This window comes from Microbacterium sp. NPDC055683, from assembly GCF_053617895.1.
This window is the reverse complement of the sequence record NZ_JBSHGQ010000029.1, coordinates 1-49,310: the sequence shown is the minus strand read 5'-3', so window position 1 is coordinate 49,310 and position 49,310 is coordinate 1. Positions and strand designations below refer to the sequence as shown.

Below are 49,310 nucleotides of genomic sequence, written 5' to 3'. Positions count from 1 at the left end.
CGGCCGAGGGGTCAGCCGTTGAGGATGGCCTCGATGTCGGCGTCGAGCTCGGCGGCGAGGGAGGGGATGTCGCCGCCCGACGCGATCTGGACGAAGAAGTCCTGCAGCAGCTGGGCGGCCTCCACGTCGGCCCACTTGGGCGAGGCGGGGGTGAGCTTCGCGTTCGCCGCAGCCTCCGCGACGACCGCCGCGAGCTCGGGCGTGGCCGCGGCGACCTCGCCGCCGAGCGACTGCAGCGCGGGCACGAGGCCCGCACCGGCGAGGATCGACTGGTACTCCTCGCTCAGCATGATCTCGACGGCGCTGCGGGCGAGCTCCTGGTTCTGCGAAGCCGCCGGGATGGCGATGTTCGAGCCGCCGGCGAACACCTGCGCCGCCCCGCCGTCCGCACCGGGGAGCGCGAAGGAGCCGAGCGACTCCGACAGCGCGGTCTCCGCCTGGTCCTCGTCGGCGACGATCGACCAGTACGCCCAGCTCGGCGCCGACAGGGTCGCGGCCTGCTCCTCGCGGAACGGCACCCACGCCTCGGTCTCGTCGCCGTCCTTGGGCGCCTGCGACGACGCCATGAGGGTCGCCACCTGCTCGAGCCCGGCGATCGACTCCGGGCTCGACAGCTGCGCGTCCCACTCGTCGCCGTCGAGCACGGCGACCTCGCCGCCGTTCTCCCAGATGAACGGGAGCGCGTTGTACCAGTCCTTGCCGGGGTACCACACGCCGGAGACGCCCGTCGCCTCGGCGAGCGCTGTGGCGTTGGCGACGTACTCGTCGAGCGTCGTGGGGACCTCGACGCCCGCCTCGGCGTACATGGCCGTGTTGTAGAACACCACGCGGGAGCCCGAGTAGTACGGGGCCGCGTAGAAGGCGCCGTCGTAGCTGCCCGCCTCGACGAAGCCGGGCAGCAGATCGTCCCCGCCGAGCGTCTCGTAGAGGTCGGAGAGGTCGGAGAACGCGCCGGCCGAGGTGAACGCGGCCGCCTGCGTGTTGCCCACCTCGACGACGTCGGGGCTCTCCGAGCCCGACATCGCCGTCGTCAGGAGGTCGACGAGGCCCGTCCACTGCTGCTCCTCGATGACGAGGGTGGCGCCCTCGTTCTCTGCTTCGAAGGTGTCGACGAGGTAGTCGCGCGCCTCCTGCGGGGTGTCGGTTCCGACGAGCCAGACACGCAGCTCGGCGCCGCCGGCGCCGGCGCCGTCGTCGCTCGAGGGGGTGCCGCCCGCGCATCCGGCGAGCGCGAGAGCCGAGGCGCCGAGGAGGGCGCCGATCAGCTTCCTGTTCTTCATGGGGGTTCCAATCTCGGGAGGGAGGGAGGGAGGGAGGGAGGGAGGGAGGGAGGGTCAGCGGATGCCGAGCCGCGCGTCGAGCACCATGGCGAACGCCCCGCGCAGCACGACGACGTCGTCGCCGTGCGCCGAGAGGCGGACGCGGACGGGGTCCGCGAACGGGGAGAGCGTGCGCGCGCGCAGCGTCGCGACGGCGGCGTCGAGGAAGGAGCCGTCGAGGAGGTCGACGGGGCCCGAGAGCACGATGTCGTCGATGTCGAGCGTGCCGACGACGGGGGCGAGGGCGATGCCGAGCCGTTCGCCCGCGTCGCGCAGGACGGCCTCGGGGTCGTCGGCGGCGGCCATCCGCTCGCGCAGGGCGGGTACGGCGAGCCACGCCTCCAGACAGCCCTCCCGGCCGCAGGCGCAGCGTGGTCCGCCGTCCGTTCCGACCGTGACGTGTCCGATCTCGCCCGCGGCGTCCCGACCTCCGCGGGTGAGCTCGCCGCGCACCAGGAGGCCCGATCCGACGCCTCGCCCGATCTTCACGAGGACGAGGTCGCCGCTCGATCCGCCGAGGGTGTACTCGGCGAGCGCCGCCGCGTTGGCGTCGTTCGCGACGACGACGGGGGCGGAGATCCGCTCCTCCAGCAGCGCGCGCAGCGGCACCCCGTGCCATCCGACGTTGGGGGCGGTGAGCACGACGCCGTCGCGGGAGATCACGCCGGGAGCGGCGACGCCCACGCCGAGAACACGGGCGGTCGCACGGGAGGCGGTGTCGGCCGCGAGCGCCAGCACCCCTTCGCGCGCCGCGTCGCTGTCGCCGTCGGCCGGTCGCGCGACGGCGACACGGGCGCGCACGGCGCCCGTGAGGTCGAGGACGGCGCCGACATGCTCTGTGGCCCCCGAGAGGTCGAGGGCGACGACCTGCAGCCCCTCCCTGTCGATGTCGACGAGGATGGCGGGTTTGCCCGGCCCCGTCTGCGCGCGCATGCCCTGCTCGACGACGATCCCGTCGCCGAGGAGCTCGCCCACGAGATCCGACGTGGTCACGCGCGTGAGGCCGGTCTCCCTGGCGAGGTCGGCCCTGCTCATGGCGCCCTCGTGGAAGAGCGTCTGGAGCACGAGAGCGCGATTGTGCGCGCGGGCGTGCTCGGGCAGCACCTTGGCTCGCGGGATGCGGCGCGGCGCCGTCGGGAGATCGGTCATGTTTGTAAGTTCTATTTACGAAATGGCGGCGGCACAAGACCCCGATCGGATTAGGAAGGGATGTTTACAAACTCGTTACACGGCTGGTAGCTTCCCTCGCATGACCCTTCCGCTCGTGCCGTGGCCCGCGTCCGTCCGCCCGCGCGAGGGCGCCCCGCTGCACCTCGCGCCCGACACGGCGGCGCGCACGGAGGCGGAGGCCGCGGCCTCCGGCATGACCTTCGAGCACCACGACGCCACCCTCCCCGACGAGGGGTACCGGCTCGACGTCCACGCGGCGGGGATCGACGTCGCGGCATCCACGCCGGCCGGCGCACGCCATGCGCGCGCCACCCTCGCGCAGCTCGTCGAGCGGGGTCCGCAGGGATGGATCATCCGCCCGGTCTCGATCGCCGACGCACCCCGGTACCCCCACCGCGGGCTCATGCTCGACGTCGCGCGCCACTTCCATCCCGTGCAGACCGTCGTGTGGCTCCTCGACCGGATGGCGGAGCTCAAGCTCACGCACCTCCATCTGCACCTGACGGACGACCAGGGCTGGCGCCTGGACCTGCGCTCGCGCCCCGCCCTCGCCGAACGCGCGTCGGGCACGTCCGTCGGCGGCGATCCCGGCGGGTACTACACGCGGGGCGACTGGGAGGAGCTCCTCGCCCACGCGGAGCGCCGAGGGGTGCAGCTCGTGCCCGAGATCGACCTCCCCGGTCACACGCACGCCGTGGGGCTCGCGCATCCCGAGCTCTGCGCGCCGCCCGTCGTGACGGACGAGGTGCGGCGCGTCGCCGCCGAGCACGGCGGCGGGCTGCCGCGCGCGGGCGTGCCGTACACGGGGCTCGCCGTGGGGTTCTCGTCGCTGCGGGCCGGCGAGCCCGCCGTCGAGGAGTTCCTCCAGGACGTGCTGGGCGAGGTCTGCGCGCTCACGCCCGGCGACCTCGTCCACATCGGCGGCGACGAGGCGCTCGGCACCGCCCCCGACGACTACGCCTCGCTCGTGAGGCGGGCGGCCGAGATCGTCGTCGCGCACGGGAAGACGCCCGTCGCCTGGCACGAGGCGGGGCGCGCCCCTCTCCCCCGCGGCGCGGTCGGGCAGTTCTGGGGCTTCCGAACGCCGTCGGCCGAGCACGCCGAGGCGGCGCGGGCGTTCGTCTCGCGCGGCGGCACGCTCGTCATGTCGCCGTCCGACGCCGTCTACCTCGACATGAAGTACGACGCGTCCACGCCCCTCGGCCTCGCCTGGGCCGACGGCCCGACGAGCGTGGAGCGCTCGTACGACTGGGATCCCGACGACGTCATCCCCGGGCTGCCCGAGGGAGCCGTCCGCGGCGTCGAGGCGGCGCTGTGGACGGAGACGATCCGCGATCGCGCCGGCATCGAGCGGATGGCCTTCCCCCGGCTCGCGTCGGCGGCCGAGATCGCCTGGTCGCCCCGGAGCGGACGGGAACGGGCCTGGCCGGCGTTCCGCTCCCGCCTCGCAGAGCGCGTGCGGCGCTGGCGCGAGGACGGCGTCGACGCACAGGAGATCGTGCTCACATCGTGATTCCCTCGCGGCCTGCGGTAAGGTGCGCCCCTCTACGATGATCTGTGGGACACGCCGACCGCTTCGGCGCGCATCTGGGGGTAGACGATGACCGATCTCGCGACCAAGCCCGCGCCCGGTTCAGACGGCGACGCGGCTGGACCGGCCGTGGAGTGGGCACCTGCCGAGCCCGAACCCCGCAAGCGGCACCTGGGGCTGTGGCTCGGCATCCCGGGCGGCCTCATCGCGGCGGGCGCGGCGGCGTGCTCGCTCATCCTCATCGCCCCCGGCGTGGCCGCAGCGGGAGTCGACGTCGGCTGGCAGACGCAGGGTGCCGCCGCAGAGACGATCGCCGCCGGCATCGACGACGTCGACGTGACGATCGCGACGCCCTCGGGCGAGGTCGTCGTCTCAGGAGCCGATCTCGGCGCCTCCGTCGACGCCGCGGCGGCCGCCGAGCAGGCGTTCGCGGACAACCCGCTCTGGAACGTCGGCACGTGGGGGTCGGGCGCCATCCCCGTCGAGGTGACCCTCGACGCCGACAGTGCCCTCGCCGCGCTCGAGGAGAGCGCGCCCGAGCTCTTCACCGCCCCCGTCGACGCGCAGGTGTCGTACGACGCCGAGGCGGCCGCGTACACGGTCGCCGAGGCGCAGGAGGGCACCGGGATCGACCTCGACGCGCTCGCCGCAGGCATCGCCGACGACCTCTCGGCCGGCGATCCCGTCTACGTCGAGACCACCGCGACCCCCGTCGCCGCGGCCGTGTCGACCGCCGACGCGCAGGCGGAGGCCGAGGCGCTGAGCGCGCTCGTCGCGGGGGCCGGCTTCTACGTCGACGGCGAGAAGGTCGCCGGCATCGACGCCGCCCAGGCCGCGTCGTGGGTCCAGGTGACGACGGCGGACGGCGCCTTCCAGCTGCAGGTCGACGAGGCCGCCGTCGCCGCAGCGGTCGCCGACACCGTCGCGAGCCTGCCCGAGAAGGTCAACCGCGACGTCGTGGACGAGCAGATCGTCACGAACTCCGCCGGCGAGCACCTGCGGACCATCCAGGAGGGCCAGAACGGCTGGGGCCTGCAGTCGACCGACGGCATCGCGGAGGACTTCGCCGCGCAGCTCGCCTCCGGCGACGGCGCTTTCGAGCTCCCCGTCGATGAGATCGACTACGAGACCGACCTGCTCTACCGCCGCCTCGAGGTCGACAAGAGCGAGGGCACCACGACGCTCTTCGAGACCGTCAACGACGGAGACGAGCAGGTCGTCGACACGTACGCGATCGCTCTCGGCCGGCCAGGGTACGACACCCAGGAGGGCCACTTCACGGTCTACGGGCAGCTCACCATCCAGGACATGGGCTCCTGCGACGACGCCGGCAACTACGTGCCGGGCGGCTCGTTCGACTACTGCACGGCCGACGTGCCGTGGGTGACGTACTTCAACGGCGACCAGGGGTTCCACGGCACGTACTGGCACAGCAACTTCGGCGCGGGCGCGTACATGAGCCACGGCTGCGTCAACATGACCCAGGCGGCCGCGGAGCGCGTGTACTACTTCGCGCAGACGGGCACCGAGGTCTGGGTGCACGCCTGATCACCCGCTAGCCTGTCGATATGACGGAACTGCGCCTCGTCGAGCTGTCGGCGAACACCATCGTCCAGGTCAACACGCTGTCGCTGCGCCCGGGGCAGGAGCAGTTCCTCGCGCCCGTCTCCTACGGCATCGCCGCGTCCGTCCTGAACCCCAAGACGACCTGGCAGCGCGTCGTGCTCGACGGCGACGACGTCGTCGGCTTCGTCAGCGCGAACTTCGACCGCGAGGCCCGGCCCGACTACTTCCAGTCGGTGCTGTGGCGCATCAACGTCGACGCCGACGACCAGCGGCGCGGCGTCGGCCGCTTCGCGGTGGCCGGTCTGCTCGACGAGGCGCGCGAGCGCTCCTTCGACCACCTCAGCGTCATCTACGAGGCCGGAGAGGGCGGACCCGAGGCCTTCTTCCACCGTGTCGGTTTCTCGCCGGTCGGCGAGACCGAGTACGGTGAGATCATCGCGGAGATCCGGCTCTGACGGACCTCCTGCGGCACGAACCGCACATCCCCCGAATCCTCAGCCCGCGCGTACGTCGCGCCCGCTGACCCACGACCGGCGGCGGGGCCTCGAATACCCCTCCCCCATCGAGACCCCGTCGCCCTCCTCGACGCCCCGGGCATCCGATGGATGCCCGGGGCGGTGCACGTCACACGAGCGAGTCCCGCCAGGCGGCGTGCAGCTGGGCGAACTTGCCCGTGCCGGCCGTGAGCTCCGCGGGACTGCCGTCCTCGATGATGCGGCCGTGCTCCATGACGAGCACGCGATCCGCGATCGCCACCGTCGAGAGGCGGTGGGCGATGATGATCGCCGTGCGATCGGCGAGGAGGGTCTGCAGCGCCTCCTGGATCATCCGCTCTGAGGGGATGTCGAGCGACGCCGTCGCCTCGTCGAGGATGAGCACGGCCGGGTCCGCGAGGAACGCCCGCGCGAACGAGACGAGCTGCCGCTGGCCCGCCGACACGCGCCCGCCGCGCTTGTTCACGTCGGTGTCGTAGCCGTCGGGGAGCGAGCGGATGAAGGCGTCCGCCCCGACCGCCTCCGCTGCAGCGCGGATCTCCTCGATCGTCGCGTCGGGCTTCCCGAGCGCGATGTTGTCGGCCACGGTGCCGCTGAAGAGGTAGGCCTCCTGCGTGACCATGACGATCGCCCGCCGGAGGTCGCGTCCATCGAGGTCCCGCAGATCCACGCCGTCGAGCGTCACCCGGCCGTCGCTCGGATCGTAGAACCGCGAGAGCAGCTTGGCGAGCGTCGACTTCCCGGCGCCCGTCGTGCCGACGAGCGCGACCGTCTGCCCGGCAGGGATGTCGAGATCGAACGAGGGCAGGATGGTCCTGCCCTCGCCGTACCCGAAGGTCACGTCGTCGAAGCGCAGCGCTCCGCGCGCGTGCGGCAGCGGCACGGGCCGGATCGGGTCCGGGACGGTGAGGTCCTCCTCGAGCACGCCCGACACCTTCTCGAGGGCGGCGGCGGCCGCCTGGAAGGAGTTCAGGAACATGGCGACCTCCTGCAGCGGACTGAAGAAGTTGCGCACGTACAGCACGGCCGTGAGCAGGAGCCCCGCCGAGAACGCCCCCTCCGCGACACGGATGCCGCCCCACAGCACGACGGCGCCGATGGCCGTGGCGGAGATCGCCATGAGGCCGGGCTCGAACGTGCCGAACAGGCGGATCGAGCGCATGTTCACGCGCCGGTACTCCGCGGCCAGGCCGCCGAACTCGACCTCGTTGCGCGGCTCGGTGCGGAACGCCTTGCCCGCTCGGATGCCCGTCATCGTCTCGACGAACTTGACGATGAGCTTCGCGCTGACGACGCGCGACACGCGGTACGCCCGCTGCGAGTTGACGTAGAACCACCGCATCAGGATCGACAGCGGCACGAACGCCGCGACGAGCACGAGCGAGGACCGCCAGTCGACGACGGCGAGCGCGACGAACGTGAAGACGCCGTAGAGCACGCCGTGGACGAGCTGGTTGAGGCCGCCGTTGAGGAGCTCGCGGATGGTGTCGAGGTCGCTCGTCTGCCGGGAGATGATGCGCCCGGACGTGTAGGTCTCGTGGAACTCGAGGCTCAGCCGCTGGGTGTGGCGGAACACGCGCGTGCGCAGGTCGAGCAGCACGTTCTGCGTGACCCGCGCGGCCAGCACGTCGTACCACGCCAGGAGCGCCGCACCGCCGATCGCGGTGGCGACGTAGGCCGCTCCGACGAACCACGCGGGGCCCCAGTCGGCCCGCTCGACGACGCCGGGGAGCGCCCGGTCGATGCCGAGGCCGATGAGCGCGGGGCCGAGCACGCGCACGCCGGTCTGCGCGACGACGACGGCGGCGACGAGCGCCACCTGCCGCCGGATCGGCGCGAGCAGCGAGACGAGCAGGCGCCACGAGCGCCTGCGGATGGCGCGGTTCTCCTCGCGCGTGTAGTCCGACCGGTCCTCGCCGGCGGTTCCGTGCACGGTGCCGCTCATCGCGTGCCCTCCTCGTCCTCGTCGGTCAGGCCCCGCACGACGGGGATGGCCCCCGTCACGACGTCCATGCCGTGCTCCGGGTCCATGCGCCGGGCGCTGTCGTCCGCGCCCTCCTTCTCGAAGCTCGAGATGACGCTGCGGTAGTGCGCCGACGTCGCCATCAGCTCGCTGTGGGTTCCGACGGCCGTGATGCGCCCGCCTTCGAGCAGCGCGACGCGGTCGGCGAGGGCGACGGTCGACGGCCGGTGCGCGACGACGAGCGCCGTCGTGCCCTCCAGCACCCGGCGCAGCCCCACCTGCACGCGCTCCTCCGTGTCGACGTCGAGCGCCGACAGCGGGTCGTCCATGACGATGACGGTCGGGCGTGCGGCGACGGCGCGCGCGAGAGCGAGGCGCTGGCGCTGTCCGCCCGACAGGCTCATCCCCTCCTCGCCGATCAGGGTGTCGGCGCCGTCGGGGAGCGAGGCGACGAACTCCGCCTGCGCGACGTCGAGCGCCTCCTGGAGCACCCGCTCGGCCTCGGCCGACCCCGGTTCGAGGTCGTCGCGGCCGAGGAGCACGTTGTCGCGCACGGATGCGGAGAAGAGCGTCGCGTCCTCGAACGCGGTCGCGATGTGCGTCCGCAGCTCGACGAGCGAGAGCTCGCGGACGTCGACGCCGTCGAGCGTGACGCGGCCGGAGGTCACGTCGTAGAGGCGCGTGGGAAGCGTCGTGAGCGTCGTCTTGCCCGAGCCGGTGAGTCCCACGAGGGCCATCGTCTCGCCGGGGCGGAGGGCGAGGTCGATGCCGTCGAGGAGGTCGGGCTCGTGGTCGCCCGCGTCCTGGTACCGGAAGTGCGCGCCTTCGAAGGCGAGGGCTCCGCGCGGGTGCGCGAGCACCACGGGCGCGTCGGGGTCGACGATCGTGTCGATCTCGTCGAACACCTCGAACACGCGGTCGGTCGCGGTGCGCGCGTCGAGCAGGAAGGAGAACAGGAAGCCGATCGACTCCATCGGCCAGCGCAGGATGGTCGCCATCGCGAAGTACGCGAACAGCTGCGGCACCGTGATCTCGCCCGCCGAGGCGAGCCAGATGCCGAGCAGCAGGCAGGCGGCGAAGGCCAGCTCGGGCATCGCCACGAGCCAGAAGTCGATGCGCGCGATGGCCCCCGCCTTGCGCATCTCGGTGTCGCGCAGGTTCTCGGCCTGACGGGTGAACCGGCGCAGCGCGTGCGGTCCGCGGCCGAACGCCTTGAGCACGCGGATGCCGTGGACGCTCTCCTCGACGCTCGTCGCGAGATCGCCCTGCTGGTCCTGGCTCTGGCGGGAGAGCGTGCCGTAGGTCTGCTCGAAGCGGAAGCCCTGGTACCAGATCGGAGCGCCCGCCGCGATGAAGACGACCGCGAGCGCCCAGTGCCACTGGAAGAGCAGGACGGCGCCGATGATGATCGTGAGGATGTTGACGACGAGCATGATGAGCCCGAACGCCATCCAGCGGCGGATGAGGCCGATGTCCTGCATCATGCGGCTGAGGAGCTGGCCGCCCTGCCAGCGGTCGTGGAACTCGACGGGGAGCCGCTGCAGCCTGTTGTAGAAGCGCGTGCGGATGTCGTACTCGACGGTGGTCGCCGGGCCGAGCACGAACCAGCGGCGCAGCCACACCATGGCCGCCTCGGCGAGGCCGAGGAGGAGGACGACGCACGCGCCCCACGCGATCGCGGCGACGGAGCCGGAGGCGATGGGGCCCCCGACGACCCACTCCAGCGCGATCGGGATGAGGAGCGCGAGCACGGCGGCGATGAGCGCGGTGATCCCGCCCAGCACGAGCCGCGGCAGCACGGGTCGGGCGAACGGCAGGAGGCGGACGAGGGATCGGAAGGTCGATGTGTTCTGGGGGGATGTGGAGCGCGGCATGATCCTCGGAGTCGGCGCGGGGCCGGAAGGGAGAGTGTCTTCCCGGTCGTGGGAGAGACGACCGAGCCCTCCAGCCTATGCCCGAGGACGCGCCTCAGGAAAGGGCTTCCGCGCTTTCGTCCCCGAATCTGCCACCGCCGGTGGCGACCGGACGGCCCGTGTTGCTCCACGCGCTCCAGGATCCTGCGAACAGCCGCGGCTCGTACCCCGCGAGGAGCGCGGCGACGAAGGCGTGGGACGCCGTGACCCCTGACCCGCAGTAGAGTCCCACCGGCTGATCGGGCTGCGCGCCCGCTCCCGCGAACCGCTCGCGGAGGGCTTCGGCCGGGAGGAAGCGTCCGTCGGCGTCGACGTTCCCGCCCGTGAACAGGCTGCGCGCGCCCGGCACGTGGCCGGCGCGCGGGTCGATCGGCTCGACGTCGCCGCGGTAGCGCTCCTCCGCCCGCACGTCGAGCAGCACGCCGTCACGGGCGAGGGCGGCGGCCGCGTCGATCGTGAGCTGCGGCAGACGGCCGGCCGAGAGCGTGACGTCGCCGGGCGCCGGCACGACGTCGCCCTGCTCGAGCGCGTGCCCCGCCGCCACCCAGCCGCGCAGCGCGCCGTCGAGGATGCGGACGTCGGCGATGCCGGCGTCGACGAGGAGCCACCACGCGCGTGCGGCCGAGAGCGACTTCAGGTCGTCGTACACGACGACGGTGTCGCCGTCGCGCAGACCCCACCGGCGCGCGGCCGTCTGCAGCGCCGCGGTGTCGGGGAGCGGGTGGCGCCCGTCCTGCGGGGCCCCGTGACCCGCGAGCTCCGTGTCGAGATCGACGTACACGGCGCCGGGGATGTGCCCCTCGAGGTACTCGGGTCGGCCATCCGGCCGGTCGAGCCGCCAGCGCACGTCGAGGATGCGGACGCTCTCGTCGCGCGCGGTGAGCTCGGCGAGCTCGTCGGGGGTGAGGAGGATGTCGCTCATACCGCAACGGTAGCGGGGGCGCCGACGGCCGGCACGCGGATGGTCGTCGGACGTCGGCGTGTGTCGCCGTGTGCGCGGCGATGACGCCCCGTGTCGGCCGGCGGCGCGGGCGACACGCGGCTCCCGCTAGCGTCCGAGCCATCGCGACGGATGGGAGGAACGGCATGGCGGGCGGACTCGACGTCGACCAGCTGCGGACGTTCGTGGCGATCGACGACCTGGGTGGATTCGGTCGCGCCGCCGACGCGCTCGGGCTCAGCCAGCCCACGGTGAGCCAGCACGTGCGCCGTCTCGAGGGCGCGATCGGGCGTCCGCTCGTCCGGCGGTCGGGCCGAGGCTCCGCCCTCACGGCCGACGGGCGCCGGCTCCTCGTCGAGGCCCGGCGCATCCTCGCCGTGCACGACGACGCGCTCGAGCGGCTCGCGGTCGCCCGGCCGCGCACGCTCGTCGTGGGGACGGCGGAGGTGCTGCCGGCTGCGGCGCTGCGCGTGCTCGCGGAAGGGCTGCGAGACGCCCATCCCGACATCGACCTCGTCGTGCGTGTCGAGCCGACGGCTCACCTGCTGGGCCGCATCGGCCACGAGGTCGTCGACCTCGCGGTCCTGCTCGACGTCGACGACGCCGTCGCGGGGCGCGCGATCGGGCGGCTCCCGCTGCGCTGGGTGGGACACGTCGACACGGCGCGCGCGTCCGGCGTCCGTCTCGTCGGCTACGACGAGACGCCGGGCCTGCGGCAGAAGGCGCTGCGGCTGCTCGCCGACGCCGGGCGGCCCGTCGAGATGAGCGCGGAGGCGGCGAGCCTCGGCGGAGTGGTCGAGGCGCTGCGTGCGGGGCTGGGCGTCGCGCTCGTGCCCGACGCGGGCGGCGACGGCCTCCCCTCGGCGCCGGGGCTGCCGGAACCGGGGGACGCCGTCGTGCGCCTGTCGGGCCGCCTCGCGCACGAGGGCGGCATCGCCGACACCGTCGCCGCCCTCCTGGGCGCCGTGCTCCTCCGGCTCAGTGCCGGTGGGCCTCCTCGCCCAGCTTGAACGCGAGTCGGCCGTGGGCGAACCCGCCGCCGGCACGCAGGGCCGTCGCCACCCATGCCGTCTCCGCGAGCTCCGCCTCGGTGGCGCCGGCGCGGACGGCCGCCTGCGAGTGCGCATCGATGCAGTACACGCACTGGGTCGTGATGGCGACCGCCACCGCGATCAGCTCGCGCTGCTTGAGCTCGAGCGCGCGTCCTTCCTTCGCGAAGACGGCGGAGTTGAAGTCGTTCCAGGTGGCGAGGATGTCGGGGGTCTGCTCCTTGTAGACCCGCGTGTACGCCTTGTCGTGCTGACGATCGAAGTAGTCGCTCATGGAGACGACGCTACGGGCGCGTCGACGCCGTCGGCACGTCGGATGACGCGATGTGACCGGCCTCGCGCGCGAGCAGCGCGCGCTTGACGTCGACCCCCCAGGCGAAGCCGCCCATGCTGCCGTCGCCGCGGAGGACGCGATGGCACGGCACGAACAGGGCGGGGGCGTTGCGGGCGCAGATCGATGCCGCAGCGCGGACCGCGGAGGGAGAGCCGAGCGCGGTGGCGAATCCCGTGTACGTGAGCGGCGAACCGGGTGCGATGCCGCGCAGCGCGCCCCATCCCGCCCGCTGCAGCGGGGTGCCGTGCTGATGCACCGGCACGGAATCGATCGCGGCGAGGTCCCCCTCGTAGTACGCGCGAACGGCGGCGGCCGCGGCGACGGACCCCGTCGCGACGTGCGACGGCCGGATCGCCGCATGGACGCGCGCGACGACGGCGGCCGGGTCGCCGGTCCATCCGGAGGCGAGCACGGCGCCGTCGGCGTCGGCCAGCACCGTGAAGGGCCCGTCGGGGGTGTCGAGGGTCTCGAGGACGGCGGTCATGCGGGGGTCTCCTTCGGACGGGGCGTGCGCGGCGCGTCGAGCGCGGCGCGCCAGAGGTGCATCGAGAGGTAGGAGCGCCAGGGGGCGGCGCGCTGCGCCCAGGCGACGAGGGCGCGCGGATCGGCGGGGAGCCCGCGGGCTGCGGCGCCCGTGCGCAGGGCGACGTCGCCGGGGAGGAGCACGTCGGGCGCGCCGAGCACCCGCATCCCCACGTAGTCGGCCGTCCACTCCCCCACCCCGCGCAGGGCGAGGAGTGCGGCGCGCTGCTCGGCGGGATCGTCGGCAGCCGTGAGCGGGAGCGCTCCGGAGGCGAGCGACTCCGCCGCCTCGACGATCGCCCTGATGCGGGCGGCGGGTCCGCGCAGGACCTCCGCACCGTGCGATGCGACGGCCGACATGGTCGGGAACAGCCGCCCGCGCACGCCGCCGAGCTCGATCTCCTCGCCGAGGTCGGCGACGAGCCGTGTGAGATGGGTGCGGGCCGCGGCGACGGAGATCTGCTGGCCCACCATGGCGCGGATGAGCATCTCGTGCGGATCGGCGACGCCGGGCAGGCGCATGCCCGGCCGGGCGACGACGAGGGGCGCGATCTCCGGGTGGATGGCGAGGGACGCGTCGATGCCGACGGGGTCGGCGTCGAGGTCGAACAGGCGGCGGACGCGGGCGACGAGGGTCGCGAGGTCGCCGAGGCTCTCGAGTCGCGCATCGAGACGCAGGCGTCCGTCGAAGGAGAGGCGGAACCACGCGGCCCCGCCGGGGAGGCGCACGGTGCGGGAGAAGGAGGCCTGATCGCCCTCCTCGACGCCCGCGAGCGTGCGCGCGGCCATCCACGAGAACAGCCCGGCGTGGTCGAAGGGCTCCCGGACGGGGAGCACGAGCGAGATGCCGGCCGGCGCGTCGGCGCCGCGCCGCGTCGAGCGGAGGGCGGTCGGCGTCATCCCGAAGACCTCGCGGACCGTGTCGTTGAACTGGCGGACGCTCGCGAACCCGGCGGAGAACGCGACGTCGGCGGCGCGGAGGTCCGTGCCGACGAGGAGCATGCGGGCGGTGTGGGCGCGCTGAGCACGGGCGAGCCCCAGGGGCCCCGCGCCGAGCTCGGCCGCGAGCAGGCGGCCCAGGTGGCGCGAGGAGTAGCCGAGTCGTGCCGACAGGCCGGCGACGCCCTCGCGCTCGACGACGCCGTCGGCGATGAGGCGCATGGCGCGCCCGACGACATCGGCGCGGAGGTTCCACTCCGGCGACCCCGGTGCGGCTTCGGGAAGGCAGCGCTTGCAGGCACGGTAGCCGGCCTCGTGCGCTGCGGCGCTCGTCGGGTAGAAGGTGACGTTGGCCTCCTTCGGCGTGCGCGCGGGGCAGCTGGGGCGGCAGTAGATGCCCGTCGAGCGCACGGCCGTCACGAACCATCCGTCGAAGCGGGCATCGCGCGACGAGATCGCACGGTATCGCTCGGCGAAGGTCATGTCGGGGCTCATGCCCTCAGCCTGACACGGCGGATGGCCCTCGGCTCGCGGTTTTCGGACATCGCGGTGGCTGGTGCCGGCCCCGGACACGCCGCGAGCCGGCCGGGGATCCCGGCCGGCTCGCAGCGGACGCGTCTCAGTGGAAGAAGTGGCGCTCTCCCGTGAAGAACATCGTCACGCCGTTCGCGCGGGCGAGCTCGATGGTCTCCTCGTCGCGAACGGATCCGCCGGGCTGGATGATCGCGCGCACCCCGGCGTTGATGAGCACCTCGGGGCCGTCGGAGAACGGGAAGAACGCGTCGGATGCCGCGATCGACCCGGCTGCGCGACCGCCGGCCCGCTCGACCGCGAGCTTGCAGGAGTCGACGCGGTTGACCTGGCCCATGCCCACGCCGACCGTCGCGGAGTCCTTCGCGAGGACGATGGCGTTCGACTTGACGGCGCGGCACGTCTTCCACGCGAAGATGAAGTCGTGCATCTCGTCGTCGGACGGGCGTTCGCCGGAGACGAGCTCCCAGCCCTTCGCGACCGACTCGATGTCGTCGGGGAACCGGTCGGCGTCCTGCAGCAGCAGACCGCCCGACACGAGCCGGACGTCCATCTCCTCCTGCTTCCAGTCGGCGGGCAGCTTGAGCAGGCGCAGGTTCTTCTTGGCCTTCAGCACCTCGAGCGCCGCGGGCTCGAAGTCGGGAGCGACGACGACCTCGGTGAAGATGTCGCGCAGGTTCTCGGCCATCTTCAGCGTGACCGGCCGGTTCGCCGCGATGACGCCGCCGAACGCAGAGAGCGGGTCGCACTCGTGGGCGCGCAGGTGCGCGCTCGCGATGGGGTCGAGCGCGTTCGGCGCGGTGACCGCGATGCCGCACGGGTTGGCGTGCTTGATGATCGCGACGGCGGGCTTGACGTAGTCGTACGCGGCGCGCAGCGCGGCATCGGCGTCGACGTAGTTGTTGTAGGACATCTCCTTGCCCTGCAGCTGCGTCGCCTGGGCGATGCCGTGGCCGCCCACGCGCGAGTACAGCGCCGCGCGCTGGTGCGAGTTCTCGCCGTAGCGGAGGTCGCCGAGCTTCTCGGCCTTGATCGTGAGGTGCTCGGGCAGCTCGGTCTCGCTGCCGATCGTGCCCTCCGCGAACCACGCCGCGACGGCGGTGTCGTACGCGGCCGTGTGCGCGAACGCGCGCGCGGCGAGCTCACGGCGCTGCGAGAGCGACGTCCCTCCCGCGGCGACGGCCTCGATGACGGCGCCGTACGACTCCGGCGACACGACGATCGCGACGTTGGCGTGGTTCTTCGCGGAGGCGCGGACCATGGCGGGCCCGCCGATGTCGATCTGCTCGACCACGTCGTCGCCCTCGGCTCCCGAGCGCACGGTCTCGACGAACGGGTAGAGGTTGACCACGACGAGGTCGAACGGCGCGATGCCGAGCTCGCCGAGCTGGCGCTCGTGGTCCTCGAGGCGGAGGTCGGCGAGCAGGCCCGCGTGCACACTCGGGTGCAGCGTCTTGACGCGCCCGTCGAGCGACTCGGGGAAGCCCGTCACGCTCGAGACGTCGGTCACGGCATGGCCGGCGTCGCGGATGGTCGCCGCCGTGGAGCCGGTCGACACGATCTCGACGCCCGCGGCCGCGAGAGCCTCGGCGAGCTGCAGCAGGTTGGTCTTGTCGCTCACCGAGACGAGCGCACGGCGGATGGGGACGATGTCGCGCTCGCGGTAGAGCGAGCTGTCGTGGCGAGGGCCGGCCATGGATGGCTCCTTCTCGGTGTTGCGGGGATCTGGCGTCAGGGCGCCGGGGACTCGAGGTCGAGGGAGCCGTCCGCGACGCGGCGGACGACGTCGATGAGAAGCCGCCGCTCGACGGGCTTGATGCGGTCGTGCAGCGTCTCCTCGTCGTCGCCGGGCAGCACGGGCACGCGCTCCTGCGCGAGGATCGGGCCGGAGTCCACCCCGCTGTCGACGATGATCACGCTCGCACCCGTCTCGTCGACGCCGGCGGCGAGCGCATCGCGCACGCCGTGCGCACCGGGGAACTCGGGCAGGAACGCGGGATGCGTGTTGATGAGGCGCGGCGCGAACTCGTCGACGAGCGCACCGGGCAGAAGGCGCATGAGCCCGCTCAGGACGACGAGGTCCGCTCCCACCTCGCGCAGCCGTCCGGCGAGGGCCTCGCCCCACTCCTCGCGCGTGGCGAACGCGCGGAAGGGGACGGTGAACGTCGGGATCCCGAAGTGCGTCGCGTGCGCGAGGCCCTCGGCGTCGCGGTCGGCGCCGACGGCGACGATGCGGGCGGGGAATCCGGGTTCGGCGGCGGCGTCGAGGAGGGCGCGGAGGTTCGAACCGGTGCCAGAGATGAGGACGGCGACCGAGAGCACGCGCCTAGTCTAGCGGCGCGCCGCTCAGCCCCCTGTCCGCCGCATCGCGCTCCGCCGCGTCCGGCTCCGCCTCATCCCCCGCCGCCGCGCGCGAGCGCGGCGCGAGCAGGAGGATGGCCGCGCCCACGAGCACCTCGAGGCCCACGGCGAGCGCGACGGGGCCGGGATCCGCGCCCACGGCGGCCAGGCGGCCCGGCCCCATCGACCCGGATGTGACGACGGCGACGAGCGCGGCGGCCGCGCCCGACAGCGCGGCGATCGCGAGGGCGAGGACGAGCCGCGGCGAGACCGGCTCGCGCGGCGCCTCGTTCGCGTACTCGGGCTGCTCGGGAGGGTCGATCCGCCACTCCGCGACGAGGAGCGACCGCGCGAGCCATCCCGCCGCCGCGCCCGCGGCGACGGGCGCGAGCAGCACGAGGAGGAGCCAGGGCGACCCCTGCTCGGGGAGCAGCCCCAGCGCGGGGATGCCGGGGACGACACCGAGCTGCGTGCCGGCGGGCGACACGGCCGTTCCCGCGCCGATCGCGAATCCGGGCCCCGCGACCCACGCGAGGGCCCATCCGATCAGCGTGGGCACGTATGCGAGCTGCGCGAGCGCGATGGCCGTCGCCCCCAGCGCGTCGGCCTGCGCGCGTTCGAAGAGGGCGACGACCTCGTCGGCCCGGAGCACCGCCGACACGACGACGGCGATCGCCGAAGCGCCGACGGCCCCCGTCACCGCGACCGCGGCCCCGCGCACGGCGAGCGACGGCACTTCCCGCCACTTCGAGGGCCACGCGTCCACGCGCGCCCGCACGGCGTCGACGAGGCCGCCGTCGCCCTCCGCCCATCCCTCGGCCCAGGCCCCGGCGACGGCCCCCGCCCCGTAGACGGCGACGGGCAGCACGACGGCCTGCCAGGTCTCGGCCGTGACGACGGCGGTCGCGGAGGTGAGCTGCACGGCGGCGGCGACGGCGGCGGTCGCCGCGATCCCGGCGAGCACCCCCGTGGCGCCTGCTCCGCTGCGCACCGCGCGGCGTCCGGATCGTGCCGCGAAGAGGACGGAGAACACGGCGAACGCGAGGGGCGCGAGCGAGAGGCCGAACGTGCCGCCGTCGTCGGGCAGGCCGAGCGCGACGATCGCGTCGTCGTCGAGGGCGACGGACAGCGGGACGAGATTGCCCAGCTGCCAGATGCGGGCGGCTGCGGGCCACAGGGCCGACCAGTCGGCGCCGGTCCCCAGCGTCAGCGCCCAGAGCAGGGTGAGGGGCGCCAGGGCGACCGCGAGACCGGCGAGCGCCGCCACGAGGGCATCGAACGCGGCGAGCAGGGCGATGAGGATCCGGTGCATGGCGCATCGACCCTACCCGCGCGCGGTGCGAGTTCCCCGGCCCCGCGCCGCTGTCGGCCGGTTACGCCTCGAACGGCTCCAGCACGAACACGGCGATGCGGCGCGACGTCTTCTCCTGGTACTCGGCGTACGGCGGGTAGGCGGCGACGGCGCGGTCCCACCACTGGGCGTACTCGTCGGAGTCGACGTCGAGCTCGCGGGCGAGGTAGTCGCGGCGGTCCGCCCCGTCCTGCAGCTCGACGTGCGGGTTCGCGACGACGTTGTGGTACCAGACGGGAGGCTTCGGGGCGCCGCCCTTCGAGGCGACGACGGCGTAGCGGCCCTCGTTCTCGACGCGCATGAGCGCGGTCTTGTACAGCTTCCCGCTCTGCGCGCCCTTGTTCGTGAGGACGATGATGGGCCAGTCCGTCCCGGGGAGGACAGCGGCCTCCGTCCCGCCGGAGGACTCGAAGGCCTCCGCCTGCTCGCGGGCCCATTGCGACGTGCTCGGTGCGTACTCTCCCTGAAGCGGCATGGCACGAGCCTACGACGCGGCGGAGGGCAGGGGGCGCTCGCCGTGCACATCCGGCCGCGCCCCTTGACACTCCTGCGCGGGCCTGCCGATAGTGAGGCGTACGGGCGGGGCATCGATCGCAAGGGGGCACCCCATGAAGAAACTCATCGGCGAGGTCGCGGCGGTCGTGCCCGACGCGCTCGCGGGGATGGCGGCGGCCCATCCGTCGCTGCGGATCGACGCGGATCACCGCGTGGTGCTCCGCGCGGCGCAGAAGGAGCCGGGGCGGGTGGCGCTCGTCTCGGGCGGAGGCTCCGGCCACGAGCCCCTCCACGGCGGGTACGTCGGCTTCGGGATGCTCGACGCCGCGGTCGCCGGCGAGGTGTTCACCTCGCCCACGCCGGAACCGATCCTCGCGGCGACGACGGCGGCCGATGCGGGCGGCGGCGTCCTCCACATCGTCAAGAACTACACGGGCGACGTCATGAACTTCGAGATGGCCGCCGAGCTCGCCGAGGCGTCGGGCACGCGCGTGGCCTCCGTCCTCGTCCACGACGATGTCGCGGTCGAGGACTCGACGTACACGGCCGGCCGTCGCGGCGTGGGGCTCACGGTGCTGCTGGAGAAGATCGCGGGCGCCGCGGCGGAGGAGGGCCGTCCGCTCGACGAGGTCGTCCGCATCGCCGAGAAGGTCTCGGCATCGGGACGCTCGATGGGGATGGCCCTCACGAGCGGCACCGTGCCGGCGGCGGGCCGCCCCACGTTCGAGATCGGCGACGACGAGATAGAGATCGGCATCGGCATCCACGGCGAGCCAGGCCGGCACCGCGTTCCGCTGGCCCCCGCGCGCGAGATCGCGCGGATGCTCGTCGATCCCGTTCTCGCCGACCGCGACTTCCGCTCTGGGCCGGTCATCGCGATGCTGAACGGCATGGGCGGCTCGCCGCTGATCGAGTTGTACCTCATGTACGGCGAGGTCGCCGCGCTCCTCGAGCGGGCGGGTGTGGTCGTCGCCCGGACGCTCGTGGGCGACTACATCACGTCGCTCGACATGGCGGGGTGCTCGCTCACGCTGCTCGCCGCCGACGACGAGCTGCTCTCGCTGTGGGATGCGCCCGTCGAGACGCCGGCGCTGCGGTGGGGGCGTTGAGGATGGCCGTGGACCTCGACGCTCTCGTCCGCTGGGTGGAGCTGTTCCGCGATCGCGTCGTCGCCGACGAGGAGCGCCTGACCGCCCTCGACTCCGCCATCGGCGACGCCGATCACGGGGCGAACATGGCGCGCGGGACGACTGCCGCGACGGAACGCCTGGCGGCCGCGCCGCCCGCCACAGCGGAGGCGTTCGGCACCACGACGGGGATGGCGCTGGTGTCGACCGTGGGCGGCGCGAGCGGCCCCCTCTACGGCACGTTCTTCCTGCGCTTCGGCGCCGCGGCGGGGCAGGTCGCGACCCTCGACGGCGCGGCGTTCGCCGCCGCGCTGCGGGCGGGACTCGACGGCGTCGTCGCCCGCGGCAAGGCGGAGCCCGGAGACAAGACGATGGTCGACGCGCTCACCCCCGCCGTCGCCGCCTTCGAGACCGCATCCGATGACGTGCCGGCGGCGAGCAGGGCTGCCGCCGACGCCGCGCGCGAGGCGAGCGCCGCCACCGCCCCGCTCATCGCGCGCAAGGGCCGCGCGAGCTACCTCGGCGAACGGAGCGCGGGCCACGTCGATCCGGGATCGGAGTCGACGGCGCTGCTGTTCGCCGCCCTCGATGACGCGGTCGGCCGGGGCGCGGAGGAGACGTCGTGATCTCGTTCGTCGTCGTCTCCCACAGTGTCGCGCTCGCCGAGGCCGCCGTCGCGCTCGCGGCGGAGATGGCGCAAGGAGCCCCGCTCGAGCTCCGTGTCGCCGCGGGGACGGCCGGCGGCGCGACGGGCACGGACGCCGCGCTCATCGCGGCCGCGATCGACGAGGTCTCCTCCCCCGACGGCACCCTCGTCTTCACCGACCTGGGCTCGGCCATCCTCTCGTCGGAGCTCGCGCTCGACCTCGCCGCCCCACGCGGAGAGGTGCGGCTCGCCGCCGCCCCGCTCGTCGAGGGGCTCGTCGCCGCCTTGGCCCGCGCGGCTGCCGGCGGCACGCTGCTCGAGGTCGAGCGGGAGGCGCGGCGGGCGCTCGACGCCAAGCTGCGGCACCTCGGCGCCGATGCGGACGAGCCGGAACCCGCCGCCTCGGCACCCGGCCGCTCGGAGTCGTTCGCGCTGACGAACGAGATCGGCCTGCACGCGCGGCCGGCGGCGGCGCTCGCGAGCGCGCTCCGCGATGTCGACGCCGTCGTGCGCATCGGGACGGCGACGCGCCCCGCGGTGGACGGACGCAGCCTCGTCGGGCTCATGGCGCTCGGGGCGCGCAAGGGCGATGTCATCGACGTGACCGCGGAGGGCCCTGACGCGGACCGCGCCATCGACGTCGTGCGCGCGCTCGTCGAGTCGGGCTTCGGGGAGGCGTGATGGCGTCGCCCCGCATCCCGCTCACGGTCACGGGGCCGCACGGCCCGCGCGAGATCAGCCTGTCGAGCCCCGACCGCGTGCTGTGGCCCGAGGTCGGCGTGACGAAGCGCGAGCTCGCGGAGTACCTCATCGCCGTGTCGGGGCCGTTCCTCGCCCACAACGGGAACCGTCCCGTGTCGCTGGAGCGGTTCTCCGACTCCGTCGAGGGCGAGAGCTTCTTCTCCAAGAACCCGCCCAAGGGCGCTCCCGACTACGTGGAGGCGGTGACCGTGACGTACAACAGCGGGCGCCGCCATCCGCAGCTCGTCCTCACGGAGCCCGCCGCGATCGTCTGGGCCACGCAGATGAACACCGTCGTCTTCCATCCGTGGGCGTCGCTCGCGTCCGACGCCGACCATCCCGTGGAGCTGCGGATCGACCTCGACCCGCAGCCGGGGACGGGGTTCCCGGACGCCGCGCGCGCCGCGCACGGCATGCGCGCCGTGCTCGATGAGGCGGGGCTGGCGTCGTGGATCAAGACGAGCGGCAACCGCGGCATCCACCTGTTCTGCCCCATCGAGCCGCGGTGGGAGTTCCTCGACGTGCGACACGCCGTCATCGCCGCCGCACGCGAGCTGGAGCGCCGGATGCCGTCGGAGGTCACCACGAGCTGGTGGAAGGAGGAGCGCGGAGCGCGCATCTTCGTCGACTTCAACCAGGCCAACCGCGACCGGACGATGGCCGGCGCCTACAGCCCCCGGCCGGTGGCGCAGGCGACGGTGTCGACGCCGATCACGTGGGACGAGCTCGACGGAGTCGACCCGCACGCGTTCACGGTGCGGTCGGTTCCGGAGCGCCTCGCCGCCGTCGGCGATCCCTGGGAGGGGTTCGCCGCCTCCCCGGCCCGGATCGACACGCTGCTGGAGTGGTGGGAGCGCGACCTCGCCGACGGGCTCGGCGAGCTGCCGTTCCCGCCCGATTTCCCGAAGATGCCGGGAGAGCCCCCGCGCGTGCAGCCTTCGCGCGCACGGAAGCCGGAGTAGGAGCCCCGGCCCCGGTCGCCCCGCGGGCGAAGCGGGACGACACGCCGCGAGCCGCCCCCGGGAACGGATCCCGGGGGCGGCTCGCGGCGTGCGGTCGCGGAAGCGACGCGCTGAGCGCTACAGCTGCTCGATGATCTCGCGCATGAGGGCGGCCGTCTCGCTCGGCGTCTTGCCGACCTTGACGCCGGCGGCCTCGAGGGCCTCCTTCTTGGCCTGCGCCGTGCCGGCGGAGCCCGACACGATGGCCCCCGCGTGACCCATCGTCTTGCCCTCGGGGGCCGTGAAGCCCGCGACGTAGCCGACGACGGGCTTCGTGACGTTCGCCTTGATGAAGTCGGCCGCGCGCTCCTCGGCGTCGCCGCCGATCTCGCCGATCATGACGATCGCCTTCGTCTCGGGGTCCGCCTCGAAGGCGGCGAGCGCGTCGATGTGCGTCGTGCCGATGATGGGGTCGCCGCCGATGCCGATGGCGGTCGAGAAGCCGAGGTCGCGCAGCTCGAACATCATCTGGTACGTCAGCGTGCCCGACTTCGACACCAGGCCGATGGGGCCCTTGCCCGTGATGTTCGCGGGCGTGATGCCGACGAGCGACTCGCCCGGCGTGATGATGCCGGGGCAGTTCGGGCCGATGATGCGGGTCTTGTTGCCCTTCTCGATCGCGTACGCCCACGCCTCGGCGGTGTCTCCGACGGGCACGCCCTCGGTGATGACGACGAGCAGGCCGATGCCGGCGTCGATGGCCTCGATCATGGCGGCCTTCGTGAAGGCGGGCGGCACGAACGCGATCGACACGTCGGCGCCCGTCTTCTCGATGGCCTCGGCGACGGAGCCGAAGACCGGCAGCTCGACCTCGCCGGCGCCGGGCTTCTCGTGCGTGACGGTGGTGCCGGCCTTGCGCGCGTTCACGCCGCCGACGATGTTCGTCCCGGCCTTGAGCATGAGGGCCGTGTGCTTCGTGCCCTCACCGCCCGTGATGCCCTGGACGATGACCTTGGAGTCCTTGTTGAGGTAGATCGACATGTCCCTGTGTCCTCTTCCGTCTCAGGCGTTCGCCAGCTCGGCGGCCTTGTCGGCGCCCTCGTCCATGCCCGCCGCGAGCGTGACGAGCGGGTGGTTCGCGGCCTGGAGGATGGCGCGGCCCTCCTCGACCTGGTTCCCGTCGAGACGCACGACGAGGGGCTTCGTGGCGTGGTCGCCGAGGATCTCGAGCGCCTTGACGATGCCCTCCGCGACGGCGACGCACGACGTGATGCCGCCGAAGACGTTGACGAAGACGCTCTTGACCTGCTCGTCGCCGAGGATGACGTCGAGGCCGTTGGCCATCACCTGCGCGTTCGCGCCGCCTCCGATGTCGAGGAAGTTGGCGGGCTTCACGCCGCCGTGGTTCTCGCCCGCGTAGGCGACGACGTCGAGCGTCGACATGACGAGGCCCGCGCCGTTGCCGATGATGCCGACCTGGCCGTCGAGCTTGACGTAGTTGAGACCCGACTCCTTGGCCTTCGCCTCGAGCGGGTCGGCCGCACCCTTGTCCTCGAGCTCCTCGTGCTCGGGGTGGCGCACCTCGCTGGCGTTGTCGTCGAGCGACACCTTGCCGTCGAGCGCGACGATGTCGCCGGCGCCCGTGAGCACGAGCGGGTTCACCTCGACGAGGGTCGCGCCCTCGCCCGTGTACACGGCGTAGAGCTTCACGAAGACGTCGGCGACCTTCTCGACGAGGTCCTCGTCCCATCCGCCGGCCCGGGCGATCTCGATCGCCTTGTCCTTGTCGATGCCGGTCAGCGGGTTCACCTCGACGCGCGCGAGCGCCTCGGGCTTCTCGACGGCGAGCTGCTCGATCTCCATGCCGCCCTCGACGCTCGCGAGCGACAGGTAGGAGCGGTTGGAGCGGTCGAGGAGGACCGAGAAGTAGAACTCGCGGGCGATGTCGGCGCCCTGCGCGACCATGACGCGCTGGACCACGTGGCCCTTGATGTCGAGGCCGAGGATGGCCTTGGCCGCCTCATAGGCCTCGTCGGGGGTCTTCGCGACCTTGACGCCGCCGGCCTTGCCGCGGCCTCCGGTCTTGACCTGGGCCTTGACCACCACGACGCCGCCGATCTTCTCGGCTGCCGCCTTCACCTCCTCGGGGGTGTCCGCGACGATGCCGGCGAGCACCGGCACCTCGTACTTCTCGAAAAGGTCTCGTGCCTGGTACTCGTACAGATCCACGTTGCATTCCTTCGATGGGGCCACGGGACAAGACGCGTGGAAACGTCTCGACGTCGAGATATCTCGACCGAGCCTCAAGCCTACTACCGTGCGGAGGTTCTCCCCTGCGCGCCCTCCCGGTCACCGGGCCCCGCAGACGCGAAGAGCGGCCCCGGTCTCCCGGGGCCGCTCGTCGAGGAGGCGGGTGCTACTTGGTCTTGAGGTGCATCGGCAGCGCCATCGCGAGGCACACGCACAGGATGCCCGCGACGAAGACCAGCGCCTGGAAGGCGGGCACCATGAACGCCACGCCGAAGAGCGCGATCCCGGCGAGGAAGAGAACCAAAGCGACGATGAACATCCCTGCTCCTTTTGAAGACTTCCTCCAGCTTAGGGGATGGCCGCCGCGGCGCCTGCCTACGATCGAGGCCATGGCAACGGAGCACCTCCCCGGCGAGCGGGTCTCGTCGTACGACATCGCGCAGGTTCTGGACACCGACTACTACGGGGTCTTCGCGGATGTGGAGGGAGCGGATCGCGACGCGTGGCAGCGGGCGCGGGAGGTCGGAGAGCGGCTCGCGCCGCGGATGGCCGCCGCCTGGGACCGCGCCGAGTACCCCGTCGAGGTGCTCGCCGATCTCGGCGCCGCAGGCCTTCTCGCCGACGGCGTCGACCATCCGGATGTGCCCGCGATGTCGCCGCTCGCGGCGGGCCTCGTCAACATGGAGACCTCGCGGCACGACGGCTCGCTCGGCACCGTCCTCGCGGTGCAGGGCGGTCTCGCGCTGCGCACCCTCGCGCTGTTCGGGAGCGCCGCGCAGCAGGAGCGCTGGCTCGGACCGCTGCTGCGCGGCGAGGTGCTGGGCGCCTTCGCGCTCACCGAGCCCGATCACGGCTCCGACTCGACGTCGCTCGAGACGACGGCACGCCGTCACGGCGACGGGTGGGTCCTCGACGGCGCGAAGAAGTGGATCGGCAACGGGGCCTCGGGCGGGATCACCTTCGTGTGGGCGCGCGTGGACGACACCGGCGACGCCGACCACGGGGCCGTGCGGTGCTTCCTCGTGGAGCAGGCGACGCCGGGCTACACGGGCACGGTCATCGAGGGCAAGATCGCACTGCGCGCCATCCACCAGGCCCACATCCGTCTCGAGGGCGTGCGGCTCCCGCTCGACGCCGTCCTCCCGGGAGCGCACTCGTTCCGCGACACGTCGCGCGTGCTGTTCGCCACGCGGTCGGGGGTGGCGTGGTCGGCCCTGGGGCATGCGACGGCGTGCTTCGAGGCGGCGCTCGCGTACAGCGGGCAGCGCGAGCAGTTCGGCCGTCCGCTCGCCCGCGCGCAGATGGTGCAGGAGCGGCTCGCGCAGATGCTCGCGCAGCTCACGTCGATGCAGCTGTACCTGCGGCGTCTCGCCGACCTCGAGGCGGCGGGGGCGATGCGCCCGACGCAGGCGTCGCTCGCGAAGTACCACTGCACGCGCACGGCGCGCGACATCGCGCGGACCGCGAGGGACATGCTCGGCGGGAACGGCATCCTCCTCGAGTACCGCGTCATGCAGCACCTCGCCGACATCGAGGCGATTCACACGTACGAGGGCACCGAGAGCGTGCAGGCGCTCCTCATCGGCCGCGATCTCACGGGGGTCGGCGCCTTCGTCTGACGGTTCCGCGGCGGCGCCCGTCTGGCAGGATGGCCGTATGGCGAGGCGGCGCGCGACGGTCATCGGCAGCGGTCCCAACGGGCTCGCGGCGGCGGTCGCCCTCGCACGCGCCGACTTCGACGTCGTCGTCGTCGAGGCGCACGAGGGCATCGGCGGCGGCGCGCGCACGGCGGAGCTGACGCTCCCCGGGTTCCGTCACGACGTCTGCTCCGCCGTGCATCCCGCCGCGTTCACGTCGCCGTTCTTCGCGGCGTTCGGCATGCGCGAGAAGGTCGGCTGGATCGTGCCGGACGCGTCGTACGCGCAGCCGCTCGACGGGGACCGCGCGGCTGTCGCGTGGCGCGACATCCGGCGGACCGCCGACGCCCTCGGGCCCGATGCGCGCGCGTGGAAGGCCGTGCTGCGCCCACTCGCACGGCGGATCGCGGGGGTGTCCGACTTCACGGGCAACCAGATGCTGAGGATCCCGAGGGATCCCATCGTCGCCGCGCGGTTCGGGCTGCGCGCGCTCGAGCTCGGCACGGCGCTCGGGCGCCGGACGTTCCGCACCGAGGAGGCGCAGGCGCTCCTCACGGGCGTCATGGCTCACCTCACCACGGTCATCCCCTCGGTCGGGGCCGCGGCGGGCGGTCTGCTGCTGGCGGCGCAGGCGCACGCCGACGGATGGGGGTTCCCCGTGGGAGGGGCGCAGGCCGTGCCCGACGCGCTCGCGGACGACCTGCGGGCGCACGGCGGCGTCATCGAGACGGGGCGGCGCATCGACGACCTCCGCGATCTCGACTGGGGCGATCCGGCGCGCGGCGACGTGCTCGTGCTCGCCACGGCGCCGCGCCTCGCGCTCACGCTGCCGGGCGTTCCCGAGCGCTGGGCACGCGCCATCCGGTCGTTCCGATACGGTCCGGGCGCCGCGAAGGTCGACTTCGCCCTCGACGGCCCCGTCCCGTGGGCGAACGAGGATGTGCGGCTGACGCCGACCGTGCATGTCGGCGGCACGCGCCCCGAGATGGAGGCGAGCGAGCGCGCGGTCGCGGAGGGCCGCATCTCGGAGCGCCCGTACGTGCTCACGGTGCAGCCGAGCGTGCTCGACCCGACCCGCGCACCGAAGGGCAAGCACGTGCTGTGGAGCTACATCCACGTGCCGAACGGCTCGACGTTCGACGCGACGGAGACGATCACACGCCAGATCGAGCGGTTCGCGCCCGGCTTCCGCGACCGGGTCCTCGCGTCGCATTCGGCGACGGCGACGGACCTCGAGGCGTACAACCCGTCCGCCGTGGGGGGCGACTTCGCGGGCGGGTCCGTCGCCGTCGACCAGCTGCTCGCGCGCCCCGTGCTGAGCCCCGCACCCTGGCGCACGCCGGTGCGCGGCGTGTACCTCGCCTCGCAGTCGACGCCTCCCGGCCCGGGGGTGCACGGGATGGCCGGATGGTTCGCCGCGCGCCTCGCGATCGCGGACGCGACGGGCGAGCGAGCCGAGCTCGAGGACCTGTTCTAAGAGCATCCCGCGCTCCGTAAGAGCGCGCTCACGCGGGCCTGGAGGGCGCCTTAGCGCGCGTCGGCAGGGTGGTCTCCATGTCCGCCGCAGCCCTCGCCGCCCCCGCCGGCACCGCCCCCTCCCGCCGGGACGCCCGCTCCCGCCGGATCGCCGCTCCCGCGCTCCGTGCCGCCGGTGTCGTCGCCGCGGCGATCGCCGCCTGGCTGGCGACGGACGGGTGGGACCACGACGGCCGCGCCGTCGCGGCGGTGTTCGGCGCTGCGACGGCGGGATGGCTGCTCACGCGGGTCGACGACACGGTCATCGCGATCGGCGCCGGTCTCGCCCTCGTGCTCGCGGGGGCGCTCCCCGCCGACGGGTTCCTCGCCGCTCTCGGAGACGACACCGTCTGGCTGCTCATCGGCTCGTGCGTGCTCGCGGCGGGCCTCACGTCGTCGGGTGTCGTGGAGCGCGCTGCCGCCGCTCTCATCGGCCGCGCACGATCCGTGCGCGCGCTGGCCCATCTGACGACGGCGGCGCTCGTGCTCACGGCCTTCGCCGTGCCGTCGACGAGCGGCCGCGCGGCGCTGGCCGTCCCCGTCTTCCGCGGGCTCGCCCAGCCCCTCGCGAGCAGGCGGCTGCAGGTCGGATTCTCGCTCCTCTTCCCCGCCGTCATCCTCCTCTCCGCCATGGCGTCGCTGCTCGGCGCCGGCGCGCACCTCATCGCGGCCGAGCTCATCCGCCTCACGACGGGCGACCGCGTCGACTTCCTGCTGTGGGCGGCGCTCGGCCTGCCCGTGGCTCTCGTGTCCTGCGCCGTCGCGACCGAGGTGATGCTCTTCGGCTTCCTCGAGCGCCGGGATCGCCGTGTCGACGTCACCGAGATCGCCCGTGCCCTCCGCGCGCGCCACCGGTCGTTGCACGGTGTGCGCCCCTCCGCCGCCGAGTGGCGCGCGCTCGCCGTGCTCGTCATCGTCATCGTGCTGTGGGCGACCGAGCCGCTGCACGGGCTGCCCGCGGCGATCGTGGCGATGGCGGGAGCCATTGCCGTGCTGCTGCCGGCTGTCGGCGTCGTCGCCCCCAAGCCCGCGTTCGCCGCCGTGCCCTGGTCGCTCCTGCTGTTCCTCGCCGCGACGCTCGCGCTCGGCTCCGCCCTCGTCTCGACCGGCGCGGCCGATCGCCTCGCCGACGCCGCGCTGGGGGCGCTGGGAGGCGGCACCCCGTTCGCCGCCCTCTTCGCGATCGTGCTCGTCTCGGCGGGAGCGCATCTCGTCGTGCCGTCGCGGTCGGCGCGCGCCACGGTGCTCCTGCCCGTCGTGCTCCCGCTCGCGGCGGCCGCCGGGCTGAACCCGACGTCGGCCGCTCTCGCCTCGACGGCGGCCGCCGGATTCTGCCTCACGCTGACGTCGTCGGCGAAGCCGGTCGCCCTGTTCTCCGACGTCGAGGGCGTCGCGTGCTTCGACCGTCGCGAACTGCTGGCCTTCGCACTCCTCGTGGCCCCGTTCGCCATCGCGACCGTGCTCGTCGCCGCGGTGTTCCTCTGGCCCCTGCTGGGCGTGCCCGCCGTCATCTGACCTCTCTCCCCCTCCCATCCGTTCCGAAGAAGGAGCCGTCATGTCCGCACCCCTCACCGTCCTCATCGCGCCCAGCGGCTTCAAGGAGTCACTCGGCTCCGACGAGGTCGCCGATGCCATCGCCGTCGGCGTCCGGCGCGTCGTCCCCGATGCCCGCATCCGCTGCCTCCCGCTCGTCGACGGCGGGGAGGGCACCGCGGCCGCGCTTGTCGCGGCGCTCGGCGGCGAGCTCGTCGAGCGCGAGGTCACCGGGCCCGTCGGCGCTCCCGTCGCCAGCCGCTTCGGCATCGTCGACGGCGGGGCGACGGCGGTCGTCGAGATGGCGGCGGCCGCGGGGCTGAGCCTCGTCCCGCGCGACCACCGCGATCCGACGCGCACGACGACGCGCGGCGTCGGCGAGCTCATCCGTGCCGCCCTCGACCGCGGATGCCGCCGCATCCTCGTCGGGTGCGGCGATTCCGGCACCTCCGACGGCGGAGCCGGGGCCCTCTCCGCTCTCGGCGCCCGTCTGCTGGATGCCGAGGGGCGCGACATCCCCGACGGCGCGCGAGGCCTCTCCCGGCTCGCCCGCATCGACACGGCGCAGCTCGATCCGCGACTCGCCGAGACCGAGATCGTCGTGGCGTGCAATCCGACGAACGTCCTGACGGGGCCGGCGGGGGTGGCGCGGGTGTTCGGGCCGCAGAAGGGTGCGAGCCCGCGCCAGGTCGAGCGGATGGCGAAGTGGCTGAAGCGCTGGGCGCGCACCCTCGAACGCGATGTCGCGGGAGGATCAGTCGATCTGCGACGGGCGCCGGGCACGGGGGCGTCGGGCGGCCTCGGCGCCGGGCTGGCCGCGATCGGCGCGACGCTCGTTCCGCGATTCGAGGTGATGCTCGAGTCGGTCGACCTCGATGGCGAGATCGCCGGGGCCGACCTCGTCATCACGGCGGAGGGGTCGATCGACGTGCAGACGCCCCACGGCAAGATCCCCGCCGAGGTCGCCGTGCGCGCGAAGCGGCACGGCAAGCCCGTGCTCGCGCTCGCCGGCACGATCGGCGTGCACGCCGAAGCGGTGTACGGGGCGGGGATCGACGCCATCCAGTGCGTGCTGCCATCGCCCGTCGCCCTTCCGGAGGCGTTCGCGCGGGGCGCCGAGTTCGTGACGGACGGCGCCGAGCGCGCGATGCGCACGGTGCTGCTCGGGGCCGCGCTCGGGCGGCGGGCGCCGTTGGCCGTCGCCGCATGAGGCCCGCCGGCGGCCGTCTCCCGACGGCCGCCGGTAGGGTGGATGGCCTATGACGACGCGCCTCGAACCCGGTACCGCAGCCCCCGACTTCACCCTCGCCGATCAGGATGGCGAGCGCGTTTCGCTCGCCGACCTGCGCGGGCGTCGGGTCGTGGTCTACTTCTATCCCGAGGCGCTCACCGTCGGCTGCGCGAAGCAGGCGTGCGACTTCCGCGACAGCCTGGGTTCGCTCGAGGGCGCCGGCTACACCGTGATCGGCATCTCGCGCGACGAGCCGGAGAAGCTGCGCCGGTTCCGTGAGCGCGACGGTCTGACGTTCACGCTGCTGAGCGACCCCGACCACGCCGTGCACGAGGCGTACGGCACGTGGGGTGAGAAGAACAGCTACGGACGCATCGTCGAGGGCGTCATCCGGTCGACGTTCGTGCTCGACGAGGACGGCGTCGTCGAGAAGGCGCTGTACAACGTCAAGGCGACGGGCCACGTCGCACGCCTGCGCCGCGAGCTCGGCATCGACTGACGCGGGCGGCGGGAGACCGGCACAGCGGCACCGTCGGGGATCGCCACCGCCTGGAACCGTCGGAGATCGCCACCGCCTGAGACCGGGACCCGCGCCCGCGCCCACGCTCAGGCGGCGAGGTGGTAGCGGGTGGGTCCGCCGCGGCGGGGTGTTCTGGTGTGGTCGAGCCAGGCTGGTGGGGTGAACCAGGGGATGGCGTCACGGCCGGTGCCTTCGAGGTGGATGTCCCATCCGTCGCCGTGGACCCGGTGGTGGCAGGCAGTGCAGAGCAGGATCGCGTTGTCGAGATCGGTGCCGCCACCTCTCGACCACCATCGGATGTGGTGCACGACAGTGTGGGAGGGTGGGGCGCCGCAGAACGCGCACCCCTGATCACGTTCGGCGATGGCGAGTTTCTGCGCGGGCGTGAACAGGCGCCTCGCGCGTCCGAGGTCGAGGATCTCGCTATTCCCTCCGAGGACGACCGGGATGATCTCCGCATCCGCGGCCATCCGCCGGATCGCTCCTGCGGTGAGGGGCTGCTCGATCCCATCGACCCGGACCACGGCGCCCGCCCCGCCGTCGCTCCTCGCGCCTGCTCCGCCTCTCGGCGTGCGGAACGCGACACCCGCCTGCCCTGCCCTGTCCGTCGTGCTGTCGTGGGTGTCGAGCGCGGCGGTGAGGTCGTCCAGGCCCATCCTCACGACCATCGTCGCGATCGGACGCGTCGGGACCCGGTCACAGCCGAGGGTGTGACGGGCCAGGTCGGCGAGGATATCCGCCCGCATCTGCCCCGGTGTGCGCCGGTCACGCATCGCCTCATCGGGCTCGTGCTCGTTGCGGCGCATGTTCCGTGTGACGATCCGGTCGATCGCCGCCACGACCGGCGCCGCCGTCTCGGGGTCGAGGCGGCCCGTGACCGTCACCATCCCGTCGCGTCCGGTCCGGAACGACAGCATCCGCGCATCCCGACGCCCCTCCTCCCGCGGCTCCGCCCCATCCGGATCGAGATGCTCCTCGACATCCAGAAGAAGCCGGCGCACCTCGTCGCCGGTGAGACCCGGGATCCGGGCGACGAGGATCTCCTCCATCGACAGACACGCCGCATCCCCCGCCCGCACGGCCACACGGTCCAGCATCGCGACGACGAGGCCGGCAGAGGCGGCACTCAACCGGCCATCCCGGACAGCGTCCGCCACATGCGGATGCGTCGACGGCAGCGTCTCCCCGATCAGGTTCGCACGAGGCGCGGTCGCCTCACCGACCCGGATCAGCCGCGACGCCTCCGCCGAGGCCATCCCGGTGACCGCGCTCAGCAACGCCACCGCGCCCGTGAACCCCTGCTTCCGCGCGAAGGAGTCCTTCCCGAGCTCACGACGCGACTGCCGGGAGATCTCCGCCGCCACCGGCACCAGCGCCGCATCCGCCAGACGCCGCACCTCCCCCAGCGTCTCGGCCAGCCGCGCAAGCTCCCCCGCGGCGGCACCCGCCACGTCCAGCCCCGCGACCGCGACACGCAGCCCGTCAGCGAGAGAGGTGAACGAGGGAGACGGCTCCATAGAACAAAATTACCGTGGAGGCATCCCGCTGTCAACACATTTATCGAAGATTCTTTCGATAAATGCTCGGTGTCCTCGGCGCCTGAGAACCGCGCCGGAGCGCGAAGGGCCCGCACCACGGCCCGGAGGAGACCGCGCCCCGTCACACCACCCGGTAGCGGTGCTCGGGGCGCCCTGCCGTGCCGTACTGAAGCGAGACCTCGACCGCGCCGCGGGCGGCGAGCTCGGCGAGATGGCGCTGCGCCGTCGCCCGCGAGACCCCCGTCCGCGCCGCGAGCTCGACGCTGGAGGCCTCCCCCTCCGCGAGCGCATCGAGGAGGAGCTGCTGCGTTCCCGCCCGAGCGGGCGCGGGCGCGGCGCCGCCATGGAGGACGCCGACCGCCCGGTCGATCGTCTCCTGCGTGACGCTCCCCGACGCGAGCAGATTGCGGTAGCGCAGATATCGGTCGAGTCGATCCTGCAGTGCCCGCGGATCGAACGGCTTGACGAGGTAGTGCAGCGCCCCGGACGCGAGCGCACGCCGCACGGTCGGCACGTCGTCGGCCGCGCTCAGCACGAAGCGGTCGATGCCCGCCTCGCGGCCGATCTCGATGCCGTCGCCGTCGGGGAGATACACGTCGAGGAGCAGCAGGTCGGGCCCGAGATCGCGGATGGCGATGCGCGCGGACGCCGCATCGCGCACGGGCGGCAGCGCCGTGAAGCCCGGGCGGGCGTCGACGAGGTCGCGGTGGATGCCGCTCACGCGGAAATCGTCGTCGACGATGAGCACCCGGATGCCGGTCATGTCTCCCTCTCCCTCATGACGCCGGGAAGCCGCGCCGCGAACACCGCGCCGTGCCCCTCCCCGCGCGGCTCCGCCAGCCAGAGCTCGCCGCCGCGTCGGCGCGTGAAGCGCCGCGCGAGCGGCAGACCGATCCCGCGTCCGTGCACGCGCTCGGTCGCATCATCCTCCGCCTGACGCGCTTTCTCGAACACCGACTCCGGCTCGTCGACCCCGGGCCCCGAGTCGGTCACGGTGAGCGCGAGCTCGTCTCCCGCATCCAGGAGCGACACCTCGACCCACCGCGGCTCCTCTCCCGCGGACGCCGCCGTGACGGCGTTGTCCACGAGGTTGCCGAGCACGGCGGCGACATCCTCGGCCTCGGCCACGATCCCCACGACGAAGGTGTCCTCCCCGATCCGCAGGTCGACGCCCCGCTCGCGCGCCTCGATGCGCTTCGCTGCGAGGAACGAGCGCAGGAACGGCTCGTCGACCTCGATGCCCGCCTCCTCGGGGATGGCTCCGCGTTCGGAGAACTCCGCGAGCAGATCCTGGGCCTCGTCGACCCTGCCCGCCGCGATCATGCCGCGCACGGCATGCATGCGGTTGGCGAACTCGTGCCGCTGCGCGCGGAGCGCGTTGGTCGCCGCCCGCACGGCGTCGAGCCGCTCCGCGAGGGCGACGACGTCGGTGCGGTCGCGGAGGACGGCGACGACGCCGAGCGATCGCGGGCCGTGGTGCACCCGACGCACCTCCACGTAGACGACGCGGTCGGCGAGCACGAGCTCGGCGTGCACGAGCGGCTCCCCTCCGAGCGCCTGGTCGAGAGCCGCGCGGAGCCGTGGCGGCAGCTCGAGCTCGTCGAGCCGGCGGCCGACGACCTCCGGCAGGCCCGCGGCGTCGTTCACGGCGCGCACGAGGCCGTCGTCCGAGACGGCCAGCACGCCGTCGTGCACGCCCTCGAGGATGGCCGCCCTGCTCTGCAGCAGTCCGCCCAGCTCCTCCGGCTGGACCCCGCGCGTGAGCCGCTCGAGACGACGGCGGATGAGGAAGGACACGAGCGCGGCGATGCCGAGCGCGACGAGCGCGATGACGACGAAGACGCCGACGAGCAGCGGCGCGTCGGCGAAGACGCGCGACGGCGCGATCCCGACGCTCACCTCGCCGACGACGGCATCGCCATCCGGTGAGAGCACGGGCACCTTGGCGCGGACCGACTCGCCGAGCGTCCCCCGCTCCCAGGCGATGACCTCCTCCCCCGCGATGACGCGGGCGAAGTCGGTGCTCACGCGCTCGCCGAGGAGCGCGGGGTCGGGATGGGCGAGACGCAGGCCCAGGTCGTTCGCGATGACGACGAACAGCGTGTCCGTGCGCGCGACGATCCCCGCCGCATACGCCTGCAGCGGGCCATCCGCCAGGGCATCGGCGTCGAGCGCCTCCTCGCCCGCGGAGGCGGCGACATCCGCCCGCACCTGCGGGTCGCTCGCGACGGTGCGCGCCACGGCGAGCGCCGTCGACTCCGCCTCGTCGCGCAGCTGCCCGATGCCGAGCACGGCGAACGCCGAGATGCACACGGCGATCACGACCGCGGCCGCCGCGACCTGCATCGCGAACACCCTCGTCGTGAACCGCATACGTCGAGTATCCCCGCCGTCGGGGTCGAGCAGAATGCGCACAACCCGCTCAACGCGCAGATGCCCGCACAATGCGCGCATCGTCCGCGGGAGCGGCGTCGCACCGTAGCGTCACCCGGGTACGCTCTCCCGCCGATCGCGACGACGCGGACCGGCTCGACGACAAGGACGTCACATGCTCGTGATCCTCGGATTCACCATGATCCTCGCGTTCATGGTGCTCATCATGACCAAGCGCCTCACGCCCATGGTGGCGCTCATCCTCGTGCCGACGATCTTCGGGCTGTTCGCGGGTGCGGGCCTCGGCATCGGCGACATGGTCATCTCGGCCATCGGCGACATGGCCCCGACCGCCGCGCTGCTCATGTTCGCGATCATGTACTTCGGCATCATGATCGACGTCGGCCTGTTCGACCCGCTCATCCGATTCATCACGCGCGCGCTCGGCGACGATCCCGCCAAGGTCGTGCTCGGCACCGCGCTGCTCGCGGGTGCCGTGTCCCTCGACGGCGACGGCTCCACGACGTTCATCATCACGACGTCGGCCATGCTCCCGCTCTACCTGCGCCTCGGGATGAGCCCCGTCGTCCTCACGTGCGTCGCGGGTCTCATGAACGGCACGCTGAACATCGTGCCGTGGGGAGGACCGACCGTGCGCGCGGCGACCGCGCTGGGTCTGCAGCCGACCGACGTGTTCGTCCCGATGATCCCCTCGCTCGCCGTCGGCCTCGTCGTCGCGCTGGGGCTGTCGTGGATGCTCGGCCTGTCGGAGCGGAAGCGCCTGGGCCGACTGAGCCTGACAGGCGCCGACGAGCTGTGGGAGCAGGACGGCACGACGCGCCCCGGCCGCTTCGGGATGCGCGTCCCGAAGCTCCGCTCGGGTGTCGGCAACCCCGGCGCGCGCGCCACGCTCGGCACGACGAACGTCCTCACGGTGAAGGGCTCGGGACTGCGCGCTCCGGCGCTCCTCGGCGAGGACGAGCGCGACACCGCCATGGCCGACACGATGCTGAGCCCCGACCGCGCCACGCTCCGCCCGAAGCTCATCTGGGCGAACCTCGTGCTCACGCTCGCGGTCATGGTGCTGCTCGTGCTCGACGTCATGCCGCTCGCCTTCGTCTTCATGATCGGCACGGGCGTCGCGCTCGTCCTGAACTTCCCCAAGCTGAAGGAGCAGAGCGCCGAGATCGTCGCGCACGCACCGAGCATCGTCGGCGTCGTGTCGATGGTCCTCGCGGCGGGCGTCCTGGTCGGGGTGCTGGATGGCACGGGCATGGTCACGGCGATGGCCGACTGGGTCGTCGACATCGTGCCGCCCGCGCTCGGCCCGTTCTTCGCCGTCATCACCGGTCTGCTGTCGATCCCCATGACGTTCTTCATGTCGAACGACGCCTTCTACTACGGCATCCTGCCGATCCTCGCCGAGAGCGCGTCGACCTACGGCATCTCGGCCGCCGAGATGGCGCGCGCGTCGATCATCGGGCAGCCCGTGCACCTGCAGAGCCCGCTCGTCCCGGCCATCCTGCTGCTCGTCTCGCTCGCGAACGTCAACCTCGGCGACCACCACAAGAAGGTGCTGTGGCGCGCGACGGTCGTGTCTCTCGTCATGCTCGGCGTCGGCATCCTCGTCGGCTCCGTGCCGATCGGTTGAGCCCGCCCCGGAAGGCCGTCCCGTGAGGGGCGGCCTTCCGGCGTCCCGCGGCGGTTCGGCCGCCGACGTTCGGCGCCCCGAAATGCTGTCAATCGCGCTCTCGGCTTGGTCGCGGCTCGACGCGTCGGCCAGGCTGGAACGAGCGGAGGGAAAGCGTTGCCCTTCGGTGCGCGACGAGGTGCCGACCCTCGTCCGTCGGCCGAGGAGGAGAGCCCGCATGACCCCCTGGACGCTGATCCCGCTCGCGATCGGGGTGTCGGCCGACGCGTTCGCCGTCGCCCTCGGCAAGGGGCTGCAGCTGCGGTCGCGCGTACTCGTGGGCGCGCTCGTCATCGCCACGGCGTTCGGCGTCGCCCAGGCGGTCATGCCGCTCATCGGATGGCTGCTCGGCAGCGCCTTCGCGGAGGCCATCGCCCCCTTCGACCACTGGATCGCCTTCGCCCTGCTCGGGTTCATCGGCGGCAAGATGCTGTGGGAGGCGTTCCAGCCCGACGATGCCGAGGGCGAGGCGCCCGCACATCTCTCCAAGCGGGAGGTCGCGGTGCTCGCGATCGCGACGAGCATCGACGCCCTCGCCGTGGGGCTGTCGTTCGCATTCCTCGACGTCGCGGTATGGTCGGCCGTGCTCGCGATCGGCGTCATCACCTTCGCGCTGTCGTTCGTCGCGGTGCTCGTCGGGCACCGCATCGGCACCCGCTGGCGCCGTCCCGCCGAGATCGTCGGCGGCGTCGTGCTCATCGGGATCGGCGTGCAGATCCTCTTCGAGCACCTGCTCGCGTAGGGCTCACACGGCGCGCACCGACATGAGCCCCCATCCCTCGGGGACCTTCGCCTCGAGGGCGGCCATGTCGTCGGCCTCGATCTCCGCGATCTCCGTGCTCCGGTACCGGCCTGCGGCGCTGATCGACGTCGAGCGCTTCGCCATCGACACGGTCGCGTCGGTGAGGATGTACCCCTCAGGCACCTGAGCCTCGAGCGCCGCGCGCACATCCTCCTGCGTCTGCGCCTCCGCGCCGATCTCCCCGACGTCGTTCCGCCTGATCACACCCACGAGCACCCGTCCAGCCTACGTCGCCGGCGACATCGACTCGCGCCGGTGCCCGCGCGCCCGCCCTCTTCGCGCCGGGCCATTCGCGCCGGGACTACCCCTCGGCGTCGAGACCAGTGCTGCGAGCAAGGGTCCGGGCGACGCGGGATAGCCTGGACGGATGGACTGGACGCTGCGCCCCGCGCTCGACTCCGACGCCGCATGGCTCGCAGAGCTCCGTGCCGACGTCCTGCGGGACGACCTCGAGCGCCTCGGACGGTACGACCCGGTCCGCGTGCGCGAGCGGTTCCGCTCCGCGTACGCCCCGGCGCTCACCCGCATCATCGTGGTCGACGGCGAGGACGCCGGATCGATCGCGGTCCGAACCGCGGACGACGGGACCTGGATCGAGCACTTCTACCTCGTGCCTCACCTTCAGGGCCGCGGCATCGGGGCGGGGGTCCTCGCGCATGTGCTCTCCGGAGGCGGCATCCACCGCCTCAACGTGCTGCAGGGCAGCCCGGCCCGCCGGCTGTACGAGCGGCACGGCTTCGCCCTCGACAGCGAAGACGAGGTCGACGTCTTCCTCGTGAGGCGCTGAGTCCCCTCAGCCGCACTCGATGCCGTGGAGGGATCGGACGATCCGCTCCGCCGCATCGCCGTCGCCTGCGGCGATCGCCTCCCGCAGCGCGGCGTAGAGCTCGAGCTGCGCGGCCGCTTCGCCTTCGTCGGGCACGAGGTGCTGCAGATTGCGCTCGAGCGCCAGCTCCATCTCGGCGAGGTGCGCGTGATGCAGCCGGTTGCCCGACATGCCCGAGAGGAACGAGAACAGCTCGCGCCGCCGTGCCGACGCCGCCGCCGGAGCATCGAGCGCGTCGACGACCGCATCGACCATCCGGATGGCCGCGGCCCGTTCCGCGTCGCCGAGCCGCGGGACCGCCATGTGCGCGACGATTCCCGCCTGGTATCCGGCATGCTCGCGCGAGGCGCGGACGTCCTCCTCCGTCACCTCCGTGACGCGCGTCGAGCGGCTCGGCAGCATCTCGACCATCCCGATGCGCTCGAGGCGCTGCAGCGCTTCGCGCACGGGCATCCGCGACACGTGCATCTCGGCGGCGAGCTCCACATCGCGCACGCGCTGGCCGGCAGGGAGCGTGCCGTCGATGATCGCCTCTCCCAGCCTGCGGAACACCTGCTCCCCCAGCAGCTGCTTCTGCACCGAGATTCCCTCGAGATCGGTGATCCCCATGACCGCCCCCAGCTGTCCGACATCGATCGACGTCGGACCGTCCTCCGGGCCGTTCGAGCGCCCGGCCCCTCCCCAGCAGACTCGAGCCGCTCGAACGACCCGTCCGCCGGTGCGATGCCCTCTCGGCGGCACCGGCTTGTCACCATCTAACGCGACGAACGAGGACAGACAGCGCAGAAAGCCCCGGTGACACCCATATACCAGGATGAGTTGGGCGCAGGAGGACTACCGCTTCGAGGCGCGGTACCCCGCCTTCTCGGCGTCGTGCGGGGTCGCGAAGCACTCCTCCGGGTTGGTGGCGTTGTAGTACTGGCCGCCGGGCACGTGGTAGATCCAGTCGCCGGAGCTGGAGTGGTTGCCCTTGACGGGGTAGCCCGACGGGCAGTTCCAGGTGCCGGGCACGGGAGCGACGGGACCGCTGGGCGCCGGCTGAGCGGGTGCGGGCTGCGGCTTCGCCGGAGCGGGCTGGGAGGGGGAGGGCTTCGGCGCGGCCGGTCCCGTGAGCTCCGGAGCAGCGGCCCCCGACGACGGCGCGTACAGCGCGATGCCCTCGTAGGTCCAGTTGCGGTCGGAGGTGCGCAGCTGCTGGGCCTCCGCCGCGTTCGCCGTGTAGAAGTGCTTCTTGAAGGTGGCGCTCCAGAAGCGGTGGACGGGAACGGTGCCCGAGGTGTTGCTCGCCGCGGTGCAGAACGCGGTTCCCTCGTACGACCAGTTCTTGTCGGTCTGGCGCACCTTCGCGGCCTCCGACGAGCTCGTCGTGAAGAAGTGCGACTCGAACGCGGACGACCAGAACCGGTGCACGCCGACCGTGCCGGCAGGACATCCGTTCGCTCCGACCGGCCAGACCCGGAAGTCCTGGCCCTCGTACGCCCAGTTCGGGTCGCCGGAGTGGAGGTTCTGCGCCTCCGAGCGGTTGACGGTGTAGAAGTGCGCGTTGTCGAACTCCGAGCTCCAGAACCGGTAGACCGGCTGGCTCGTCGACGGGTCGGGCTTCGCAGCGGCAGTGGCCGCACCGGCGGGGATGGCGGCGGCTCCGATCGCGAGGAGGACGGACAGCAGCAGGGTGAGGGCGCGGCGCGGCGCATCGACGTTCCTGTGGGAGAGGGGCAGGGAGAGCCACAGCATATCGACATGTCGGCTCGCATCGCGACGCGTGCACGCACGGTCGTGCTCTCGACATGACCTGCCGATCGGAGCACTCTGGACGCATGAGCGCTTTCCGCACCGACCACGTCTTCAGCGGCTTCAGCGTCGACTCGATCGAGGCCGCGCGCACCTTCTACGCCGAGACGCTCGGCATGGAGGTCGCTGTCGACGCGATGGGCTTTCTGGACATCCGGCTGCCGCAGGGTGGATCCATCCTCGTCTACGAGAAGCCCGATCACACGCCAGCGAGCTTCACCATCCTCAACTTCCCCGTCGACGACATCGACGCGGCCGTCGACGAGCTCAACGCCCGCGGCGTCGTGACGACCATCTACGCCGATCCCGACCTCGGGGCCGACGCGAAGGGCATCGTGCGCGGCGGGCCGGGTCGCGGGCCCGACATCGCCTGGTTCACCGACCCGGCAGGCAACGTCCTGTCGGTGCTCACCTCGCGATGACGGGCGGCACGGTCATGCGCGTCGGCGCGAGATCTTCCGCGTCCATTCGCGCGCGGACGAGCACGGCCGGCAGACGATCGACCTCACGTGGCTCAACGGCCCGGCGGAAGGGACCTACGGCTTCACCGTCTCCGGCCCGGCGATGACGCCCGAGCAGGTGAGGACCGAGGCGGCGGGCTTCGTCGCCGACTTCTTCGCGGAGGGCGGGATCGGGCCATCCGGCTTCGCCGAGTTCATCGATGCGCGACGTTCCGGGGGCGCGGACGCTCGCTGACGGCGACTCGACCTCAGGCGACCGCTCGGCGGACGAGCTCGGCGATGCGGGCCTCGGTCTCCATATCGAGCGACGTCACGCTCCACACGACCGGATGCATCGTCGCTCCCGCGTCGAATGCGGGGTTGATCTCCTCACCGAATCCGAACACGAGGAAGCCCTTGCCGCTCTTGATGTAGCAGACGTCCTCGCCGTCGCGCGTGTAGAACGGGATGCCCCAGCGCAGCAGGGGCTCGAGCGACGGCGCGTTCTCGCGGATGATCGCGTGCACCCGTTCGCCGATCTCGCGATACGGCGCCGGCGCCTCGGCGAGCTTCGCGAGGACCGCGGCATCGCCCTTCTTCGTGAACATTCCCATGCGTGGCCTCCTGCGGAGATCCTAGGGCGTGGAACGGGGCCGAGCACTCACCGCGGGATCGGCATGCGGGCATGCGACGGCCGCGTCGGCGCCGCCCGACGCCGCGGGATGTGCGTGAGCGCCGTGAGGCGCGGGAACTTCACGAGCATGCCGACGATGATCACCGCCTGCACGAGCGGATGATCAGGCAGAGTGGTCGCGACGAGGGCGATCATCAGGGGTGCATTCGAGCGGACGTCGTCATGGCCAGAAGCGTGCGACAACGGGCGTCGAGGCGGAGGAGCGACGCGGCCCACTCGCTGATCACGAACATCGCGAGGAAGAACACGAACACGACACCCAGCACGGCCGCGAGCAGCAGGGGTGCGCCGAGGACGGTCGGGATGTTCCCTGCGGAGATCGTGCAGACGATCCCCGCAACGAGGAGGATGACGATTCGATCGACGCGCCGGATCCGCGCTCGACAAGATGGCAGGCGATGTCGATGCCCGACTCGTACCCTCTAACGATGACGAGCCGGCCGGAGCGCGGCAGCCACGCCTCCGGCTCGCGAGCGAGGCGCGCCATGCCGACGCCGGAGAGGCGCGGTCGTACGGGCTCATGGAACTCTCACCCCGCCCACACGAGCGACCGAGCGTGCACGGGACCACGCGAGGAGACGGTCTCGAAACCATCCCCCGTCACCGCCACCCCTTCACCTCTGTCCCCTCGAGTACCGGGACGCGGAAGTGCGCGACCACGCTCCGCAGGTACTTCGCGTACCGCGCACCATCCGGATAGTCCACGCCGAGGCTGAACGCCGGCGAGGTTTCGGGGTGAACGGCGTTGAGGTTCGTCGAGCCGAAGCCGTTTCCCGTGAACGACGGGGTCAGGAAGCGCAGCCCTTCCGGCCAGTCCAAGAAGGTCTGCCCGATCTCAGCCATGATTCCTTTGCACCGCGCCGTGTCGCTCGGCGCGCCTGGCCGCGCACGAACGAGGCCCCCGGTCGGCTGCTCGAGATGAGCGGCCGACCGGGGGCCTTCGTCCGTCAGGAAACCTGTCCCCGACCGGGGCTTCTCAGAAGTCCCAGTCGTCGTCCTCGGTCGCGACGGCCTTTCCGATGACGTACGACGAGCCCGACCCCGAGAAGAAGTCGTGGTTCTCGTCGGCGTTCGGCGAGAGCGCCGACAGGATGGCGGGGTTCACGTCGGTCACGGTCGACGGGAACATCGCCTCGTAGCCGAGGTTCATGAGCGCCTTGTTGGCGTTGTAGTGCAGGAACTTCTTGACGTCCTCGGTGAGGCCGACGGAGTCGTAGAGATCCTGCGTGTACTGCACCTCGTTGTCGTAGAGCTCGTACAGCAGCGAGAAGGTGTAGTCCTTGAGCTCGGCCTGCTCGGCCTCGCTGACCTTCTCGAGCCCCTTCTGGAACTTGTAGCCGATGTAGTAGCCGTGCACGGCCTCGTCGCGGATGATGAGGCGGATGAGGTCGGCCGTGTTGGTGAGCTTCGCGCGGCTCGACCAGTGCATGGGCAGGTAGAAGCCCGAGTAGAAGAGGAAGCTCTCGAGCAGAGTCGAGGCGACCTTTCGCTTGAGCGGCGAGTCGCCACGGTAGTACTCCATGACGATCTGCGCCTTCTTCTGCAGGTTCGGGTTCTCGACCGACCAGCGGAAGGCCTCGTCGATCTCCTGCGTCGACGCGAGCGTCGAGAAGATCGAGGAGTAGCTCTTCGCGTGCACCGACTCCATGAACGCGATGTTCGTGTAGACGGCCTCCTCGTGCGGCGTCACCGCGTCGGGGATGAGCGAGACGGCGCCCACCGTCGCCTGCACCGTGTCGAGCAGCGTGAGGCCCGTGAACACGCGCATCGTGAGCAGCTGCTCCTCCTGCGTGAGCGTGTTCCACGACTGGATGTCGTTCGAGAGCGGCACCTTCTCGGGCAGCCAGAAGTTGCCCGTGAGGCGGTTCCACACCTCCACGTCCTTGTCGTCCTCGATCCGGTTCCAGTTGATCGCCTGGACGTGATCCAGAAGCTGGAGCTTCTCGGTCATCCTCTTCGTTCCTCTTCTTCCCGCGTCACAGCGTGCAGCTGACGCACATGTCGAGCTCGGTGCCCTCGAGCGCCATCTGGCGGAGACGGATGTAGTAGATCGTCTTGATGCCCTTGCGCCAGGCGTAGATCTGGGCCTTGTTGATGTCGCGCGTGGTCGCCGTGTCCTTGAAGAACAGCGTGAGCGACAGGCCCTGGTCGACGTGCTGCGTCGCGGCGGCGTACGTGTCGATGACCTTCTCGTAGCCGATCTCGTACGCGTCCTGGTAGTAGTCCAGGTTGTCGTTCGTCATGAAGGGCGCCGGGTAGTACACGCGCCCGAGCTTGCCCTCCTTGCGGATCTCGATCTTCGACGCGATCGGGTGGATCGACGACGTCGAGTTGTTGATGTACGAGATCGACCCCGTCGGCGGCACGGCCTGCAGGTTCTGGTTGTAGATGCCGTGCTTCTGGATGGACGCCTTCAGCTGGATCCAGTCCTCCTGCGTCGGGATGTGGTGGCCCGCGAAGAGCTCGGCCACCTTCTCCGTCTGCGGCACCCACGCCTGGTCGATGTACTTGTCGAAGAACGCGCCCGACGCGTACGTCGAGTCCTCGAAGCCGTCGAACGTCTGACCGCGCTCCTTCGCGATGTTGTTCGACGCGCGCAGAGCGTGGAACAGCACCGTGTAGAAGTAGATGTTCGTGAAGTCGAGGCCCTCCTCCGAGCCGTAGTACACGCGCTCGCGGGCGAGGTAGCCGTGCAGGTTCATCTGCCCCAGGCCGATCGCGTGCGAGCGGTCGTTACCGTCCTCGACGGAGCGGACCGAGCGGATGTGGCTCTGGTCGCTCACCGCCGTGAGGGCGCGGATGGAGGTCTCCACGGTCTGGCCGAAGTCGGGCGAGTCCATCGCGAGCGCGATGTTGAGCGACCCGAGGTTGCAGGAGATGTCCTTGCCGATCTGGTCGTACGAGAGGTCCTCGTTGAGCGTCGTCGGCGTGTTCACCTGCAGGATCTCGCTGCACAGGTTCGACATGTTGATCCGGCCCTTGATGGGGTTCGCCCGGTTCACCGTGTCCTCGAACATGATGTACGGGTAGCCCGACTCGAACTGGATCTCGGCGAGCGTCTGGAAGAACTTGCGCGCGTTGATCTTCGTCTTCTTGATGCGCGGGTCGTCGACCATCTCGCGGTACTTCTCCGACACCGAGATGTCGCCGAACGGCACGCCGTAGACGCGCTCGACGTCGTAGGGCGAGAAGAGGTACATGTCCTCGTCGTTGCGCGCGAGCTCGAACGTGATGTCGGGCACGACGACGCCGAGCGACAGCGTCTTGATGCGGATCTTCTCGTCGGCGTTCTCGCGCTTGGTGTCGAGGAACTTCATGATGTCGGGGTGGTGCGCCGACAGGTACACCGCGCCGGCGCCCTGGCGCGCGCCGAGCTGGTTGGCGTAGCTGAACGAGTCCTCGAGCAGCTTCATGACGGGGATGATGCCGCTCGACTGGTTCTCGATCTGCTTGATCGGCGCGCCCGCCTCGCGGATGTTCGACAGCAGCAGGGCGACGCCGCCGCCGCGCTTGGACAGCTGCAGCGAGGAGTTGATGCCGCGCGAGATCGACTCCATGTTGTCCTCGATGCGCAGGAGGAAGCAGCTGACGAGCTCGCCGCGCTGCGCCTTGCCGGCGTTGAGGAAGGTGGGGGTCGCCGGCTGGAAGCGTCCGGAGATGATCTCGTCGACGAGCTTCCACGCGAGCTCCTCGTCGCCGTCGGCGAGCGCGAGCGCCGTCATGACGACGCGGTCCTCGAACCGCTCGAGGTAGCGCTTGCCGTCGAACGTCTTCAGCGTGTAGCTCGTGTAGTACTTGAACGCGCCGAGGAACGTCTCGAAGCGGAACTTCTTGCCGTACGCGAAGGCGTTGAGCTTCTCGATGAACGAGAAGTCGTAGCGCTCGATGACGGCGCCCTCGTAGTACTCCTTCTCCACGAGGTAGTCCAGGCGCTCCTTGAGCGAGTGGAAGAACACCGTGTTCTGGTTCACGTGCTGCAGGAAGTACTCCCGCGCTGCGCGCTTGTCGGCGTCGAACTGGATGCGCCCGTCCGCGTCGTAGAGGTTGAGCATCGCGTTCAGGGCGTGGTAGTCCATGCCATCGAACTTGACGTTCTGCTTGAAGTCGATCTCTTCGGTCAGTGCTGCCGCTTCCACCATCGTTCCAATCCGTCGCCGACCCGCTCGACGTCCTCTGGCGTGCCGAAGACCTCTACCCGATACAAGTGCGGCACGCGGCACTTGCGGCTGATGATGTCTCCGGCGAGGCAGAACGCCTCGCCGAAGTTCGTGTTCCCCGCGGCGATGACGCCGCGGATGTTCTTCCGGTTTCGCTCGTCGTTGAGGAATCGGATGACCTGCTTGGGCACGGCGCCCTTCTCCTCGCCGCGCCCCTGTCCCCCGCCGTACGTGGGGGTGACGAGCACGTAGGGCTCGTCGACTGCCAGCGGCGCATCCCCCCTGTGCAAGGGGATGCGCACCGAGCGGATGCCCGAGCGCCGCTCGAGCTTCTCGATGAAACGCGCCGTGTTGCCCGACGTGCTCGAGAAGTAGACGAGCAGAGGCGTCTCGGTGGCCGTGAGCGTCGCGGTCATGGTGTCACTCCCGCGCGCACGGCTCAGACGAGACGCGCGGCGAGCTCGTCGATCTTGTCGGGGCGGAAGCCCGACCAGTGGTCCTCGTCCGTCACGACGACGGGGGCCTGCAGGTATCCGAGCGCCTTGACCTGCTCGAGCGCGTCGGCGTCCTGCGAGAGGTCGGTGACCTGGTACTCGATGCCCTTCGCATCGAGTGCGCGGTAGGTCGCGTTGCACTGCACGCACGACGGCTTGGTGTAGACCGTGATCGCCATTCTGTTCCCCTCAGATCGTGTTCGAGCCGGCAACCCCCGCCGGGCTCTCAATACTACATATGGGTGCCGACCTTCGGGGGCACCACTAGGGATAGTAGTTACATCCGTGTGATTTTCCACCGCTCCCCACAGGCCTCTCCACCGCTCCCTCCACAGGTATGCAACGCCGGACGGTCCCCGCGAATGCCCGAATCACGCGGATCGCCACCGACCTCCCAGGACTTCTCCACAGGGGCGAACGTAGACCGCACCACCGACATCCGGATGGCCGAGCCGGCGCGGCCCCGGCGTGTCGCGATCAGGGCGCGCAGCATCGCGCAGACGCCCCTGCGGCGGGATACCGTGAGAAGCGTGTCCGGATATCGAGAGCTGCTGCGCACCCGCGGCGTGGGCCGCATCATCGCCGCACAGCTGGCCGCCCGGTTCCCCGGCGGGATGATCGCCCTCGCGCTCCTGCTGCATGTCGAGCACACCCACCACTCCTACGGCGCCGCAGGCACCGTGCTCGCGGCCGTCTCGATCGGCCAGGCCGTCGCCGGCCCCGTGACGAGCCGGTGGATGGGCCGCTGGGGCATGCGGAGGGTCCTCGTGCTCACGACCGCCGTGACCGCCTCCGCCATCGCCGCCCTCGCGCTCGTCACGGCTCCCCTCGCCGTGACCATCCTGCTCGGGCTCGTCGCCGGTCTCGCGTCGCCTCCCGTGCAGTCGGCCGTCCGCACCATCTACCCCAAGCTCGTCCCCTCCTCGCAGCTGACCGCGCTCTACTCGCTCGACGCGTCGCTGCAGGAGGTGATCTGGATCGCCGGGCCCGTGCTCATCACGTTCGTCTCGACGCAGGTGTCGACGGTCGTGGGGCTCGTCATGATCGTCGGCTTCACGCTCGCGGGCGGAGCGTGGTTCATCCTCTCCCCCGAGCTCGGCCGCGTGCGGATCCCGCGCAGCCGGCGGTCGTTCGGCCGCGTGCTCCTGAAGCCCACCGTCGTGCTCACGACCGTGCTCGGCTTCCTCCTCATCGGCGCCTGCTCGGCCGTCGAGGCCGGCGTCGTCGCATCGTTCGGCGAGGGCGCCGTCGAGTCGGGCTTCGTGCTGGCGGTCTTCGCGGTGGGCAGCTTCGCGGGAGGCCTGGCCTTCGGCCACCGCCCCATGGCGCCGTGGTCGATGGCGCGCCGCTACGCCATCGTCGCCGTCGGCATCGCGCTCACCCTCGTGTCGCTCGACGCGTGGTGGATGGGCGGCTCCCTCGTCATCGCGGGCCTCGGCATCGCCCCCGCGCTCGCCATGTCGTTCGCCATCACGTCGGCGAGCGTGAAGTTCAGCGAGACGGCGGAGGCGTACGGCTGGATCGGCACGGGGCAGCTCATCGGCGCCGCCCTGGGCTCGGCGATCGCCGGGTTCATGATCGACGGCTCGGGGCCTCGCGGCGCGCTGACGACGGCGCTCGCGTTCGCCCTCGTCGGCGTCGTGGTCGCCGTGGTCTTCGTCCGCGCGTTTCCCGACCTGCGGCATCGCGACGCGTCGCCGCTGCCCGACACCGAACCCGTCCAGACGCAGCCGTGACGGCAGAGACCTCGCGCCGCTGACGCTCGCTCAGCGCGTCGTGACGACGACGGCCATCCCCCGGTCAGGCAGGACGCCGGAAGCCCGCGTCACTTCCCGTCGAAGTCGAAGGCGCGCAGCAGCTCGCCCACGGCCTGCTCGCGATCGTCGCCCCCGCTCTCGAACATGTGCGTGACGTGCGTGCGCAGGTGGTTCTCCAGCAGCAGCCGGTTGAGCGATTCGAGCGACCGCTGGATGGCGCGCGACTGCGTGATGATGTCCATGCAGTAGTCCTCGTTCTCGATCATCCGGCCGAGCCCGCGCAGCTGCCCCTCGAGGATGCGCGTGCGGTGGAGGGCGCGCTTCTGGATGTCTTCGATCACGTCGCCAGCGTACCCCGGCCGTCCGACGCCCCTCCTGCGGCCGTGCGAGGATCGTGCCATGCCGCGCACACCGGACGACCTGCTCTCTCCCGCCGACCGCGAACGCCGTCGCGCGCTCACGCGCATGAAGGCCGTCGCCGCGGGGGCGCTCGCGTTCATGGCCATCCTCTTCGGCGTCGGGTTCGCGTTCCAGGAGAGCGTGCCCGCTCTCGCATACCTCCGCGCCGCAGGTGAGGGCGGGATGGTCGGAGCGCTCGCCGACTGGTTCGCCGTGACCGCGCTGTTCCGTCGCCCGATGGGGCTGCCCATCCCGCACACGGCGATCATCCCGACCCGCAAGGACGAGATCGGGCGGTCCCTCGGGGAGTTCGTCGAGACGAACTTCCTGTCCGGTCCCGTCGTGCGCGAGAAGCTCGCCTCCGCGCGGATCTCCGCACGGCTCGGCGGATGGCTCGCGCAGCCCGCGCACGCGGAGCGCGTCGCCTCCGAGGGAGCCGCAATGGGTCAGGGCGTCCTCCGCGCCCTCAGCGACGACGACGTGCAGGACCTCGTCGCCTCGCTCGCCCGCGAGCACCTCGTCGAGCCGGAGTGGGGGACGCCTGCGGGGGTCTGGCTGGAGCGGATCGTGGAGACGGGAGCACATCACGCCGCTGTCGACCTCGCGGCCGACAGCGTGACGACATGGCTCACGGGCAACAAGGACGCGTTCGCGGGCCTCGTCTCGAAGCGGCTCCCGTCCTGGGTGCCCTCCGTCGCCCACCGCCTCATCGACGGCGCGCTCTACAACGAGGCGCTGGCGTTCGCGCACGCGGTCCGTGCCGATCCCGCCCATCCGGCGCGGCGTGCGATCGACGGCTACCTGGCCCGGCTCGCCGACAACCTGCAGCACGATTCGGAGACGCGCGCGAAGCTCGAGGGCGCGAAGATCGCCGTATTCGACAGCCCGCGGATGCGCGAGCTCGCCGGGAGCGCATGGGAGACGGCGAAGGCAGGTCTCATCACGTCGCTCGGCGATGCGGAAAGCCCGCTCCGCACGCGACTCCGGGAGGCACTCGTCGACCTCGGCGGACGGCTGTCGACCGACACGGCGGTACAGCGACGCGTGGACGGCTGGGTGGTCGACGCGGCGGGCTTCCTGGTGGAGCGCTACCGCCACGACATCGCGTCGATCATCACCGACACCGTGGAGCGGTGGGACGCGGACGAGACGACGGAGAAGATCGAGCTGCTCGTCGGCCGCGACCTGCAGTACATCCGCCTCAACGGCACCGTCGTGGGCGCCCTCGCGGGCCTCGCCATCTTCGCCGTCGCACACGCCCTGCTCGGCTGAGCCGCCGATGACGGTGCCGGCGAGCGCCGGCGGAGCTCGCCGAGGGCGGTGCCGACGTCCCGCACGCTCGCCAGAAGCCGGCGCCCGCACCGGTACGGTTCCCGCCCGGGTCGCAGTTCGCGTCCACTCCAGGCCCGGTGGGGGCGGTTACCGCGACCTGGACGGTCATCGTTCTCGCCCGGGTCGCAGTCCGCGTCCACTCCAGGCCCGGTGGGGGCGGTTACCGCGACCTGGACGGTCATCGTTCTCGCCCGGGTCGCAGTTCCCGGCCGTTGCGGGGCCGGTGGGGGCGGTTTGTGCGACCTGGGCGGTGGTGTGGGTGGGCCGGGATGGCCGGTGAAAGCACGAAAGGGCCATCCGTCGTCGGATGGCCCTTTCGGTTACGTTAAGTCCGGCGGTGTCCTACTCTCCCACAAGGTCCCCCTTGCAGTACCATCGGCGCTGAGAGGCTTAGCTTCCGGGTTCGGAATGTGACCGGG

49 protein-coding genes and 1 rRNA gene are annotated in these 49,310 nt (G+C 71.9%); 20 read left to right on the top strand and 30 right to left on the bottom strand.

From position 1 onward, the window contains the following. Nucleotides 1-11: 11 nt before the first annotated feature. Nucleotides 12-1,280: an extracellular solute-binding protein gene (locus ACWGPF_RS11955; RefSeq protein WP_452333035.1), complete on the bottom strand. Its 1,269-nt coding sequence runs from the start codon at nucleotides 1,278-1,280 to the stop codon at nucleotides 12-14. Nucleotides 1,281-1,334: 54 nt separating this feature from the next. Further along, entirely contained in the window at nucleotides 1,335-2,468 is a 1,134-nt protein-coding gene (locus ACWGPF_RS11950) for an ROK family transcriptional regulator (protein WP_452333034.1), read from the bottom strand. 100 nt (nucleotides 2,469-2,568) lie between these two features. Here ACWGPF_RS11950 and ACWGPF_RS11945 point away from each other — a divergent pair, with 100 nt between their 5' ends. The 3 genes from ACWGPF_RS11945 to ACWGPF_RS11935 all read left to right on the top strand — a co-directional run bounded on the left by ACWGPF_RS11945 (nucleotide 2,569) and on the right by ACWGPF_RS11935 (nucleotide 6,041). Next, nucleotides 2,569-4,002: a family 20 glycosylhydrolase gene (locus ACWGPF_RS11945; RefSeq protein ID WP_452333033.1), complete on the top strand. Its 1,434-nt coding sequence runs from the start codon at nucleotides 2,569-2,571 to the stop codon at nucleotides 4,000-4,002. A gap of 87 nt (nucleotides 4,003-4,089) precedes the next feature. Further along, on the top strand, nucleotides 4,090-5,568 hold the full coding sequence (locus ACWGPF_RS11940; RefSeq protein WP_452333032.1) for a L,D-transpeptidase family protein: 1,479 nt from the start codon (nucleotides 4,090-4,092) through the stop codon (nucleotides 5,566-5,568). A 20-nt stretch (nucleotides 5,569-5,588) separates the two neighbouring features. Continuing rightward, nucleotides 5,589-6,041: an N-acetyltransferase family protein gene (locus ACWGPF_RS11935; RefSeq protein WP_452333031.1), complete on the top strand. Its 453-nt coding sequence runs from the start codon at nucleotides 5,589-5,591 to the stop codon at nucleotides 6,039-6,041. 169 nt (nucleotides 6,042-6,210) lie between these two features. Here the strand turns inward: ACWGPF_RS11935 and ACWGPF_RS11930 are convergent, their stop codons facing one another. The 3 genes from ACWGPF_RS11930 to ACWGPF_RS11920 form a co-directional block, all read right to left on the bottom strand. Further along, on the bottom strand, nucleotides 6,211-8,025 hold the full coding sequence (locus ACWGPF_RS11930) for an ABC transporter ATP-binding protein (RefSeq protein WP_452333030.1): 1,815 nt from the start codon (nucleotides 8,023-8,025) through the stop codon (nucleotides 6,211-6,213). Beyond that, entirely contained in the window at nucleotides 8,022-9,917 is a 1,896-nt protein-coding gene (locus ACWGPF_RS11925; protein WP_452333029.1) for an ABC transporter ATP-binding protein, read from the bottom strand. The genes ACWGPF_RS11930 and ACWGPF_RS11925 overlap by 4 nt, the downstream gene beginning before the upstream one ends. 94 nt (nucleotides 9,918-10,011) lie before the next feature. Continuing rightward, a complete protein-coding gene (locus ACWGPF_RS11920; protein ID WP_452333028.1) occupies nucleotides 10,012-10,878 on the bottom strand; it encodes a sulfurtransferase in 867 nt (288 codons plus the stop codon). 164 nt (nucleotides 10,879-11,042) lie between these two features. Between ACWGPF_RS11920 and ACWGPF_RS11915 the strand changes: the two genes are divergently transcribed. Beyond that, complete coding sequence (locus tag ACWGPF_RS11915) at nucleotides 11,043-11,906, top strand: LysR family transcriptional regulator (protein ID WP_452333027.1); 864 nt, start codon at nucleotides 11,043-11,045, stop codon at nucleotides 11,904-11,906. Here the strand turns inward: ACWGPF_RS11915 and ACWGPF_RS11910 are convergent. The 7 genes from ACWGPF_RS11910 to ACWGPF_RS11880 all read right to left on the bottom strand — a co-directional run bounded on the left by ACWGPF_RS11910 (nucleotide 11,875) and on the right by ACWGPF_RS11880 (nucleotide 18,437). Then, nucleotides 11,875-12,219: a carboxymuconolactone decarboxylase family protein gene (locus ACWGPF_RS11910; RefSeq protein WP_452333026.1), complete on the bottom strand. Its 345-nt coding sequence runs from the start codon at nucleotides 12,217-12,219 to the stop codon at nucleotides 11,875-11,877. The genes ACWGPF_RS11915 and ACWGPF_RS11910 overlap by 32 nt on opposite strands. A gap of 10 nt (nucleotides 12,220-12,229) precedes the next feature. Beyond that, entirely contained in the window at nucleotides 12,230-12,763 is a 534-nt protein-coding gene (locus tag ACWGPF_RS11905; RefSeq protein ID WP_452333025.1) for a methylated-DNA--[protein]-cysteine S-methyltransferase, read from the bottom strand. Next, on the bottom strand, nucleotides 12,760-14,235 hold the full coding sequence (locus ACWGPF_RS11900) for a DNA-3-methyladenine glycosylase 2 family protein (RefSeq protein ID WP_452333024.1): 1,476 nt from the start codon (nucleotides 14,233-14,235) through the stop codon (nucleotides 12,760-12,762). The genes ACWGPF_RS11905 and ACWGPF_RS11900 overlap by 4 nt, the downstream gene beginning before the upstream one ends. Before the next feature lie 124 nt (nucleotides 14,236-14,359). Then, nucleotides 14,360-15,967 carry a bifunctional phosphoribosylaminoimidazolecarboxamide formyltransferase/IMP cyclohydrolase gene (gene purH / locus ACWGPF_RS11895; RefSeq protein ID WP_452333023.1) on the bottom strand — a complete coding sequence of 536 codons (1,608 nt, stop codon included), beginning with the start codon at nucleotides 15,965-15,967 and terminating at the stop codon, nucleotides 14,360-14,362. A 35-nt stretch (nucleotides 15,968-16,002) separates the two neighbouring features. Continuing rightward, a complete protein-coding gene (purN, locus tag ACWGPF_RS11890) occupies nucleotides 16,003-16,593 on the bottom strand; it encodes a phosphoribosylglycinamide formyltransferase (protein WP_452333022.1) in 591 nt (196 codons plus the stop codon). A 4-nt stretch (nucleotides 16,594-16,597) separates the two neighbouring features. Next, nucleotides 16,598-17,923 carry a cell division protein PerM gene (locus ACWGPF_RS11885; protein ID WP_452333021.1) on the bottom strand — a complete coding sequence of 442 codons (1,326 nt, stop codon included), beginning with the start codon at nucleotides 17,921-17,923 and terminating at the stop codon, nucleotides 16,598-16,600. Between the two features lie 61 nt (nucleotides 17,924-17,984). Then, nucleotides 17,985-18,437 carry a nitroreductase family deazaflavin-dependent oxidoreductase gene (locus ACWGPF_RS11880; protein WP_452333020.1) on the bottom strand — a complete coding sequence of 151 codons (453 nt, stop codon included), beginning with the start codon at nucleotides 18,435-18,437 and terminating at the stop codon, nucleotides 17,985-17,987. Between the two features lie 133 nt (nucleotides 18,438-18,570). Between ACWGPF_RS11880 and dhaK the strand changes: the two genes are divergently transcribed. The 4 genes from dhaK to ligD are packed head-to-tail and all read left to right on the top strand — an operon-like array spanning nucleotide 18,571 to nucleotide 21,933. Beyond that, the gene (gene dhaK / locus ACWGPF_RS11875; protein ID WP_452333019.1) at nucleotides 18,571-19,566 is read left to right on the top strand and encodes a dihydroxyacetone kinase subunit DhaK; all 996 of its coding nucleotides are present in this window, start codon (nucleotides 18,571-18,573) and stop codon (nucleotides 19,564-19,566) included. Nucleotides 19,567-19,568: 2 nt separating this feature from the next. Beyond that, nucleotides 19,569-20,210 carry a dihydroxyacetone kinase subunit DhaL gene (gene dhaL / locus ACWGPF_RS11870; RefSeq protein ID WP_452333018.1) on the top strand — a complete coding sequence of 214 codons (642 nt, stop codon included), beginning with the start codon at nucleotides 19,569-19,571 and terminating at the stop codon, nucleotides 20,208-20,210. Next, a complete protein-coding gene (locus ACWGPF_RS11865) occupies nucleotides 20,207-20,911 on the top strand; it encodes an HPr family phosphocarrier protein (protein ID WP_452333017.1) in 705 nt (234 codons plus the stop codon). Before dhaL ends, ACWGPF_RS11865 begins: the two co-directional genes overlap by 4 nt. Further along, complete coding sequence (ligD, locus tag ACWGPF_RS11860) at nucleotides 20,911-21,933, top strand: non-homologous end-joining DNA ligase (protein ID WP_452333016.1); 1,023 nt, start codon at nucleotides 20,911-20,913, stop codon at nucleotides 21,931-21,933. The genes ACWGPF_RS11865 and ligD overlap by 1 nt, the downstream gene beginning before the upstream one ends. Nucleotides 21,934-22,050: 117 nt before the next feature. Here the strand turns inward: ligD and sucD are convergent, their stop codons facing one another. The 3 genes from sucD to ACWGPF_RS11845 all read right to left on the bottom strand — a co-directional run bounded on the left by sucD (nucleotide 22,051) and on the right by ACWGPF_RS11845 (nucleotide 24,481). Then, nucleotides 22,051-22,953 (bottom strand): succinate--CoA ligase subunit alpha, encoded by a 903-nt coding sequence (gene sucD / locus ACWGPF_RS11855; RefSeq protein WP_345441704.1) that lies wholly within the window; start codon nucleotides 22,951-22,953, stop codon nucleotides 22,051-22,053. A 21-nt stretch (nucleotides 22,954-22,974) separates the two neighbouring features. Further along, a complete protein-coding gene (gene sucC, locus ACWGPF_RS11850; RefSeq protein WP_452333015.1) occupies nucleotides 22,975-24,141 on the bottom strand; it encodes an ADP-forming succinate--CoA ligase subunit beta in 1,167 nt (388 codons plus the stop codon). A 187-nt stretch (nucleotides 24,142-24,328) separates the two neighbouring features. Beyond that, the gene (locus ACWGPF_RS11845; protein WP_345441698.1) at nucleotides 24,329-24,481 is read right to left on the bottom strand and encodes a hypothetical protein; all 153 of its coding nucleotides are present in this window, start codon (nucleotides 24,479-24,481) and stop codon (nucleotides 24,329-24,331) included. Nucleotides 24,482-24,551: 70 nt separating this feature from the next. Here ACWGPF_RS11845 and ACWGPF_RS11840 point away from each other — a divergent pair, with 70 nt between their 5' ends. The 5 genes from ACWGPF_RS11840 to bcp all read left to right on the top strand — a co-directional run bounded on the left by ACWGPF_RS11840 (nucleotide 24,552) and on the right by bcp (nucleotide 30,577). After that, nucleotides 24,552-25,781, top strand: a complete 1,230-nt coding sequence (locus ACWGPF_RS11840) for an acyl-CoA dehydrogenase family protein (protein ID WP_452333014.1) — start codon at nucleotides 24,552-24,554, stop codon at nucleotides 25,779-25,781. A gap of 37 nt (nucleotides 25,782-25,818) precedes the next feature. Next, the gene (locus ACWGPF_RS11835; RefSeq protein WP_452333013.1) at nucleotides 25,819-27,276 is read left to right on the top strand and encodes a phytoene desaturase family protein; all 1,458 of its coding nucleotides are present in this window, start codon (nucleotides 25,819-25,821) and stop codon (nucleotides 27,274-27,276) included. Between the two features lie 77 nt (nucleotides 27,277-27,353). Beyond that, nucleotides 27,354-28,829, top strand: a complete 1,476-nt coding sequence (locus tag ACWGPF_RS11830) for an SLC13 family permease (RefSeq protein ID WP_452333012.1) — start codon at nucleotides 27,354-27,356, stop codon at nucleotides 28,827-28,829. A gap of 40 nt (nucleotides 28,830-28,869) precedes the next feature. Next, the gene (locus tag ACWGPF_RS11825) at nucleotides 28,870-30,057 is read left to right on the top strand and encodes a glycerate kinase family protein (RefSeq protein ID WP_452333011.1); all 1,188 of its coding nucleotides are present in this window, start codon (nucleotides 28,870-28,872) and stop codon (nucleotides 30,055-30,057) included. A 49-nt stretch (nucleotides 30,058-30,106) separates the two neighbouring features. Continuing rightward, the gene (gene bcp, locus ACWGPF_RS11820) at nucleotides 30,107-30,577 is read left to right on the top strand and encodes a thioredoxin-dependent thiol peroxidase (RefSeq protein ID WP_452333010.1); all 471 of its coding nucleotides are present in this window, start codon (nucleotides 30,107-30,109) and stop codon (nucleotides 30,575-30,577) included. Nucleotides 30,578-30,684: 107 nt separating this feature from the next. On the opposite strand, the gene ACWGPF_RS11815 is transcribed toward bcp, so the two are convergent. The 3 genes from ACWGPF_RS11815 to ACWGPF_RS11805 all read right to left on the bottom strand — a co-directional run bounded on the left by ACWGPF_RS11815 (nucleotide 30,685) and on the right by ACWGPF_RS11805 (nucleotide 34,509). Next, nucleotides 30,685-32,115: a DUF222 domain-containing protein gene (locus tag ACWGPF_RS11815; RefSeq protein WP_452333009.1), complete on the bottom strand. Its 1,431-nt coding sequence runs from the start codon at nucleotides 32,113-32,115 to the stop codon at nucleotides 30,685-30,687. A 142-nt stretch (nucleotides 32,116-32,257) separates the two neighbouring features. Further along, on the bottom strand, nucleotides 32,258-32,899 hold the full coding sequence (locus ACWGPF_RS11810) for a response regulator (protein WP_452333008.1): 642 nt from the start codon (nucleotides 32,897-32,899) through the stop codon (nucleotides 32,258-32,260). After that, nucleotides 32,896-34,509, bottom strand: a complete 1,614-nt coding sequence (locus ACWGPF_RS11805; RefSeq protein ID WP_452333007.1) for an ATP-binding protein — start codon at nucleotides 34,507-34,509, stop codon at nucleotides 32,896-32,898. The genes ACWGPF_RS11810 and ACWGPF_RS11805 overlap by 4 nt, the downstream gene beginning before the upstream one ends. A 175-nt stretch (nucleotides 34,510-34,684) precedes the next feature. On the opposite strand from ACWGPF_RS11805, the gene ACWGPF_RS11800 reads away from it, so the two are divergent. Beyond that, nucleotides 34,685-36,160 (top strand): CitMHS family transporter, encoded by a 1,476-nt coding sequence (locus ACWGPF_RS11800; RefSeq protein WP_452333006.1) that lies wholly within the window; start codon nucleotides 34,685-34,687, stop codon nucleotides 36,158-36,160. Nucleotides 36,161-36,377: 217 nt separating this feature from the next. After that, complete coding sequence (locus ACWGPF_RS11795; protein ID WP_452333005.1) at nucleotides 36,378-36,941, top strand: manganese efflux pump MntP; 564 nt, start codon at nucleotides 36,378-36,380, stop codon at nucleotides 36,939-36,941. Nucleotides 36,942-36,944: 3 nt separating this feature from the next. Here ACWGPF_RS11795 and ACWGPF_RS11790 read toward each other — a convergent pair whose 3' ends face one another. After that, complete coding sequence (locus tag ACWGPF_RS11790; RefSeq protein WP_452333004.1) at nucleotides 36,945-37,217, bottom strand: hypothetical protein; 273 nt, start codon at nucleotides 37,215-37,217, stop codon at nucleotides 36,945-36,947. Between the two features lie 151 nt (nucleotides 37,218-37,368). On the opposite strand from ACWGPF_RS11790, the gene ACWGPF_RS11785 reads away from it, so the two are divergent. Beyond that, complete coding sequence (locus tag ACWGPF_RS11785; RefSeq protein ID WP_452333003.1) at nucleotides 37,369-37,788, top strand: N-acetyltransferase family protein; 420 nt, start codon at nucleotides 37,369-37,371, stop codon at nucleotides 37,786-37,788. A gap of 6 nt (nucleotides 37,789-37,794) precedes the next feature. On the opposite strand, the gene ACWGPF_RS11780 is transcribed toward ACWGPF_RS11785, so the two are convergent. Both ACWGPF_RS11780 and ACWGPF_RS11775 read right to left on the bottom strand, forming a co-directional pair. Beyond that, nucleotides 37,795-38,436 (bottom strand): GntR family transcriptional regulator, encoded by a 642-nt coding sequence (locus tag ACWGPF_RS11780; RefSeq protein ID WP_452333002.1) that lies wholly within the window; start codon nucleotides 38,434-38,436, stop codon nucleotides 37,795-37,797. Nucleotides 38,437-38,661: 225 nt separating this feature from the next. Continuing rightward, entirely contained in the window at nucleotides 38,662-39,561 is a 900-nt protein-coding gene (locus ACWGPF_RS11775) for a sunset domain-containing protein (protein ID WP_452333001.1), read from the bottom strand. An 83-nt stretch (nucleotides 39,562-39,644) separates the two neighbouring features. Here ACWGPF_RS11775 and ACWGPF_RS11770 point away from each other — a divergent pair, with 83 nt between their 5' ends. Next, entirely contained in the window at nucleotides 39,645-40,040 is a 396-nt protein-coding gene (locus tag ACWGPF_RS11770; protein WP_452333000.1) for a VOC family protein, read from the top strand. A 142-nt stretch (nucleotides 40,041-40,182) separates the two neighbouring features. Then, nucleotides 40,183-40,314, top strand: a complete 132-nt coding sequence (locus tag ACWGPF_RS11765; RefSeq protein WP_452332999.1) for a hypothetical protein — start codon at nucleotides 40,183-40,185, stop codon at nucleotides 40,312-40,314. Nucleotides 40,315-40,327: 13 nt separating this feature from the next. On the opposite strand, the gene ACWGPF_RS11760 is transcribed toward ACWGPF_RS11765, so the two are convergent. From ACWGPF_RS11760 to nrdH, 7 genes are all read right to left on the bottom strand, one after another. Next, complete coding sequence (locus ACWGPF_RS11760) at nucleotides 40,328-40,672, bottom strand: DUF1801 domain-containing protein (protein ID WP_452332998.1); 345 nt, start codon at nucleotides 40,670-40,672, stop codon at nucleotides 40,328-40,330. Nucleotides 40,673-40,719: 47 nt separating this feature from the next. After that, nucleotides 40,720-40,887, bottom strand: a complete 168-nt coding sequence (locus tag ACWGPF_RS11755; RefSeq protein WP_452332997.1) for a hypothetical protein — start codon at nucleotides 40,885-40,887, stop codon at nucleotides 40,720-40,722. 465 nt (nucleotides 40,888-41,352) lie between these two features. Then, complete coding sequence (locus ACWGPF_RS11750; protein WP_452332996.1) at nucleotides 41,353-41,595, bottom strand: NAD(P)-binding domain-containing protein; 243 nt, start codon at nucleotides 41,593-41,595, stop codon at nucleotides 41,353-41,355. Nucleotides 41,596-41,728: 133 nt separating this feature from the next. Beyond that, a complete protein-coding gene (gene nrdF / locus ACWGPF_RS11745; protein WP_345441603.1) occupies nucleotides 41,729-42,703 on the bottom strand; it encodes a class 1b ribonucleoside-diphosphate reductase subunit beta in 975 nt (324 codons plus the stop codon). Nucleotides 42,704-42,728: 25 nt separating this feature from the next. Beyond that, complete coding sequence (nrdE, locus tag ACWGPF_RS11740; RefSeq protein ID WP_452332995.1) at nucleotides 42,729-44,891, bottom strand: class 1b ribonucleoside-diphosphate reductase subunit alpha; 2,163 nt, start codon at nucleotides 44,889-44,891, stop codon at nucleotides 42,729-42,731. Further along, nucleotides 44,870-45,325, bottom strand: coding sequence for a class Ib ribonucleoside-diphosphate reductase assembly flavoprotein NrdI (gene nrdI, locus ACWGPF_RS11735; RefSeq protein WP_345441598.1), 456 nt, complete (start codon nucleotides 45,323-45,325; stop codon nucleotides 44,870-44,872). Before nrdI ends, nrdE begins: the two co-directional genes overlap by 22 nt. A 23-nt stretch (nucleotides 45,326-45,348) precedes the next feature. Next, nucleotides 45,349-45,582: a glutaredoxin-like protein NrdH gene (nrdH, locus tag ACWGPF_RS11730; RefSeq protein WP_156243149.1), complete on the bottom strand. Its 234-nt coding sequence runs from the start codon at nucleotides 45,580-45,582 to the stop codon at nucleotides 45,349-45,351. A 351-nt stretch (nucleotides 45,583-45,933) separates the two neighbouring features. Here nrdH and ACWGPF_RS11725 point away from each other — a divergent pair, with 351 nt between their 5' ends. Further along, entirely contained in the window at nucleotides 45,934-47,139 is a 1,206-nt protein-coding gene (locus ACWGPF_RS11725) for an MFS transporter (protein ID WP_345441596.1), read from the top strand. 89 nt (nucleotides 47,140-47,228) lie between these two features. Here ACWGPF_RS11725 and ACWGPF_RS11720 read toward each other — a convergent pair whose 3' ends face one another. Continuing rightward, the gene (locus ACWGPF_RS11720) at nucleotides 47,229-47,501 is read right to left on the bottom strand and encodes a metal-sensitive transcriptional regulator (protein ID WP_345441593.1); all 273 of its coding nucleotides are present in this window, start codon (nucleotides 47,499-47,501) and stop codon (nucleotides 47,229-47,231) included. 58 nt (nucleotides 47,502-47,559) lie between these two features. Between ACWGPF_RS11720 and ACWGPF_RS11715 the strand changes: the two genes are divergently transcribed. Beyond that, nucleotides 47,560-48,831 carry a DUF445 domain-containing protein gene (locus tag ACWGPF_RS11715; RefSeq protein ID WP_452332994.1) on the top strand — a complete coding sequence of 424 codons (1,272 nt, stop codon included), beginning with the start codon at nucleotides 47,560-47,562 and terminating at the stop codon, nucleotides 48,829-48,831. Nucleotides 48,832-49,220: 389 nt separating this feature from the next. On the opposite strand, the gene rrf is transcribed toward ACWGPF_RS11715, so the two are convergent. After that, nucleotides 49,221-49,310 (bottom strand): 5S ribosomal RNA (rrf, locus tag ACWGPF_RS11710); the annotation flags it as partial.

Excerpts from the sequence above, each read along its gene's own strand:
- ACWGPF_RS11955 (WP_452333035.1), bottom strand. The coding sequence starts at position 1,280 with ATGAAGAACAGGAAGCTGATCGGCGCCCTCCTCGGCGCCTCGGCTCTC.
- ACWGPF_RS11795 (WP_452333005.1), top strand. The coding sequence starts at position 36,378 with ATGACCCCCTGGACGCTGATCCCGCTCGCGATCGGGGTGTCGGCCGAC.
- ACWGPF_RS11755 (WP_452332997.1), bottom strand. The coding sequence starts at position 40,887 with ATGATCGCCCTCGTCGCGACCACTCTGCCTGATCATCCGCTCGTGCAG.
- ACWGPF_RS11780 (WP_452333002.1), bottom strand. The coding sequence starts at position 38,436 with ATGGGGATCACCGATCTCGAGGGAATCTCGGTGCAGAAGCAGCTGCTG.
- nrdH (WP_156243149.1), bottom strand. The coding sequence starts at position 45,582 with ATGGCGATCACGGTCTACACCAAGCCGTCGTGCGTGCAGTGCAACGCG.
- ACWGPF_RS11805 (WP_452333007.1), bottom strand. The coding sequence starts at position 34,509 with ATGCGGTTCACGACGAGGGTGTTCGCGATGCAGGTCGCGGCGGCCGCG.
- ACWGPF_RS11840 (WP_452333014.1), top strand. The coding sequence starts at position 24,552 with ATGGCAACGGAGCACCTCCCCGGCGAGCGGGTCTCGTCGTACGACATC.
- ACWGPF_RS11915 (WP_452333027.1), top strand. The coding sequence starts at position 11,043 with ATGGCGGGCGGACTCGACGTCGACCAGCTGCGGACGTTCGTGGCGATC.
- dhaK (WP_452333019.1), top strand. The coding sequence starts at position 18,571 with ATGAAGAAACTCATCGGCGAGGTCGCGGCGGTCGTGCCCGACGCGCTC.
- ACWGPF_RS11760 (WP_452332998.1), bottom strand. The coding sequence starts at position 40,672 with ATGGGAATGTTCACGAAGAAGGGCGATGCCGCGGTCCTCGCGAAGCTC.
- ACWGPF_RS11845 (WP_345441698.1), bottom strand. The coding sequence starts at position 24,481 with ATGTTCATCGTCGCTTTGGTTCTCTTCCTCGCCGGGATCGCGCTCTTC.
- nrdF (WP_345441603.1), bottom strand. The coding sequence starts at position 42,703 with ATGACCGAGAAGCTCCAGCTTCTGGATCACGTCCAGGCGATCAACTGG.
- ACWGPF_RS11800 (WP_452333006.1), top strand. The coding sequence starts at position 34,685 with ATGCTCGTGATCCTCGGATTCACCATGATCCTCGCGTTCATGGTGCTC.
- ACWGPF_RS11750 (WP_452332996.1), bottom strand. The coding sequence starts at position 41,595 with ATGGCTGAGATCGGGCAGACCTTCTTGGACTGGCCGGAAGGGCTGCGC.
- nrdE (WP_452332995.1), bottom strand. The coding sequence starts at position 44,891 with ATGGTGGAAGCGGCAGCACTGACCGAAGAGATCGACTTCAAGCAGAAC.
- ACWGPF_RS11920 (WP_452333028.1), bottom strand. The coding sequence starts at position 10,878 with ATGAGCGACATCCTCCTCACCCCCGACGAGCTCGCCGAGCTCACCGCG.
- ACWGPF_RS11885 (WP_452333021.1), bottom strand. The coding sequence starts at position 17,923 with ATGCACCGGATCCTCATCGCCCTGCTCGCCGCGTTCGATGCCCTCGTG.
- ACWGPF_RS11835 (WP_452333013.1), top strand. The coding sequence starts at position 25,819 with ATGGCGAGGCGGCGCGCGACGGTCATCGGCAGCGGTCCCAACGGGCTC.
- ACWGPF_RS11935 (WP_452333031.1), top strand. The coding sequence starts at position 5,589 with ATGACGGAACTGCGCCTCGTCGAGCTGTCGGCGAACACCATCGTCCAG.
- ACWGPF_RS11770 (WP_452333000.1), top strand. The coding sequence starts at position 39,645 with ATGAGCGCTTTCCGCACCGACCACGTCTTCAGCGGCTTCAGCGTCGAC.
- ACWGPF_RS11940 (WP_452333032.1), top strand. The coding sequence starts at position 4,090 with ATGACCGATCTCGCGACCAAGCCCGCGCCCGGTTCAGACGGCGACGCG.
- bcp (WP_452333010.1), top strand. The coding sequence starts at position 30,107 with ATGACGACGCGCCTCGAACCCGGTACCGCAGCCCCCGACTTCACCCTC.
- ACWGPF_RS11910 (WP_452333026.1), bottom strand. The coding sequence starts at position 12,219 with ATGAGCGACTACTTCGATCGTCAGCACGACAAGGCGTACACGCGGGTC.
- ACWGPF_RS11785 (WP_452333003.1), top strand. The coding sequence starts at position 37,369 with ATGGACTGGACGCTGCGCCCCGCGCTCGACTCCGACGCCGCATGGCTC.
- ACWGPF_RS11925 (WP_452333029.1), bottom strand. The coding sequence starts at position 9,917 with ATGCCGCGCTCCACATCCCCCCAGAACACATCGACCTTCCGATCCCTC.
- nrdI (WP_345441598.1), bottom strand. The coding sequence starts at position 45,325 with ATGACCGCGACGCTCACGGCCACCGAGACGCCTCTGCTCGTCTACTTC.
- ACWGPF_RS11765 (WP_452332999.1), top strand. The coding sequence starts at position 40,183 with ATGACGCCCGAGCAGGTGAGGACCGAGGCGGCGGGCTTCGTCGCCGAC.
- ACWGPF_RS11815 (WP_452333009.1), bottom strand. The coding sequence starts at position 32,115 with ATGGAGCCGTCTCCCTCGTTCACCTCTCTCGCTGACGGGCTGCGTGTC.
- ACWGPF_RS11830 (WP_452333012.1), top strand. The coding sequence starts at position 27,354 with ATGTCCGCCGCAGCCCTCGCCGCCCCCGCCGGCACCGCCCCCTCCCGC.
- ACWGPF_RS11775 (WP_452333001.1), bottom strand. The coding sequence starts at position 39,561 with ATGCTGTGGCTCTCCCTGCCCCTCTCCCACAGGAACGTCGATGCGCCG.
- ACWGPF_RS11950 (WP_452333034.1), bottom strand. The coding sequence starts at position 2,468 with ATGACCGATCTCCCGACGGCGCCGCGCCGCATCCCGCGAGCCAAGGTG.
- ACWGPF_RS11825 (WP_452333011.1), top strand. The coding sequence starts at position 28,870 with ATGTCCGCACCCCTCACCGTCCTCATCGCGCCCAGCGGCTTCAAGGAG.
- purH (WP_452333023.1), bottom strand. The coding sequence starts at position 15,967 with ATGGCCGGCCCTCGCCACGACAGCTCGCTCTACCGCGAGCGCGACATC.
- ACWGPF_RS11880 (WP_452333020.1), bottom strand. The coding sequence starts at position 18,437 with ATGCCGCTTCAGGGAGAGTACGCACCGAGCACGTCGCAATGGGCCCGC.
- ACWGPF_RS11900 (WP_452333024.1), bottom strand. The coding sequence starts at position 14,235 with ATGAGCCCCGACATGACCTTCGCCGAGCGATACCGTGCGATCTCGTCG.
- ligD (WP_452333016.1), top strand. The coding sequence starts at position 20,911 with ATGGCGTCGCCCCGCATCCCGCTCACGGTCACGGGGCCGCACGGCCCG.
- ACWGPF_RS11905 (WP_452333025.1), bottom strand. The coding sequence starts at position 12,763 with ATGACCGCCGTCCTCGAGACCCTCGACACCCCCGACGGGCCCTTCACG.
- ACWGPF_RS11810 (WP_452333008.1), bottom strand. The coding sequence starts at position 32,899 with ATGACCGGCATCCGGGTGCTCATCGTCGACGACGATTTCCGCGTGAGC.
- ACWGPF_RS11945 (WP_452333033.1), top strand. The coding sequence starts at position 2,569 with ATGACCCTTCCGCTCGTGCCGTGGCCCGCGTCCGTCCGCCCGCGCGAG.
- ACWGPF_RS11715 (WP_452332994.1), top strand. The coding sequence starts at position 47,560 with ATGCCGCGCACACCGGACGACCTGCTCTCTCCCGCCGACCGCGAACGC.
- dhaL (WP_452333018.1), top strand. The coding sequence starts at position 19,569 with ATGGCCGTGGACCTCGACGCTCTCGTCCGCTGGGTGGAGCTGTTCCGC.
- ACWGPF_RS11930 (WP_452333030.1), bottom strand. The coding sequence starts at position 8,025 with ATGAGCGGCACCGTGCACGGAACCGCCGGCGAGGACCGGTCGGACTAC.
- sucD (WP_345441704.1), bottom strand. The coding sequence starts at position 22,953 with ATGTCGATCTACCTCAACAAGGACTCCAAGGTCATCGTCCAGGGCATC.